Source organism: Pseudanabaena sp. lw0831 (genome assembly GCF_016584665.1).
GTDB lineage: Bacteria > Cyanobacteriota > Cyanobacteriia > Pseudanabaenales > Pseudanabaenaceae > Pseudanabaena.
Window position 1 is genome coordinate 1 of record NZ_BBJB01000063.1, and the last position, 49,107, is coordinate 49,107.

Annotated in this window: 52 protein-coding genes and 1 pseudogene; 39 read left to right on the top strand and 14 right to left on the bottom strand. The window is 41.5% G+C overall.

Features of this window, described 5'->3' with window-relative positions; all coding sequences use genetic code 11:
• Positions 1-26: 26 nt before the first annotated feature.
• On the bottom strand, positions 27-1,952 hold the full coding sequence (speA, locus tag APA_RS12370) for a biosynthetic arginine decarboxylase (protein WP_201322577.1): 1,926 nt from the start codon (positions 1,950-1,952) through the stop codon (positions 27-29).
• 494 nt (positions 1,953-2,446) lie between these two features.
• Here speA and APA_RS12375 point away from each other — a divergent pair, with 494 nt between their 5' ends.
• The gene (locus tag APA_RS12375) at positions 2,447-3,010 is read left to right on the top strand and encodes a Uma2 family endonuclease (RefSeq protein WP_201322578.1); all 564 of its coding nucleotides are present in this window, start codon (positions 2,447-2,449) and stop codon (positions 3,008-3,010) included.
• A gap of 18 nt (positions 3,011-3,028) precedes the next feature.
• Here APA_RS12375 and APA_RS12380 read toward each other — a convergent pair whose 3' ends face one another.
• Positions 3,029-3,592 carry a Uma2 family endonuclease gene (locus APA_RS12380; protein WP_201322579.1) on the bottom strand — a complete coding sequence of 188 codons (564 nt, stop codon included), beginning with the start codon at positions 3,590-3,592 and terminating at the stop codon, positions 3,029-3,031.
• A gap of 77 nt (positions 3,593-3,669) precedes the next feature.
• On the opposite strand from APA_RS12380, the gene APA_RS12385 reads away from it, so the two are divergent.
• On the top strand, positions 3,670-5,175 hold the full coding sequence (locus APA_RS12385; protein WP_201322580.1) for an AAA family ATPase: 1,506 nt from the start codon (positions 3,670-3,672) through the stop codon (positions 5,173-5,175).
• 96 nt (positions 5,176-5,271) lie between these two features.
• Here APA_RS12385 and APA_RS12390 read toward each other — a convergent pair whose 3' ends face one another.
• From APA_RS12390 to APA_RS12425, 8 genes are all read right to left on the bottom strand, one after another.
• A complete protein-coding gene (locus tag APA_RS12390) occupies positions 5,272-5,766 on the bottom strand; it encodes a hypothetical protein (protein WP_201322581.1) in 495 nt (164 codons plus the stop codon).
• 130 nt (positions 5,767-5,896) lie between these two features.
• The gene (locus APA_RS12395; RefSeq protein WP_201322582.1) at positions 5,897-6,373 is read right to left on the bottom strand and encodes a hypothetical protein; all 477 of its coding nucleotides are present in this window, start codon (positions 6,371-6,373) and stop codon (positions 5,897-5,899) included.
• Between the two features lie 577 nt (positions 6,374-6,950).
• Positions 6,951-9,275, bottom strand: coding sequence for an NACHT domain-containing NTPase (locus APA_RS12400; RefSeq protein WP_201322583.1), 2,325 nt, complete (start codon positions 9,273-9,275; stop codon positions 6,951-6,953).
• Positions 9,276-9,819: 544 nt separating this feature from the next.
• Positions 9,820-9,999, bottom strand: coding sequence for a hypothetical protein (locus APA_RS12405; RefSeq protein ID WP_201322584.1), 180 nt, complete (start codon positions 9,997-9,999; stop codon positions 9,820-9,822).
• A gap of 135 nt (positions 10,000-10,134) precedes the next feature.
• Entirely contained in the window at positions 10,135-11,172 is a 1,038-nt protein-coding gene (locus APA_RS12410; RefSeq protein WP_201322585.1) for a hemerythrin domain-containing protein, read from the bottom strand.
• A gap of 434 nt (positions 11,173-11,606) precedes the next feature.
• Positions 11,607-12,119 carry a hypothetical protein gene (locus APA_RS12415; protein ID WP_201322586.1) on the bottom strand — a complete coding sequence of 171 codons (513 nt, stop codon included), beginning with the start codon at positions 12,117-12,119 and terminating at the stop codon, positions 11,607-11,609.
• Positions 12,120-12,283: 164 nt separating this feature from the next.
• The gene (locus APA_RS12420) at positions 12,284-12,529 is read right to left on the bottom strand and encodes a GlsB/YeaQ/YmgE family stress response membrane protein (protein WP_201322587.1); all 246 of its coding nucleotides are present in this window, start codon (positions 12,527-12,529) and stop codon (positions 12,284-12,286) included.
• Positions 12,530-12,718: 189 nt separating this feature from the next.
• Positions 12,719-13,177, bottom strand: a complete 459-nt coding sequence (locus APA_RS12425; protein WP_201322588.1) for a YtxH domain-containing protein — start codon at positions 13,175-13,177, stop codon at positions 12,719-12,721.
• A 736-nt stretch (positions 13,178-13,913) separates the two neighbouring features.
• On the opposite strand from APA_RS12425, the gene APA_RS12430 reads away from it, so the two are divergent.
• From APA_RS12430 to APA_RS12545, 25 genes and pseudogenes are all read left to right on the top strand, one after another.
• Complete coding sequence (locus APA_RS12430; protein WP_201322589.1) at positions 13,914-14,501, top strand: general stress protein; 588 nt, start codon at positions 13,914-13,916, stop codon at positions 14,499-14,501.
• Between the two features lie 186 nt (positions 14,502-14,687).
• Positions 14,688-15,140, top strand: coding sequence for a BON domain-containing protein (locus APA_RS12435; RefSeq protein ID WP_201322590.1), 453 nt, complete (start codon positions 14,688-14,690; stop codon positions 15,138-15,140).
• A gap of 423 nt (positions 15,141-15,563) precedes the next feature.
• Positions 15,564-16,046, top strand: a complete 483-nt coding sequence (locus tag APA_RS12440; RefSeq protein WP_201322591.1) for a hypothetical protein — start codon at positions 15,564-15,566, stop codon at positions 16,044-16,046.
• 114 nt (positions 16,047-16,160) lie between these two features.
• Entirely contained in the window at positions 16,161-16,646 is a 486-nt protein-coding gene (locus APA_RS12445; protein ID WP_201322592.1) for a DUF1269 domain-containing protein, read from the top strand.
• 79 nt (positions 16,647-16,725) lie between these two features.
• Positions 16,726-17,190 carry a hypothetical protein gene (locus APA_RS12450; RefSeq protein WP_201322593.1) on the top strand — a complete coding sequence of 155 codons (465 nt, stop codon included), beginning with the start codon at positions 16,726-16,728 and terminating at the stop codon, positions 17,188-17,190.
• A gap of 242 nt (positions 17,191-17,432) precedes the next feature.
• Positions 17,433-17,624, top strand: a complete 192-nt coding sequence (locus APA_RS12455) for a hypothetical protein (protein WP_201322594.1) — start codon at positions 17,433-17,435, stop codon at positions 17,622-17,624.
• Between the two features lie 32 nt (positions 17,625-17,656).
• Positions 17,657-19,063, top strand: a complete 1,407-nt coding sequence (locus APA_RS12460) for a PRC-barrel domain-containing protein (protein WP_201322595.1) — start codon at positions 17,657-17,659, stop codon at positions 19,061-19,063.
• A 512-nt stretch (positions 19,064-19,575) separates the two neighbouring features.
• Positions 19,576-21,297, top strand: a complete 1,722-nt coding sequence (locus APA_RS12465; protein ID WP_201322596.1) for an HAD-IIB family hydrolase — start codon at positions 19,576-19,578, stop codon at positions 21,295-21,297.
• Between the two features lie 211 nt (positions 21,298-21,508).
• A complete protein-coding gene (locus APA_RS12470) occupies positions 21,509-22,246 on the top strand; it encodes a hypothetical protein (RefSeq protein WP_201322597.1) in 738 nt (245 codons plus the stop codon).
• A gap of 195 nt (positions 22,247-22,441) precedes the next feature.
• Positions 22,442-22,648, top strand: a complete 207-nt coding sequence (locus APA_RS12475) for a chlorophyll a/b-binding protein (protein WP_374101358.1) — start codon at positions 22,442-22,444, stop codon at positions 22,646-22,648.
• Positions 22,649-22,762: 114 nt separating this feature from the next.
• A complete protein-coding gene (locus APA_RS12480) occupies positions 22,763-24,277 on the top strand; it encodes an FAD-dependent oxidoreductase (RefSeq protein ID WP_201322598.1) in 1,515 nt (504 codons plus the stop codon).
• Positions 24,278-24,371: 94 nt separating this feature from the next.
• Positions 24,372-24,572: a rubredoxin gene (rd, locus tag APA_RS12485; RefSeq protein ID WP_201322599.1), complete on the top strand. Its 201-nt coding sequence runs from the start codon at positions 24,372-24,374 to the stop codon at positions 24,570-24,572.
• Between the two features lie 100 nt (positions 24,573-24,672).
• Positions 24,673-25,209, top strand: coding sequence for a Dps family protein (locus APA_RS12490; RefSeq protein ID WP_201322600.1), 537 nt, complete (start codon positions 24,673-24,675; stop codon positions 25,207-25,209).
• 80 nt (positions 25,210-25,289) lie between these two features.
• Positions 25,290-25,961: a glutathione S-transferase gene (locus APA_RS12495; protein ID WP_201322601.1), complete on the top strand. Its 672-nt coding sequence runs from the start codon at positions 25,290-25,292 to the stop codon at positions 25,959-25,961.
• A 16-nt stretch (positions 25,962-25,977) separates the two neighbouring features.
• Positions 25,978-26,139, top strand: a pseudogene (locus APA_RS25790) (DUF899 family protein); the annotation flags it as partial.
• Between the two features lie 87 nt (positions 26,140-26,226).
• The gene (locus APA_RS25795; protein WP_374101359.1) at positions 26,227-26,574 is read left to right on the top strand and encodes a GFA family protein; all 348 of its coding nucleotides are present in this window, start codon (positions 26,227-26,229) and stop codon (positions 26,572-26,574) included.
• Between the two features lie 39 nt (positions 26,575-26,613).
• Positions 26,614-27,117, top strand: a complete 504-nt coding sequence (locus APA_RS12505) for a DUF1579 family protein (RefSeq protein ID WP_201322603.1) — start codon at positions 26,614-26,616, stop codon at positions 27,115-27,117.
• Between the two features lie 72 nt (positions 27,118-27,189).
• A complete protein-coding gene (locus APA_RS12510) occupies positions 27,190-27,759 on the top strand; it encodes a dihydrofolate reductase family protein (protein WP_201322604.1) in 570 nt (189 codons plus the stop codon).
• An 82-nt stretch (positions 27,760-27,841) separates the two neighbouring features.
• On the top strand, positions 27,842-28,645 hold the full coding sequence (locus APA_RS12515; RefSeq protein ID WP_201322605.1) for a nuclear transport factor 2 family protein: 804 nt from the start codon (positions 27,842-27,844) through the stop codon (positions 28,643-28,645).
• 99 nt (positions 28,646-28,744) lie between these two features.
• A complete protein-coding gene (locus APA_RS12520; protein WP_201322606.1) occupies positions 28,745-29,014 on the top strand; it encodes a DUF6335 family protein in 270 nt (89 codons plus the stop codon).
• 70 nt (positions 29,015-29,084) lie between these two features.
• A complete protein-coding gene (locus APA_RS12525; RefSeq protein WP_236579557.1) occupies positions 29,085-29,615 on the top strand; it encodes a DUF1772 domain-containing protein in 531 nt (176 codons plus the stop codon).
• 75 nt (positions 29,616-29,690) lie between these two features.
• On the top strand, positions 29,691-30,806 hold the full coding sequence (locus APA_RS12530) for a nitroreductase (RefSeq protein WP_201322607.1): 1,116 nt from the start codon (positions 29,691-29,693) through the stop codon (positions 30,804-30,806).
• Positions 30,807-30,863: 57 nt separating this feature from the next.
• Positions 30,864-32,093 (top strand): serine hydrolase domain-containing protein, encoded by a 1,230-nt coding sequence (locus APA_RS12535; protein WP_236579559.1) that lies wholly within the window; start codon positions 30,864-30,866, stop codon positions 32,091-32,093.
• Between the two features lie 79 nt (positions 32,094-32,172).
• Positions 32,173-32,769, top strand: a complete 597-nt coding sequence (locus tag APA_RS12540; protein WP_201322608.1) for a DUF998 domain-containing protein — start codon at positions 32,173-32,175, stop codon at positions 32,767-32,769.
• A gap of 10 nt (positions 32,770-32,779) precedes the next feature.
• Entirely contained in the window at positions 32,780-33,358 is a 579-nt protein-coding gene (locus APA_RS12545; RefSeq protein ID WP_201322609.1) for an NAD(P)H-dependent oxidoreductase, read from the top strand.
• Between the two features lie 40 nt (positions 33,359-33,398).
• Here the strand turns inward: APA_RS12545 and APA_RS12550 are convergent, their stop codons facing one another.
• From APA_RS12550 to APA_RS12560, 3 genes are read right to left on the bottom strand one after another with little or no spacing between them, the layout of a single operon-like run.
• Positions 33,399-34,088 (bottom strand): ABC transporter ATP-binding protein, encoded by a 690-nt coding sequence (locus APA_RS12550; RefSeq protein ID WP_305076304.1) that lies wholly within the window; start codon positions 34,086-34,088, stop codon positions 33,399-33,401.
• A gap of 21 nt (positions 34,089-34,109) precedes the next feature.
• Positions 34,110-35,402 carry an ABC transporter permease gene (locus APA_RS12555; protein ID WP_201322610.1) on the bottom strand — a complete coding sequence of 431 codons (1,293 nt, stop codon included), beginning with the start codon at positions 35,400-35,402 and terminating at the stop codon, positions 34,110-34,112.
• A 14-nt stretch (positions 35,403-35,416) separates the two neighbouring features.
• A complete protein-coding gene (locus APA_RS12560; RefSeq protein ID WP_201322611.1) occupies positions 35,417-36,772 on the bottom strand; it encodes an efflux RND transporter periplasmic adaptor subunit in 1,356 nt (451 codons plus the stop codon).
• 293 nt (positions 36,773-37,065) lie between these two features.
• Between APA_RS12560 and APA_RS12565 the strand changes: the two genes are divergently transcribed.
• The 8 genes from APA_RS12565 to APA_RS12600 all read left to right on the top strand — a co-directional run bounded on the left by APA_RS12565 (position 37,066) and on the right by APA_RS12600 (position 45,977).
• Entirely contained in the window at positions 37,066-38,403 is a 1,338-nt protein-coding gene (locus APA_RS12565) for an alpha/beta fold hydrolase (RefSeq protein ID WP_236579560.1), read from the top strand.
• A gap of 70 nt (positions 38,404-38,473) precedes the next feature.
• Entirely contained in the window at positions 38,474-39,160 is a 687-nt protein-coding gene (locus APA_RS12570; RefSeq protein ID WP_201322612.1) for a hypothetical protein, read from the top strand.
• A 169-nt stretch (positions 39,161-39,329) separates the two neighbouring features.
• Entirely contained in the window at positions 39,330-40,178 is an 849-nt protein-coding gene (locus APA_RS12575; RefSeq protein WP_201322613.1) for a DUF6544 family protein, read from the top strand.
• 98 nt (positions 40,179-40,276) lie between these two features.
• Positions 40,277-40,855, top strand: coding sequence for an NAD(P)H-dependent oxidoreductase (locus APA_RS12580; protein ID WP_201322614.1), 579 nt, complete (start codon positions 40,277-40,279; stop codon positions 40,853-40,855).
• Between the two features lie 2 nt (positions 40,856-40,857).
• Positions 40,858-41,511: a DUF6064 family protein gene (locus APA_RS12585; RefSeq protein WP_201322615.1), complete on the top strand. Its 654-nt coding sequence runs from the start codon at positions 40,858-40,860 to the stop codon at positions 41,509-41,511.
• A gap of 64 nt (positions 41,512-41,575) precedes the next feature.
• Positions 41,576-42,397 (top strand): CPBP family intramembrane glutamic endopeptidase, encoded by an 822-nt coding sequence (locus APA_RS12590; protein ID WP_201322616.1) that lies wholly within the window; start codon positions 41,576-41,578, stop codon positions 42,395-42,397.
• 58 nt (positions 42,398-42,455) lie between these two features.
• Positions 42,456-45,122, top strand: coding sequence for a magnesium-translocating P-type ATPase (gene mgtA / locus APA_RS12595; protein ID WP_201322617.1), 2,667 nt, complete (start codon positions 42,456-42,458; stop codon positions 45,120-45,122).
• Positions 45,123-45,167: 45 nt separating this feature from the next.
• Positions 45,168-45,977 carry a CPBP family intramembrane glutamic endopeptidase gene (locus tag APA_RS12600; RefSeq protein WP_201322618.1) on the top strand — a complete coding sequence of 270 codons (810 nt, stop codon included), beginning with the start codon at positions 45,168-45,170 and terminating at the stop codon, positions 45,975-45,977.
• 136 nt (positions 45,978-46,113) lie between these two features.
• Here the strand turns inward: APA_RS12600 and APA_RS12605 are convergent, their stop codons facing one another.
• Positions 46,114-46,272 (bottom strand): hypothetical protein, encoded by a 159-nt coding sequence (locus APA_RS12605; protein ID WP_201322619.1) that lies wholly within the window; start codon positions 46,270-46,272, stop codon positions 46,114-46,116.
• Positions 46,273-46,301: 29 nt separating this feature from the next.
• Between APA_RS12605 and APA_RS12610 the strand changes: the two genes are divergently transcribed.
• The 4 genes from APA_RS12610 to APA_RS12625 form a co-directional block, all read left to right on the top strand.
• The gene (locus tag APA_RS12610; RefSeq protein ID WP_201322620.1) at positions 46,302-47,747 is read left to right on the top strand and encodes a DUF4365 domain-containing protein; all 1,446 of its coding nucleotides are present in this window, start codon (positions 46,302-46,304) and stop codon (positions 47,745-47,747) included.
• A gap of 6 nt (positions 47,748-47,753) precedes the next feature.
• Complete coding sequence (locus tag APA_RS12615) at positions 47,754-48,353, top strand: hypothetical protein (RefSeq protein WP_201322621.1); 600 nt, start codon at positions 47,754-47,756, stop codon at positions 48,351-48,353.
• Between the two features lie 159 nt (positions 48,354-48,512).
• Positions 48,513-48,725 carry a transferase hexapeptide repeat containing protein gene (locus APA_RS12620; RefSeq protein WP_201320611.1) on the top strand — a complete coding sequence of 71 codons (213 nt, stop codon included), beginning with the start codon at positions 48,513-48,515 and terminating at the stop codon, positions 48,723-48,725.
• A 2-nt stretch (positions 48,726-48,727) separates the two neighbouring features.
• The coding region (locus APA_RS12625; RefSeq protein WP_201322622.1) for a type II toxin-antitoxin system VapC family toxin at positions 48,728-49,107 on the top strand (380 nt) is incomplete at its 3' end.

Here is a 49,107-nt window from a genome sequence, read left to right on the forward strand (position 1 = left end):
CCCGCCACAACGGTTTTGGGTTTTGATTAGCTTAAATAGGTGTAACCATTTAAGCAATGCTCGTATTTTTGCAAAAACAACCTTGCTTCATCAAGAGTAATTTGCTTCTCTTGAAGAGCGCGTTCTGTCTCTTGACGAATATTTTCCAACATCGCATCGCGATTGTACTGCACATATTCTAGAACCTCGGTCATAGAGTCACCCTTGATTACATGCTCAACCTTATAACCGTCAGAAGTTGCATGAATATGGACTGCATCAGTGTCGCCAAACAAATTATGCAAATCGCCAAGAATTTCTTGATAGGCTCCACCGAGAAACAAAGCCAGAAAATAAGGCTCTTCCGAAATGAAAGGATGTAGCTCTAGAGTGGACTTAACATCGCGCAAATCGATGAAACGATCGATTTTGCCATCACTGTCACAGGTGAGATCGGCGATCGTGCCGCGACAGTTCGGTTCTTCATTCAGTCGATGGATTGGCATAATGGGGAACAGTTGATCGATCGCCCAACTATCGGGAGCAGACTGAAATACTGAGAAATTGCAATAGTAAGTCAGCGCCATCGCCTTCTCTAGATCTTCAAGATCATCGGGAACATAGTTCAGTTTGCGAGTTACCTTGAGAATGCGATCGCAACATTCCCAAAACAGTCGCTCAACTCTGGCGCGTTGTCTGAGCGTGAGATAGCCAAAGGTAAATAGACTGATCGCCTCTTGATTAAACTGGACAGCATCATGATAAATCTCTTGATAGTTATTCTCATTGATGTTTTCTAGTGTCTCGAAGAGATTGCGGATAATTAAATGTTCATCTTCTTTTAGTGGCTCAATTGCTTGATTAGGAATTCCGCTAATCCCAACCACATCAAAAACTAAAACTGACTGATGCGAAGCGATCGCCCGACCACTCTCGCTAGTGAGCGTCGGCACAGGCACACCTTTCTCTCCACAAGCATCTTTAATCGCCGCGACAATATCGTAAGCATAGTTCTGCATACTATAGTTTTTGGACGCATAGAAATTAGTTTTGGAACCATCATAGTCAACTCCCAAACCACCACCAACATCGAGATGTCCCATCGGTGCACCCAGAGCCGAAAGCTGCACATAAATCTGTCCCGCCTCCTTTAGAGCATCTTTGATGGTGCTGATGTTGCTAATTTGAGAGCCGATATGGAAGTGCAACAACTTGAGCGAATCCAGCATACTTGCAGCTTCCAATTGCTCTACAGCTTCCAAAATTTCCCACATGCTCAAACCAAACTTAGCGCGATCGCCTGTCGAATCCTCCCAATGTCCCAACCCTTTGGCACTCAGTTTCGCTCTTACGCCAACCACAGGCGCAATTCCCAGCTTAGTTGCAGCGCGGATGATCATTTCTACTTCTTCCAGTTGCTCGATCACAATGATCGTATTTTGTCCCAACTTTCGTGCTAGTAAAGCCGTCTCAATATATTCGGCATCTTTGTAACCATTGCAGATTAGTAAAGAACCTGGGGTGCGTAAAGTGGCAAGAGCAATCAATAGTTCAGGCTTAGAACCTGCTTCTAGACCAAACTGAAACGGTTTACCATATTTTGCAATTTCTTCAACCAATTGACGCTGCTGATTGACTTTGACAGGGAAAACGCCACGATAAACGCCATTGTAGTTATAGCGGGCGATCGCCTTGGCAAATGTAGAGTTAATGCGCTCAATGCGATCGGCTAAGATATCCGAAAATCTCACTAATATCGGCAGACGCAACCCTCTCTGCTTCAGATCGTTAACCAAATCAAAGAGGTCAATGCAACCACCGCGATCGCCCTTGGGGGAGACGGTCACATTACCCGCCTCGTTAATACTGAAATAAGGTTCCCCCCAGCCATTAATGCGATAAAGCGCTTCACTATCTTGAATAGTCCACTTTTTCGTATCTGCAACAACAGGTAATTGAATCTCTTGCAACATTGTTAATAAACCCTATACACCTTAGATCTACATGCTGGAATAGGCTACGCTTTGCGCTGACCGTATCAACTTTAGCACTATCAACGACAGTATCCTAGATGAATTGTGCCAAGAGCTAGCAATTCTCATTGTGAAACCGATTTTGGTGTTTCCAGCGCCTACGGCGCTGGAAACACCAAAATCGGTTTTTTGAAAGCAAGCCATAGGAGTGCTTTCAAAAAACCGATTTTTATAATGAGAATTGCTGGTGTCAAGAGCTAGCAATAAGCAGAGATAAAGAAGTTAGCTGGTCAACGATTTGTCCAGAAACATTGTGTTTTGATTGTTTATCTTGAGCGTTACAGCGCTTAGCGCTCAAACCCGAACCAAGAAATTTTTGAAAGTGTTGCTTTGCAACACTTTCAAAAATTTCTTGTGGTTCGTTTGATCGGAAATTGCTGTAAAATCTAGGATAATATATCTTCAATCTCTGCGGAAAGTAAGGATGGAATTAAATGACTACCACCAGTACCAGACCCATCACCTTTGAGCAATATCTGATTTATGATGACAGCACAGAAAGGCGTTTTGAATTTGATCATGGAAAATTGGTAGAAATGCCTCCAGCAACTAGACTTCATAACCTTGTGATGATGTTTTTGGCTTTCTGCTTGCAAACAGAAATTAAAAACTCCCATTATCCATATTGCGTTTCTGTCAATAGTACAAAAATATTTAATGGTTACAGAACTCGTCGTCCAGACATTTTGGTAATGACGATCGCCCAGTCGCAGAGTTTGGGAAATCAGCCAGATATCCTATATGAACCTTGTTTGCTTGTGGTTGAAGTTGTTAGTCCCACCTGCCGTTCTGTTGATACCATCGAAAAGCGTGATGAATATGCAAAATTCGGCATTCCTGAATATTGGATCGTTGATTTTACATTGAGTGTTTTCTCAGTTTTAGCTTTGGATCATGGAGTTTATGTCGAAAGAATTTATAAACAAGACGAACCAATTGTCTCTAATCTATTTCCTGAGATTTTCTTGACTATGAATCAGGTGATACAGAGCATTTAAACCCGAATCGAAAAATAGCTACATTTCTAACCAACTAAACAATTCACCAACTGTAAGCTGTAATCCTTCTGCAAAAGCTGGCATAGGCAAAAGGTCACTTTTATCTTCAAATATAGCTAATGTGCGATCGCTGAAATACACAAATACAATCTCTTCATTGGGGTCGATTAACCAGCCCATCTGTGAGCCATGATTGAGGCAATGGATAATATTGCGAATAACTTTAGTTTGGCTTTGGTCAGGAGAGAGGATTTCAATTGTCCAGTCTGGAGCGATCTCAAAAAGATTCGATACTTTGCGATCTAGATCGCGAGGAATATGCTCCCAAATAAATACTGAGATGTCAGGTATAATTGACCTACCACCAAAGGTACAACGCAATTCTGAGTAAGCACGAGCAATGCGTTGAGTCTTGAGTGCGAGGTTAATACTAGAACCAAGATCGAGTTGCAAACTACTGTGTTTTCCTTGGGGCATTGGCTTCTGGATGATGTCACCATCAATAAATTCACTAGCGGGCTTAGTTTCAGGAATTTGAAGAAACTCAGTAAGGGTCAAAGGTTTAGTGAGAGTTTGAACCATTGCTGTTGCCATTGTTGCTATAGTTTGCTTTAGATTATAGGCTATAGACATTCTAGCGTTTTATGGCTTGCCGATCGATGAATTTTGAAGCTGACTTAAATCTCACACTCCGCGCTCGCTATCCTTTGATTTACATACCTTCAGCAGAAGAAGAACGAGTCGAAGCCGTAATTGCCAATGTGGCAAAATCCCTAGGACGCAGCATATTTGTATGGGATTTTGTCGATGGTTATCAATCCAATCCCACAGATGCAGGGATGGGTAAGCGTAATCCTTTGCAGGCTCTAGAATTTGTCGATAAAATTCCCAAAGGTGCGGTGTTTGTATTGCGAGATTTCGATCGCTTTCTTGACGACGTTGCGATCGCACGTAAGCTGAAAAATCTTGCCCGTAGGCTCAAAAGCGAAGCCCAAAATATCATTGTGATTGCCTCACAGATTAATATTCCTGATAGCCTCAGTGAATTTTTCTCGATTTTAGAATTCCCCCTTCCCAATCCTAATGAATTAAGAACTGAAATCGATCAAATTGCTTGTTCTGTTAGTTATGCCAATCCGACTTGCGATATTCAACTTGACAAACAAGCGATCGACGATTTGGTTCGCGCTGGACAAGGCTTATCGCTTGAGAAAATGCGGCGCGTATTAGCAAAGGCGATCGCAGAAAATGGCAGATTACGTCCTGAAGATGTGGAACTAATTCTTGAAGAAAAGCGCCAAAGTATTCGCCAAACTCAGATTTTAGAATTCTATCCATCGACGACAGAAATTAGTGATATTGGCGGTTTAGATAATCTCAAAGAATGGCTCTTGCGACGGGGTAGTGCCTTTAGCGATCGCGCCCGTAAGTATGGACTGCCACATCCACGCGGTTTACTTCTCGCAGGAATCCAAGGCACTGGCAAATCCCTCACAGCTAAAGCAATTTCTCACCATTGGCATTTGCCACTATTGCGCCTTGATGTTGGTCGTCTCTTCGCAGGCTTAGTCGGTGAGAGCGAATCCCGCACCCGTCAAATGATTCAGCTTGCTGAAGCTCTTTCTCCCTGTGTATTGTGGATTGATGAAATCGACAAGGCTTTTGCGGGAACTGATGGACGTGGTGATTCGGGAACGACTAATCGCGTATTCGGTACATTTCTCACATGGATGGCAGAAAAGACTTCACCTGTATTCGTGGTAGCGACTGCGAATAATATTCGCACCTTGCCGCCCGAACTATTGCGAAAGGGTAGATTTGATGAGGTGTTTTTTGTGGGCTTACCCAATCAAGAAGAGCGATCGCAGATTTTCTCGGTGCATGTAAGCAAGTACCGCCCTCACAATACTCGCGCCTACGATATCGATCGCCTCGCCTACGAAACGCCAGATTTTTCTGGTGCGGAAATCGAGCAGGGTATTATTGAAGCAATGCATATTGGCTTCAGTCAAAATCGCGACTTTACCACCGATGATATCCTCGAAGCTGCTAGCCAAATCGTGCCACTGGCTCAAACTGCTCAACAGGAAATTCAAGTTTTACAAGAATGGGCTGCTTCAGGTAAAGCAAGGCTTGCATCAAGACAGAATGTGTTCAACAAGTAAAAACTAAGCTCCTGTAGCAAAGGGTTTGTAGGGGCTTCGCCCCCGTGCCATCCCCAGACCTCAGCTATCGCAGGAATTCTATCTGCGTAAGGTGAGTTAATAAACGGAGATAACTCTATGTCCAATGTTTTCGAGAAGATATTGAGCCTGACTAGCGGAATGATCGGTAACAATTGCTGCTACTAAAAACTTGCCATTTTTGACTGCATCTTCAAATTGCGCAGCGGCAAACATATCCAGTCCTAATCCTGCTAACACATCTAGTAAACCGCTATCGGCAGCAATATATTCCCAGTTTATTGAATTTTCGTGTTCTTGATAATTCTTAGCAATGACGACAATCTGAGAGGAGCGCAAGCCTTGCCGTTGCAGTTCCGATATGGCTTTTCTAGCTTCTAGCCTAGAAGAAAAAATATCTACTACAGTAAATATTTTTTTTGATTGAGATGAGGTATTGCCATTTTCTGCATACATCTCTGACGCGATCGCACTTGTGTCTAAACATCTTGCACTAGTTTCTGCGTGGACAGCCTCCATTCCCAAATTACTAGCATGATCGGAATCAATAGTTTTGTACTGAGTTCGCATCATCGTCAATTCTCTCCCTAAATATCTAGAATTGAAATATAGAAATCTTAATTCATTAGGACTTACGCATTAACCACAATTCGCAGGGGCAATTCATAAATTGCCCCCGCGAATTATGGTTAATGCACCGCCTTTACTGCATGGTATGTCCAGCTTCTTCTAGGACATGCTGTACTTGACTAGCTTCGCGATCGTTGCCAATCTCGATCACCAAGAACTTGCCATTGTCAACGCCTTCTACGAATTTGGAAATCGACTGCTTGCTAATTCCTAATTTGGTTAAAACCGCAGTCAATCCACCTTCCTTAGTAATGGTTTTCCAATTGATTGAGCTTTTAGGGTCTTGATAGCTTTTAGCCACGATCGACATATTCGTAACTCGCAGCCCTTTTTGCTCCATTGTCAACACAGCGCTTTTAGCTTCTTCTTCAGAATCAAAGATGTCAACCACAGTGACCCTATTGATTAATTCAGATAGAGATCTGCCATCTTCTTCATACATTTCTGGCTCGATCGCATAGTTATTCAGTAAACCTTCAGTATCGACTGTTTGACCATGGGACTCATTAATTTCGTCAGGTCTAGTTTTTTGCTCAGTTGATATAGTCATGGTATTTTCTCCTAAAGGTTGCTATAAACTACTTTGTCAAAGCAATGATTGACTTGATGTTTGAGATCAAGAAATTGAATGACTTCATTGCAAAACTTATGAGACTTTCGCAAAATGTATTTCATCGTAGGGGCAATTCATGAATTGCCCCTACGATGAAATGCGTTTTGCAAGAAATTATTGCGTAAGTCCTAACTTATAAAAGTGATTAACTGGTGTTACGTGGAAGTTTCTACAGCCCTCACCCCTAGCCCCTCTCCCGCAGGCTACCGTGTACACACAAGTCTAACCGTCTACGTTTCGATTTATCTAAGCCCCCTAAATCCCCCAATTCTGGGGGACTTTGAAAGAATTTTATTTTCTTGTTCCCCCAGAATTGGGGGCTAGGGGGCGATTAATTGTTGACATGACTGGGTTTTATGACTTGTGTGTACACGGTAGCTCCCGCAGGAGAGGGGAATAAGAAAAAATATTGGTTTTGCTCCCCTTCTCCTGCGAGAGAAGGGGTTGGGGGATGAGGGTTCCACGTAACATCAGTGATGAAGAAAGATATACTCTGTGGGTACATCTTTCTTCATTACGTCCATTCTCGGATTTCTAGTTCTTTTTGTGGCAACAATAAACTTGCTTCTATTTCTTTACGAATACTTGTTGTGACTTCGCAATTACTATTGAGGCAATCGAGCAGCAACTGATTAGCATCGTAATAGCTTTGTAATACTAGCTTCTGATTAGAATCAAAGTTCCATTGATTACTAATGTCGCGATGGGTCGCGATCGATGATTGAAGCTGTTTTACCCAAGTTGCATAGTTGTTTTTGCACCATTTCTCAAAGCTGTTTTTACTGTGATCGTTATTGGGTAATTTATCGATAAGTTGTTGCAGCGATTTATGAAATCCTAAATCTACCACCATCCCTAAAATATTGCTCAGGGCATCGCTACAGGAATGTATACTGGCAAAGTCTTTGCTCTTATTTAACGCGCATTCTTGTAATAAGTCATCTAACGCCGCATCTAATAATGCACCTTTATCTAAGGTACAGGCTAGAGCGAAATCAGGCACAAGATGCGGTGTACGGGATAAAGCCAAATAAAAGGCGCGTTCTGTAGCAGGTTTAGATTCAGGTGGATTGCTTTCTGCTTTATTGTTTGCCCAAGTCAAAAACTCTTGCAGATAAGGATCTTCAGAGACAATGGCATCAATTCCTAGCTTCATTAACTCCACTAATCCGTCGGCACTGCGGAGCATACTTGCGGTCAGCAAAAAGATTTCTCGCCAATAGGGATCGGTCATATGGGTTACAAGTCCCTGCAAAGAGTCTCCTAATGATTGGAGATTATGACTAGCGACGATCTTTCGCGCCGTGAAATACTCTTGTAACGCCAAATAGGAGAAAGAGAAGATACCGCGTGCCCGTTCGGCTAGAAGCCCATGTTGAGACTCGATCGCCCTAAGTATTGCCGCACTTGCCTGTTGAATCTCTTCAGGGTCGTTACTTGCGTCAGGGAGATTTTGCATATAGTCACTGATATGTTGCTCAATCACGCCTTCTTCAAAAAAGTACTGACCTTTCTCGAAGGTTGCCGAGGCAATCTGACTCAATAGCTTTAGCTTCTGCGGCAGCAAAAAACCTTGATATATTTGATCCCGTTCAATGCCTCTTGCTTCATCCCATTTTCCTAATAGCAGATCCATGCCTTGCTTATAAAATTCCGATTGCTTCAGGGGAAATTTATCTTGACGTTGGAATATGGAACAGGCTAAATGTAAAAATAGCGGCGTGGTAATCAGTCGTCGGAATCGCCAATTTTCTGGTAATTCCAAATTTTCCATAAACTCTGATGCACTCGTCAGCCCTTTTGATTCATTCGTTCTGCTAAATTCGATAAACCATTTCTGGGCAAAGGCAGCTATTTGGGTTTCGGTAAAGGGAGCAATCTCTACATCAGTGAATCCATTGATTGATAGCCTCTGAGCCGCCGTGCGACATGCCACAACAAACTGATTTCGATGAAATTTGTCGCAAAATCGACGAATTTCATTTAAAACAATATGTTCATCTTCATGGCAGACTTCATCTATACCATCAATTAGGAGCAAAACTCGACCACTATGCAGGAGCTTCTTAATGATCGCTGGTTGGGAAATGTCTGAGGTGAGAAACTCTTGATGGATATATTCTAATAAATCTGCTTGATGGCTATCTCGACAGCTTTCGGCAAAGTCTCTTAACACTATAAAGATAGGGACTTTGTCTGAACTAAACCGATCGCGGTTACATTGCACTGCTAAATGTTTGAGAAATGTAGACTTGCCAGCTCCAGGTCCACCTAAGACTCGCAGTTTACTAAATTTTTCTACTGCTTGCATACCAGAAATTTGGCTTTCTGTGATTTTACCTAATCCGAAGCGATCGATATCTTCGGGCTTGAGGCTTTTAATTTCAGAGACTTCTAACCATTGCTGACTGGAGATTTGCTCTAAAATATTCAGGTCAATATAGATATGATCGATGGAAACAGGACGATTAATATCTAATAGTTGCAGGATGCCGCATTGATGGTCTATCTTTTCCATTCGTTGCGATCGCACTATTTGCACTAAAGCATCTATTCCTAGTGTTGCTATATCATCACTAGTCTCATCGCTGTCAGTGAGATGGTTGTAGTCTAATGGAGGATTGAGAGCAATATCTCGCCAATCCAAATCTAGTCTTGTACAAAGCTCAAAAAAAGTATAACGTTCAATTGCTTGTCCCGCAAAAAAACGCCAAATTGGTTGTCTTGTTTTAATTCCTACTTCGTTAGCTAGATACTCCTGTGTCCATCCTTTAGAGATAAATTGCTGTTTAGCTTTTTTGGCTCCAGATGGCGACGTTTGCAGTGATCGCTTAGCCATAGGTCGATAAGCTCCAACACTTTTTAATGCTTACGTTCTACAAATTGCAATCAAAAAAACATATATACGATTGAGATGTATACATATAATTTAATCACATTCAAACAATACGTCTACAAAACACGAATTGGTATTTAGTTAACTATCTATTCATGTTTTGCATAGGTAGAAGCGATTTGCAAATTACACTTGTAATTGTTTGACCGTAAACATTTTCAATAAAAAGCGATCGTCAGTCCCCCCTTTTTTTTAGGACTTAAATCTTAAATAAATATAAACAGCATAGCGATCGCGCCCTTCTTAGCTCGCTTTAAAGAGATATTAGTGTTTTTTTTCTGCGATCTTTGGGCTTTTGAGGGCTTAGAACCCATTTAAGAATTGTAGTTTTTGCCCCCTAGCCCCCCAATTCTGGGGGGAACCATATTTAAGTCTCCCAGAATTGGGGGATTTAAGGGGGCTAGACACCTAGAACTTTAAACGAGATTTTAGGTGTTACGTAATCCTTAAATGGGTTCTTAAAAAGAATGTTCATAGCATAGCTATGCTATGTAAGTCCTATAGAATTTACGTGGCGAGTATGAACACTGTTAACACATACACTTGTACAAGATGTTGATGCTGCTAATCCCAAAAAAGCATCCCAACGGACGCGATCGCTGAAATCTCCAACATCAATAACTTGTCGCTCTGTAGAAGTTTCCCAAGGTCGTTCAGAATTAATCATGATCTTCGCTCCTGTAATATAGCAATCCTAAATAAATCGTGAGAAGTAAAAGTCCATAACAAGGGGCTTAAGCCCCTTGTCTTTCTCACATCTCATTTAGGATCGCTATATGGTTTGATGCAAGAACTAGAAAATCTAGTGAGAAGCAGAAACGAGTCGATGATCTTGAATCTTGCTCTTGGCAGTCTTAAAATCAGTCGCCAGTTGCTTCTGTTGTTCGTCGCCAAAACTACCGTTAATGCGGGGGAACATTTCATCCTCTTCTTCTTTGATATGAGCATTGACATCCGATGCCAAAAGATCTACCGCAGCTTTAAAAGCCACCGTATCTTCGCAGTTCATGGCTTTGATCTGTTCAAGCTTTTGCTTCATTTCTGCTTGTTCGTCATACAGATGCTGAATGTCGTTGTAGTAAGGACGCACAACTGGATAGATAACTTCCTCCTCGGCGGAAGAGTGAGCGCTCAAGTCTTGGTAGACCTGCCCAAAATACTCCTCTAGCTTTTGAGGATCGTCAGTGGCTTTAATCTGAGAAAGCAGAGCAAAGACCTTAGTATGATCGAGTCGAATCAAATCACAAATAGCGATCTCATGATCGCTGCCATTGATGAGACTGCCTGTAAGACCACTTAGCGCGGCGATGGTGTCTTGCACCCTTGACCACAGTCCACTGTCAGAAGGCTTACCCGTTAGCTCCATCGTACTCAGAGATTCCATGATTCCTTTGAGTTGCTCCTCATGTCCACGATTTTCAAAGTTAACCGCATTGAGGGGAGCGATCGCTACAGCAATGTCTGCACCAACTACTTGACCAGCCTTATGAACTAGAACTCCTGCCATCGCTTGAGTGTGTTTGAGGAGTTCATGCTTTGACACTTTATCAAACAAAGTGAGATCTGAATTTTCCATCATTCTCTCGACTTCTTCAATCTCTCTCTGGACACTAGGTTTAGCTTCAGCTTTAATTCCATACTGAACGATCACAGTATCGATGATACCCAAGTTTTTCTGGTCGTCTCTGAGAAATCCTTCTAAACGATTAGTGATTTCGCGATCGGGACAGGCGGCGATTAAGCTCTTTTCATTTGCAATCAGCAAGTTTTGAGTAGCTTTCATATCTGCCAATTTGACTGCGATGGCAGTACGTTTGGTATCTTCGAGTGTTACTGACATTTAGATTGCTCCTTTGTGTAGTTAAAAGATTCTTACTTCTCTTTTATAAAATCATGGCATCGGAATGTCTAACTACTTGAGTGACTTGATTAACTTGCACCATTACGAAACAAAGTGTAATAGAACTTTCGTTCTATTACACTTTGTTTCTAGTAACTCATGTTACATAGAATCTGAGAAAGAGGGCTTGGATACCAAGCCCCTACCTCTAACACTGTTGGGGCTTGGTCTCCAAGCCCTCTGCCAAGATGATATTGAAACATTAGGATTATCTGTGTTCTACATAACATCAGTTAGTAATGAAAATTCATGAATTGCCACTATTACAGCGCAAAGCGCTGTAAGTACATCAGCATAGTTAAAAAAATAAAAAAGAGCCTGTGCTGCCCGATACATCGGGCAGCACAGGCTCTTAGGTCTAAATGCATCGTGATTTAGCGACGAATTGCGGTAGCAGCGCGATCCCATGCATCTTTTACTGCATGTTTAGCTTGTTCCCAAGGTAAATTTCCAGTCTGATTTGTTTGATAATCGCGCTGCAAATCTGTTTCAACTTCGCTGTAAGTCCGACCACTATGACCATAGCGATCGTAGCCTTCATAGCCAGTGCGGTAGGCTGGTTGATAATCTTCGTAGGTTCTATCTGAATCTGCATAGGAGCTAGAAGTATAAGTCTCCTGCCAATTGGTTTCTTCAAAAGTTGGATTAACTTGTTCGGCAACATCCTTACCAGCCAAACCACCAACTACTGAGCCGATGACAGCACCAACTACAGCACCAACTGGTCCACCAACTGCGCCACCGATGACTGTGGCTACAGTACCAGCACCTGCGGCTCCCACACCTGTTCCGAGGGGATGCGCTCCTACTTCTCCAGAAAGTGGATCGAGATTCGCATCGCCTTGGTCAGTGGAATTGACATCTCTGTTTACAGTTCTATTAGTCATTTTTACTTGTCCTATAAATAATTTGTTTGCAAGTTGTCCAAAATCTTGAAATTGGAAGCCTTTCTGTAATTCTTACAACGCTTTGCACTGAATCCAGAACCAATATTTTTGTTAAAAGTACTGCTTTGCAGTACTTTTAACAAAAATATTGCTGTAAATAGCTTCTAAGCAGATCTAACTAGGCGAATCCCATATAGTAAAACCACCGCACCAATGGTTGCCACGATCAAGCTGCCAAGCAAGCCACCGCCTGTAGAGACACCAAATGTATTAAATAGGAAGCCGCCCAACAATGCGCCGATAATCCCGACAATAATATCGCCGACTACACCAAAGCCACCACCTCGAACTATTTGACCAGCTAAAGCTCCAGCCACTAGCCCGATCAAAATAAACCAAATAAATTCCATGAGATTCTCTCCGTTTATCTATTTCAAGTATTTGTGAATGAGAGGATAGGCGGCGAAGATCTTCACCTATCCTTAGTTACCGAATTTCTACCAATTCACAAAAGTGTCGTTACACTTTTGTGAATTAAAAACCAAACCCAGTAAGGGTTTTAAAAGAACAAAATGGCGTAGCCATTTTGTTCTTTTGTGTTACTGACCTAAGAAGTTTTTGACAGAGTCAATTGCTTCTTCAACCTTGTTTCCAGCTTTATCAGATAGGTCTTTGGTATTTGCCTTAACTTCATTAGCGCGATCGCCTGCCATTGCCTTGGTTCTCTCAACACCATCACCAACTTTGTTCTTGGCATCTTTAGCCATATCCTTAGCTTTGCCCATATTTTCCTTGGTGCCTTCTTTCACGTTTTTGGCTAAGTCCTTAGCGCGATTTCCAGCTTCTTTCGCAAAGTCCTTAGAAGTATCGGCAATCGTCGGATTACCAATGCTCGCCAAGGGAGATGCGATCGCCCCAGAACTAAAGAATGTCACTTGCAACATCAATACTAGCGCGAACCCAAAAGCGAAAAGGAGTCCTTTCTTGACACCATTTAGTACGGCAGTAACTGGATTATTAAAGTTACTAGCGTTGCCACTGTCTAAAATATTAGTCATTTGTTTCACCTGTAAGTTTTGTCTGTAACTCGGTAGTCAATTCCTAAGCTAACAGGCATTTGTTTGATCTCATGCTTGAAGAGTGTATAAGTTGCATGATTTGTACTAAAACAAAATAAATCTTTACGATGCAAATATCTAATTTTTTTTAAGCTTAGCAAAAACAAAAAAAGCATCTCATCCTTAATGATTATAGGCAATTCATCAATTGCCTATAATCATTTAATTGTTTCACCATAATTTAGACCTATATCAAAAACTATTGCCATCTATATATTGAACAGTATAGGTTTTAGGGTTTTATATTTAATCTAGCTTACTTACCTAGTATAGAAAAACTCTCTTAGCTAATGATTTGAAATTACTACATGGATCAAAAGGAACAGAACTGTATTAGTTGTAACAATTTAAGTACTAATAAACCATCTTATACAATTTGTTCATTTTTTAATGTCTGATTATACATGATTTATGACATGCAGGTGTGAGACTAGATTCACATAGGTAAATTACTAATATTAACTCTATCTATTAATAGATTTGATGTTACTAGGAAGTCTTAATTGTTTGTGGAATGCGTTTAGTGCAACGTAACGCATCAACTATACCTCAATGATGGGTTGCGCTATCGCTAACCCATCCTACATTTAATTCCAACAACTTACATAACTTTAGTAAAGCCTATGTTTTCTTAAGTAAAACTAAGCCACTAATTGATTTAACGGAGTAGAAAATTATGATCGGACAATACAAGCGCGCTACGGGTACATTTTCTAATCATCAAAAAGCTGAATCGGCTCTTGGTGAATTGAGAGACAGTGGATTTAATATGGATCAAATTTCGATCATTGGGAATAATGTCGATCGCAATTCTGATATTACTGCTGAGAAGCAAGTCCAGCATCTCAACGATCTTGACAACAAAGTGGGTGAAGGTGCTGCAACAGGTGCTGCATCAGGTGTTGCCGTTGGAGGATTAACGGGGCTACTAGTTGGGCTAGGACTTGTAGCTATTCCTGGAGTTGGGCCAGTGATGTTGGCTGGCGCTGTGGCTACGACTCTGGCTACTGCGCTAACGGGTGGTGCGATCGGCGCAGCCGCAGGTGGACTCATCGGCGGATTGGTTGGCTTAGGCATTCCTAAAGACCGTGCCAAGATATATAGCGATCGCGTAGATCAAGGAGATTGCTTGGTGATGGTTGATGGTTCGGAGCAAGAGATTCATCAAGCCGAAGCAATTTTGCAACGTCACGGTATCCATGAATGGGGTATTTATGATTCTGCTGATGTTTCTAGTAGAACAGGTGCAGTCTCTTTGAGATAGATGAATTCAGTAAGGGCAATTCATGAATTGCCCTTACTGAATTCATAAATTTTTATCAAAGATAAGTAGCTAAGCCTAAGCAACCCTTAAACGGAGAAGCCTGTGCCGCCCGCTGCGCGGGCGTTACAGGCTCTGACTTTAGATTTTTATTATGATTAAGTACTAATAAATTGAGGAATTTCTTCCATGAATACAAAAATTGCTTCTTTACTACTAACTAATTTTCTCTTAGTTACAGTAGTAGCTTGCTCTGATGCACGAACTACCTCTGAAGCTCCTGCTCCTAGTAGCACTATCAGCCCTACTGCCGCACCACAAAACACTCAAGCAGCTATGAGTGATGCTCAAAGTGAAACTCGCAAAAAACAATTGGATGCTGATATTCGCGCTCGCGAACAACGCAATGATGCAATGGGTGACACGACCAAACGACCAGATAGCGATCTTGCTAGCGAAGTTCGGAGTAAGCTAGAGGCAAATATCCCTAAAGGTAATTTGACTGTAGAGTCTAAGGATGCAAATGTTGTCGTATCAGGAACCGTTCCTTCACTAAATGACCTTGATAAAGTCAAAAGTTTGGCAATGGAGATCAAGGGAGTTAAGACTGTCACGATTAAGGCTGTGGTTGCATCTAAGTAATTCACCTTACGCAGAAGTTTCTAAGCCCCTCACCCCTAGCCACTCTCCCAAGGCAAGCTAACGTTACATACAAGTCTCAAAACCCCCTTTAATTCCCCCTTGCAAAGGGGGAAAACTAGAAATTTAGTTCCCTCCCCTTTGCAAGGGGAGGGCTAGGGAGGGGTAATTAATGAGATTTGAAAATTTCTTTAGTTGCGAGTACACGGCAGATCCCAAGGAGAGAGGGGAGCAAGAAAACTTGAATAAATTGCTGTTGCTCCCCTTCTCCCGCTCTGAGAGAAGAGGATGAAGGCAAATCTTCGCTAATCTGCTATTACATTTTATTTCAGAATCAATCAACTCATTCAACAAATCAAACATCGGTTTGCAATAGTGTTTGCAGGAACCAAGTTCCAATTATCAATTAAATCATGAGGAAATTCTATGAAAATTGTACAATTTTTAAAGCGCTTTGTGGTCATGGTCGTTGTCTGTGGATTAATCGCATTTGCTAGTGTCAATCCTGCGATCGCAGCTCAAAATGCTCCAGATCAAATCACTGACAATCTGACTATGCCTAACATCCAGAAGAAAGCTGAAGATGCGGTAAAGGGTAGTACATACGATACTAATCCAGAATACACGTCTGACGATTCATCGAATCAAGGTTTAAATGAAATTCAAGGAACCTCTGATTTTGACAAAATGAAGCGAAGCTCAAATGAAGATACCCCACCTGTAGTGAAGCAAGCAGAAAAGGCTTTTAACAAAGCTGGAAACAACATTAACTCTGCAAAAGACAGCACCTTAGATAAGGCTGGTGATGCAGCGAGCTATATCAAAGACAAGACAGGAGACGCTCTCAAATCATTGACTGGGAAAGCTTCTGACACTGCTAAAGCGATCAAAAACAAAGTTAAATCCTAATCTTGTTTAGGGTTTAAGTATCAAATACCTGCGTTAGAGATAGGGGCAATTCATGATTTGCCCCTATCTCTAAAACGCTGTAGATAGAAGAAAAATCATAGTCTGGAGAAATATATGAGTAGTCTAATTGCTGTTGGATTTAAAGATGAGTTCACGGCTGACGAGGTTATACTAGAACTACGAAAGCTGCAAAAAGAGCATCTGATTGATTTAGAAGATGCAGCGATCGTGATCAGAAATAAAGATGGAAAAGTAAAGATTAAACAGACTCAAGAACTAACTGCTGCGGGAGCATTAAGTGGAGGATTTTGGGGACTGCTATTTGGCTTCATCTTTTTTAATCCTCTCTTGGGTTGGGCTGTAGGTGCGATCGCAGGTGGGATTTCTGGTGCATTGACAGACATTGGGATTGATGACAACTTTATCCGAGAAGTAGGCAGTACTATTGAGCCTAGTACTTCAGCAATTTTTGTGTTAGTCAGGAGAGCTACTCCTGACAAAGTACTGGAAGATCTCAGCAGATTTGAAGGCAAAGTTCTGAGGACTTCTCTATCAAATGAAGATGAGGCAAAGCTAAAAGCCGTTCTCACAAAATCATAACTCCTAGAATGGTCGGCGTAAAGCGCCGACCGTATACAGCCTAATACTATTTAGAATTTAAATAATTCAAGAAGGTTATATGTTTCTAAAATCATTTGAACTAAAGCTCTTAGTTGTTTTTGGATTGCTTCTAAGTTTATCTTTTGTATCCTCCGCTCAAGCAGACGAATGTTATCCTCTTAATGTAATCGGAGACACTGGCACGACTGTAAAAAAAACTGTTTCTCCTTTTAGCACATTGGTAACCAGTAATAATTGGAATACAGATTTCTCTGTACCTAGCGATCGCTCTTTTAATAGTTATGAGGCAACTATTGTTCCTGAAAACAATGCTAACTATGATGTAGAGCTAAGCTTAAAGTATCGCGATCGCAGTTCTAGTCGGGCTTATAAAAAAGATAATGTAGCAGTTAAGGTTGGTCAACCGCTAAGACTAATGGGTGTACCACAATCGTCTAGCAATCCTTTTCAAGTCAATGTATTTGTGGGTGGACTCAATGCGATCGGCAATACCTACAGTGTTTCCGTTGAAGGATGTATTTAAGACTGCGATCAGACGCAAACCCGTAGAGTTGCGCCCCTTCGGGGCGCAACTCTACGGGTTTGCGTAATTTATTTTGTGAAAGTACTTACAAGCATAGATGGAAGTAGATTTTGTAACACTTTATTGCATAGTAAATCAATTCAATCAATTCAATCAAGAAACCAAACATTCTTCAGCAATAGTATATAAACAGAGAAATTTTAAATTTTTCTGTTTGTATACTATTACTTAAGAGAGAATATATGCCTAGACTTGTAGGAAAGAAAAACAACTCTGCTTTATATACTGGTTTAGCAATGCTTATTGCTGCTGCTGGAGTTGTAGCATTAGAATACTTTGGAGTAATTGATTTCGCTCCTAATTTTGGGAAAGATGCTGAAGTAAAGAGTGATTCTACTAACCAACCCATAAAGACCTCTAGACCGATTAATTAAGGTTGACTTTCATCAAGTTTTAGGAGAATGAAATGCGCAATGGTAAAGGAATGATTGGCAAACCTATAGTCGCCTATGACTCTGGGGAAGAATTTAAGACAATTGTGGACTTGGTTTTTGATCAAGAGAGTAATCAATTATTAGGGTTTCTTGTTGATGAGAGTGGTTGGTTTAGTGATGCGTTGGTATTACCTTTAACTAATGTTCAGGCGATCGGAGCTGATGCTGTAATTGTTGCATCCAGAGATGCGATAGATTCTGCCAGTGAATTCCCGCAGATTCAAAACATTTTAGAAAGAGATAATACCTTGAAAGGCACGAGAATCATGACTCTTGATGGGCGTGATTTGGGGACAATGGTTGACCTTTACTTTGACGATACTAGTGGAGCGATCGAAGGATATGAAGTGTCTGGTGGCATCTTCGCTGATGCCTACTCTGGACGCTCCTTTGTTCCTGCTCCTGACACCCTCAAGATTGGCGAAGATATAGCCTTTGTGCCTTCTGAAACTGCTGACTTGATGCAAGAGCAAGTAGGCGGAATTAGAGGCGCTATGCAAACTGCAAGCGGAAAAGTGCAGGAAATGGCGCAACTTACAGGAGAAAAGGCTCAAGAAGCTGTTCAATTTACAGGAGAGAAGTTTCAAGAAGCGACGACATTTGCAGGTACTAGCTTTACTAATGCTGTTGTTGATCCTGAAGAACAAGAAATTTTTGTATTAGGAAAAGTTGCTCAAAAAACTGTAGAAACTACTGATGGCATAACTTTAATTCATGAAGGACAGATTGTGACTTCATCACATATCTTGGCTGCTCGGAACCTTAATATGACCAACGATCTCTATCATTCAGCAGGAGGAAATGCCACTGCTAAGTTAGGAGAAAAACTGACTGGTGTAGTGACAGGTATGAGCGCAAATATTGGTCTTGAGCAGGCGCAGGGTCGGCGTGTAAACAAGATGATTTTCACAACTGAAGGCTCGGTTGTTGCTGTAGAAGGTCAAATTGTAACTCCGAGAGTAATTGAAAGAGCCAAGACTCATCATCAAGAACAAGCGCTATTAGAGGCAGTTGGGTTAACCACTGGTGATGCTTTGCGAGTTACAGGATCTAATGTTGGACAACAGGTTAAGGACGGAGCTAAGGGATTATGGGAGCAGGTGAAAGAAACTGCCAGCAATCTCCAAGATCATGGTACTCAAGCATATGAGGATAAAAGAATTAAAGGTGCTTTGGGTCGTCCTGTAACTCGTGTGATTCTCGATCGCAATGATGAGGTGATTCTCAATGTTGGGGAATTAATTACACATCAAGCGATCGCCATTTCTCGTGATGCTGATGTCTTAGAAGTTCTATTGGACTCAGTTTATACTCAGACACCAAAGCTTTCTCTAGATGAATTACGCGCTCCTGAATCTGGTAAAGCAGCTTTAAATTAAATTAATTACCTTAGAAACCATTTAAGAATTACTTTCTGTGCTCAAAAGCCCTAAGAGATCCCCCTCAATCCCCCTTAAAAAGGGGGAAGAATTTAAATTCTCCCCCCTTTTTAAGGGGGGCTGGGGGGATCTAGACAATTCTTAAATGAGTTCTTACATCGAGCGAAAATCTGCCCTCATCCCCCAACCCTTTCTCCCGCAAGAGAAGGGGAAGAAACCCCAATCATTTTCTTATTCCCCTCTCCTGCGGGCTACGGTGTACACACAAGTCATAAACCTAGCTAAGTCAACAATTAATCGCCCCCTAGCCCCCAATTCTGGGGGAACAAGAAAAGAACTGTCTTTCAAAGTCCCCCAGAATTGGGGGATTTAGGGGGCTTAGATAAATCGAAACGAAGACAAATTGACTTGTGTGTGCACGGTAGCTCCTGCGGGAGAGGAGCTAAGGGTAAGGGATCTGTAACCTTACAACCTTGAGTAATTTATTTTGTACAAGTACTTATTTAAAACTTATGCACTATTTAATATTAGCTACAGATTACGATGGAACCTTAGCGAAGGATGGAAAAGTATCAGAGACAACGCTAGATGCACTCAAGCGATTACAAAAGGCTGGACGGAAGCTGATTTTAGTTACAGGAAGACAGTTAGAAGATATTTGGAAGATATTCCCCGAAGTCGATTTATTTGATTGTGTCGTAGCTGAAAATGGAGCCGTAATCTACTTCCCTGCAACTCGCGAAGAGTTATTGCTAGGTAGTTTACCTCCTGAAAAATTTGTGCAGGCTTTGCGATCGCGTAATATCAATCCCCTATCCATCGGCAAAGTAATCGTGGCAACATGGGAACCCAACGAAAACGAAGTACTGACTACAATTAGAGAACTGGGACTAGATCTGCAAGTAATCTTTAACAAAGGTGCAGTGATGGTTTTGCCAGCTGGAGTCAACAAAGCTTCGGGTTTAAGTGAAGCATTAAGCAAAATGGAATTGTCTGTCCGTAATACAGTAGCGGTTGGAGATGCTGAGAACGATCTTGCCTTCCTGAAATTATGTGAGTTTTCTGTAGCCGTATCTAATGCCTTACCATCAGTAAAGAGCGAAGTGGATTGGGTGACTCAATCAAGTCGAGGCGATGGTGTAGTTGAATTAATCGAGAGGTTATTAACTTTAGATCTGACTGAAGATCTCCGAGAATCCTCAATTTTGCCAGATCGTCATCGCATCATATTAGGTAAACTTGATGGCGATCGCGATGTCTATATTCAGCCACTTAATCGCAATATTTTGTTAGCGGGTATCTCTGGCGGCGGCAAATCAACTTTAGCGACTGGATTGATCGAGAGATTTATCGATAAAGGCTATCAGGTTTGCATTATCGATCCTGAAGGTGACTATCAAAAATTTGAACAGACAGTCGTATTAGGAAACGCTCAGCAGATTCCTAGTTCAGCAGAAGTTTTGACAGCATTGAGTAAGCCAGAACAGAACCTAATCGTTAATTTAATGGGAGTAAAAATCGACGATCGCCCTTTATTTTTAGCACAACTACTACCTTCACTATTAGAAATGCGGGTGCGGACAGGTAGACCCCATTGGATCGTTATTGATGAAGTACATCATATGTTCCCAACCTCTTGGGACGCAGCAGTAACTTTGCCACAATCTGTTAATGGTATTTTGATGGTTACAGTTCATCCCGAACATGTAGCAACTTCGGCATTATCCCTAATTGATACGCTGATTGCCGTAAAGTCACCAATGCAAACATTTACCAATTTTTGTAATGCCATAGGACATCAGCTACCGAACGCTCAGCTACCTTCAGAACTTGCATCAGGATCGGGAGTAGCTTGGCTTCTCAACACCGAAGAGCAGCCATTTAAATTTGAAGTAATTCTACCCTTGCAAGAACGTCAACGGCATATGCGAACCTATGCTGAAGGTAATTTGGGCAGCGATCGCTGTTTCTTTTTTAGAGGTGAAAATAACCAGCTAAATCTCAAAGCCCAGAATCTCAATATGTTTATCCAATTAGCGGCTGGAGTTGACGATCGCACTTGGTTACATCATCTACATTTGCATGATTACTCAAATTGGCTCCAAAATTCAATTAAAGACGAATCCTTAGCAAAAGAAGTCAGTGAGATTGAAACAACTACAGATCTTTCACCTGCGGATAGTCGAGATCGGATTAAATCTGCGATCGAGAACCGATATACCTTACCCGCTTAAACCCAAACCCGTAAAGTTGCGCCCCTGCGGGGCGCAACTTTACGGGTTTGGGTAATTTAGTTTGCCCAAGTACTTATTTAGGCGATCCCCAGTCCCAATCCTTAAGCTGCTATTAAACTTTATCTGTAATCAATCAACTCATTCACGATATCAAACATGGGTATGTCAAGTTAGAGATTAGAGAATTCAATGATTTGCAAAGAAAAAATCTATGAAATTTAATCTTTTCGCTGGTATCGCTCTATTAATGATTGGTAATTCTGTTACTGGAGTAGAGGCGCAAACAACCAATTCATCAAATTCATCTCCATGTGGATGGGTCTGTTTGAGTACACTCAATAAGAAAGAAATTCCTAAATCTATATCACCCTCAACAAGTTTAAAGACTGCTGAAAGTACCATTCAATTACCAGAAGGGAAAGTTTCAACAGTAGCAGAACTGACAACTGTACCTCAACGCAATTTAGGCATTCTTAAGAGATCTGACAACTTCATTTCTCAAATCACCCCTCCGACTGATAGTAATGGCAACCGCATATTTAGGTCTACTCGTTCAGGTCCCAGCTATTTAGGGGGTGGCGCAAACTTCGGATTAACTGGTGGAAGTGATTTAGGCGGTACAAGCTTTGCACTTATTAGCAAACTTGGATTGACTGAAGTTATATCAGTGCGTCCAACTGTTCTAATACTGAGAGACTTTGCTACCATTCTACTTCCTGTAACTTATGATTTTGCACCTCAACAGCCTTTTGGAGATTTTCAGTTCTCTCCCTATCTAGGTGGTGGAGTTGCAATTAATACTGGTTCTAACAGTAGTGTAGGTTTATTAATTACGGGAGGTATTGACATTCCTCTATCATCCACATTCACAATTAATGTGGCAGCAAATCTAGCCTTTTTGCGTACAACTGATTTGGGTATTTTGGTTGGTATTGGCTATAACTTTTGAACTTTGCAAGTACAGTCCTATTGTCTACGACAAAATGAGAATATGCTCACTTGCAAGTTGCTACGATTAACATTTGAGAGGTATTCATACAGAGTATACGTTGTTGGCTATTCTGCAACATGATTTCCACCATAAGGATGTCATTCTATGTGAAGTTGTGAGACTAAACAGATTTTAATTTTTGGAGAAACTACTATGCAAACTAACACGCCACAATCTGAAGCCGCCGAAGTAATGATGCGTAATGCTTGGATTTCAGGATTTACCCCTCAAGCAGAACTTTGGAACGGTCGTCTTGCTATGATCGGCTTCATATCTGCGATCGCCATTGAATTGTTTACCCATCAAGGTGTTCTGCACTTTTGGGGTGTGCTGTCATCAGGCGTAACTCCAGTTTCATAGACTGGTTTCATCGTAAAAAGGAATCATAGAAATGAGGGGGATCTCCCTCTCAAAATCTGGAAGATATTCTATGAGATTTACATAATATTTTTACTTGATTTTTTTTAACTCGACATGACAAATCTATCTGGAAAACATGCCTCCTTTTGGATTGATTCTACCCCTACAACCACTTATCCCTCCCTTGAGGATCGGGTCACAGTGGATGTGGCAATTATTGGCGGCGGTATTGTCGGACTGACCGCAGCGACATTGCTAAAGCGCGCTGGAAAAACCGTCGCGGTGATTGAGTCTAGACTAGTTGCCGCAGGTGTGAGTGGTCATACAACTGCTAAAGTTACAGCATTACACCAATTGATTTATGCTGATTTAATTAAGCAAATCGGAGAACAAAAAGCAAAACTTTATGCAGAATCAAATCTAGCTGGAGTTGAGCAAGTTGCCACATTTGTCGCTGAAGAGCAGATTGATTGTGACTTTAGCCGTCAAAGCTCTTACACTTTTGCTGAGCCAGATAGTGAGCTAGAACAAGTTAAAGATGAAGTGGAAGCCGCTCTTAAACTTGGACTTCCCGCGACCTTTGTTACAGAAACTTCACTGCCATTTGCGATCGCGGGAGCAATCAAGCTTGATAACCAAGCTCAGTTTCATGTTCGCAAATATTTGCTACATCTTGCTAAAAATATTACTGGCGATGGCAGCTATTTATTTGAGAACACCAGAGTTCAGAAAGTTGATGAAGGTGATTCCTGTTACGTTGTTACTGATTTGGGTGTAATTACGGCTCATGATGTAATTGTCGCAACAAATCTACCGATTCTCAACCAAGGACTTTTCTTCGCCAAAACCTATCCCGAACGCTCCTACATCGTGGGCGCAAAAATCGATCCCTCGAACGCTCCCGTAGGAATGTATATCGGCAGTGGCGAATCTTCTCATTCGATTCGTACTACTCCCTATGAGGATGGACTACTCCTATTAGTTGGCGGTGAAGGTCATAAAGTTGGCACAGTTACTAATACTGAAGAGTGTTATCAAAAACTAGAATCTTATGCTCGCGATCGCTTCAACATTGAATCGTTTGCGTATCGATGGTCAAACCAAGATATGGTGTCGTTCGACAAGTTACCCTATATCGGTAATTTAACTCCATTCAATAAACACATTTATGTTGCCACAGGATTTAGTCTCTGGGGAATGTCAAAGGGAACCATGTCTGGCATGATCCTGACTGACTTGATTCTCGGAAAAGATAATCCCTATACAGAGTTGTATGATTCACTGCGTGCGACTCCATTTGTAACAGCGGAATCGGTCAAACAAGAAGCTGATGTGGTAACTCGTTGGATCGGCGATCGCTTTAAAGGTTTATTATCTTCTTCCTTTAGCGAGGTTGCTACAGGCGAAGGCAAACTACTGACCATTGATAATGAGAAGGTCGCTGCTTACCGCGATGAGCAGGGAACTGTCCACGCTGTTTCAGCGACATGCACTCACCTCGCTTGTATCGTCAGTTGGAACAGCGCGGAAAAAAGTTGGGATTGTGCTTGCCACGGTGCAAGATATAGCTGCGACGGCAAAGTAATTCAGGGACCTGCTGTCAAGGACTTGGAGCAAGTCGTTAGCTAAATTCACCTTGGTGGTGAGCATAATGAGCGGCGCATTGCGCTGCTCATTATCCGCTTCTAAAAGCATTTTTATATTTAGGAACTTGGAGTCAAAAATGCAAAAGTATATCTGTAAAACCTGTGGATATGTCTACGATCCCGCAGTCGGCGATCCAGACTCAGGTATTGAACCTGGCACTCCATTTGGCGCTTTGCCCGATGATTGGGTTTGTCCCAAATGTGGAACCCCAAAGTCTGACTTTGAGCCAGAAGATGCAGCAGCAACAGATGTTCCATTAATGGAACCAGTCGTCTAGTTCTTATTAGGCTAGCTTTAACAAGGAGCTTAAGCCTCTTGTTAAAGCTAGTAAGACTTCCAAAATGAATGCTATTACTATAATTCAAGGAGATTTACTCATGCAGACAATCAATATTGGACTAACCGATACCCAACGCCAAGGTGTGATCGATCTTCTCAACAACGACCTTGCCGACAGCTATTTGCTGCTAGTCAAAACCAAAAAATACCATTGGGATGTAGTTGGTCCTCAATTCATGACCTTGCACAAACTATGGCAAGCGCATTATGAAGCTCTCACGATTAATGTCGATGCGATCGCCGAACGGATTAGAACCCTCGGTGGATATCCTGTAGGAACCATGGAAGGGTTTCTCAAAATCTGTTCTCTCAAAGAACATGCTGGCAAAATCCCGACAGCAACGGGTATGGTATCGCAACTGCTAGAAGATCATGAACAGGTTGTGCGGAACTTGCGTGAACATATTGAGAAATGTAGCGACAAGTTCAAAGATGATGGAACCGCCGACTTTCTCACTGGTTTGATGGAGCAGCATGAACAAATCTCATGGATGCTACGCTCTTTTGTTGAAGGTGAAGCCCTAGAATCCAATGGTGCAAAGCCAGAGGCTAATAAAAAGATGGTAGGAGTTTAAGAAACTACAATATTGACAAAGAAGGGGTAATTCATGAATTACCCCTTCTTTGTCAATGAATATACTAGGAGGGTAATTCGATGATAACAGTTCACCACTTAAACAACTCTCGCTCTCAACGTGTGCTTTGGCTGCTAGAAGAACTTGGACTCTCATACGAAATCAAGTGCTACGAACGTGACCCAAAAACTATGTTGGCTCCCACATCTCTACGTGAGGTACATCCACTCGGTAAATCACCTGTCATTACCGATGGGGAACTGACTCTTGCCGAATCTGGAGCCATTATCGAGTATCTAGTCAATCGCTACGGCAACGGAAGATTGGTTCCTGCTCCAGACACGCCAGAACATCTGCGTTACACCTACTGGCTGCATTATGCAGAAGGTTCTGCTATGCCACCACTATTACTGAAGCTTATCTTCGATCAAATTGAAAAGAATCCAATGCCCTTTTTTGTGCGCCCGATCGCTCGGTCAATCACAAATCGCGTCAAAAGTTCGTTTATTGAACCTCAGATTGCACGTCACCTAGATTATATGGAGGCGGAGATTGGAAAAAGCACATGGTTTGCTGGCAATGAATTTACCGCAGCCGATATCCAAATCAGTTTCCCACTGGAGGCATCGGTAGCACGAGCTGGACTGAACGCAAGTCGTCCAAAACTTATGGCATTCTTGAATCGCATTCATAGCCGTCCTGCTTACCAGCAAGCACTAAAGCGTGGTGGTACATACGATCTTTTGAGTTGAAGTTTGGGATATTCTCATGCTCAATGTGTTCCGACGCGATGGCGAAGTAATCTATCACTTTTGGGGTTCAGAACTACTCTATATGCCCCCAGAATCTGGACAGGAATATCGCCATAACGATTCCCTCGACTCGTTCTGGAATATGCTCGATCTCACTCCCGAAGGACGAGGAGATTTTCATACTCAGTTGAGTTATACACGATCCGCAAAAATTAGCTTAGCAATGCCTCGGAAACAAGCGTTTTTCAATTTAAGGAGAAAGCACATGAAATATAAAGGAAGTTGTCATTGTGGCAAGGTTGCCTTTGAAGTCGAAGGTGAAGTCACCGAAGCAATGTCTTGCAACTGCTCAATCTGCTCACGCAAAGGGTCGCTTCTCTGGTTCGTTCCACGGGACAAGCTGCGTTTACTCACTCCAGAGCAGGATGCAAGCACGTATCTATTCAACAAGCACGTTATCAAGCATCGCTTCTGTTCAAACTGCGGCATCCATCCCTATGGAGAAGGCAGCGATCCAATCGGCAATGCAATGGCTGCGGTCAATATCCGATGCCTTGAAGACTTCGATCTGTCGTCCGTTCCCGTAAAACAGTTCGATGGACGCTCTGCTTGAATCAAATGCCGTAATCAAAAAATCAAAAGGAGATATAAAATGCCACAAAAAACAATCGAAACTAAAAACCAGTCTCCAGAGATGTCCTTACCCAGTGTCGAACACAAGCAATTGGGCGTATGGGTCGGCAAATGGAATACTGAAGGACAGTCTTATGCAGAAGGAAATTCTAAGGAAAGCTTGAAAGTCTCATCCGTCAAAATGACATCATTGGAGACCTTCGAGTTGCTTTTGGACGGTTTTTTTCTGGTTCACCGCTGGGATGGGCATGTCGGTGATGCAGAGTTTAAGGGTATGGAAGTCATTGGCTATGATGCTTCGAGTCAGACATACTGCTCGCGCTTTTTCGATAATTCAGGCAATTCGCCGACTTATCAAGTGTCTGTCCGTGACAATGTTTGGACGTATATTGGAGAATTACAACGCGCCACATTTGAATTTAGCGATGACGGTAATACGATGACGACCCATTGGGATTGGAAAAAATCCGATGAGGAGAATTGTTTGCCCTTGTGTGATTTGAAGGTGACTAAGGTCAAGTAGGAATATGGGTCACTCGCTTCTCGATCGCACCACGCATAGTTAAAACGTTCACTTAAACCTAGAGGAATTCAAATGAGAAAATTAAAATTGCAAATGAACATAACCGTTGACAGTTTTGTGGCAAGACCAAACGGTGAATTGGACTGGATGAAGTTGGAAGATTGGGACGATGAGGTGAATAACTGCGTAAACGAATTAATTGATTCATCTGACATTATCTTAATGGGCAGAAAAATGACCGATGAGTTCGCCAACTACTGGACAAAAGCAGTGGAAAATCCTGAAAGCCCTGAATATGAGTTCGCAAAAAAAATGCTTGATACCCCGAAAGTTGTTTTTACAAAAACACTCAATGAATCTCCTTGGGCAAACACGATGCTGGCAAAAGGCGATCTTGTAGAAGAAGTGAATCGCCTCAAAAATCAGACAGGTAAAGACATTCTCGTCTATGGCGGCGCGGACTTTGTGTCGTCTTTGATTAAGGAAAATCTGATTGATGAATACAATTTTTTCATCATCCCGACGGCAATCGGTCGTGGAATGACGTTATTCGGCAAATTGGAAGATAAAACTTTAAGTTTGAGACTAAACCGTTCGCAATCCTACAACTGCGGGATTGTGGTCAATACATATCTGAGATAGCTGATAGACAGGAGTATCGCTTAACAGATGCAGCGATCTCAATACGTTTAGTTAAAACATCAAATCAAATATAGGAGCAATTATGACAACTGAAAATGGCAGAGCAAATGATCAAATAAGCATCTCTGATCTTGCTCGTAGGTGCTTTTCTGCTTACGAATTAAAAGATCGACAAATGATTGAGGATCTGCTGAGTGATGACTTCACTTTCACAAGTCCGCTTGACGATCGCATCGATCGTCAAGCGTATTTCAAGAGATGTTGGCCGAACAGTGAGATCATTCGTACTTTTCAAATCGAGAAGCTTTTTGAAAGCGGCGACGAAGCCTTTGTTCGTTATGAATGTGAAACTAAAGCAGGTAAAAAGTTTCGGAATACAGAGTGGTTTCGATTTGAGGGAGACAAGCTTAAGGAAGTTCAAGTCTACTTTGGAGAAGAAACTCAAAGTGCAAACCAAGAAGAGACGGGTGAAACTGTAATCAGTGCGATAATCAATGAGCGCGTTCAAGCAGTGCGAGATAAGAATGTTAACGCGCTTTTATCCAACCACGCGCCGAATATTTTGTCGTTCGATGTCATAAATCCACTGCACCGTATAGGAGTGGATATGATTAGAGAACGAGTTGAAAGGTGGCTCTCTTCATTCCAAAGCTCGATCGGCTATGAAGTTCGAGACTTGAGCATCAAGTCGAGCGATGAGTTGGCTTTCTGTCATTACCTTTATCGTGTAAGCGGAACATTAATAGAGGGAGGAAATGTTGAAATGTGGGTACGGGCAACTATTTGCTTTGAGAAGATTGATGACAAGTGGACGATTATTCATGAGCATCAATCAGTACCTTTCGACCCAGAGACAGGCAAAGCCTCGCTTAATCTTAAACCGTAGCACCTCGTGAACCCCGAATAAAATGCAGAGTAGCAGCGATCGCTTAACAGATGTAGCGATCGCAAATAAATAAATTCTTAAATTTACTAGAGAAAATATATGACAAACCCACAACCAAATTCGCTAACAGGTGCAGATTCAGCCGACGACGCTGAGAATGATGCATATCGAGCAGAAGTGAATGGTGATGAAGCCGTTGGCGGTAGCACCGCAGTTCCCAGCCAAAATGACACGGAAGAATTAGCGGAAGCGGTGGGGATTGTGGTAAATGATAATACTCCCATTGACACCGAAGAAATGCTCCTAAAGCGCGATCGCAATCGCTGGGAATTAGATTCTGCATCGGCTGGACGCAACAACCCCGATTGAATCTCGGCATCTATAAACTTGCTTCGCGAACGATCGCTGTCTCAAATAATTTTATATCAGACAAAACAAAATGATATTCATCCGAGTTTGGCGATTCATTACGCTGATGCTGGCTGCGTTTAGTCTAAGTTTGTCGATGACACATTTACTAGAGTTACCGCAAAGAATGCAGTTTGACCAGCAACTTTGGGTGAGAGTGACAGTGATTGAGAATATTTATAAGTTGTTTGGTACAGTCGGTGCAGTCTTTGAAATGGCTGCTATTTTGACCGCAATTATTCTCGTATTTCTAATTCGCAAACATGGTTCAACATTCTACTGGACATTTGGCGGAGCAATGCTCTTAGCGATCGCGTTTGTAAGTTGGATTATATTTATCGCGCCAATGAATGCTGAATTTGCTAAATGGTTAACTTTTCCCATTCCATCAAACTGGATGCAGTATCGCGATCGATGGGAATATGCCCACGCAGCTAATGCCTTAATCAAAATTATGGGACTAAGTTTTCTTGTAATTTCTGTACTTGTAAAAACAACAGAAGAGAGAGATTTAATGAGAAACACATTACTTGATCGAGCTGTTTTGCGATCGCAAAGGTAAGGTTGTTCTAGCACAGATACCGAATTTGCCTTCGCGATCGCTTGGATTGTATTTAGTTAACTAGATCTGAACCTTATGAATAGAACGAAATTTATTGGTATTGCTGGCGGCTCAATCATTGCAACTTTAGTTACAAGTTATTTATTAAGCGATAGAAGTAATCTTTTAAGGAAGGATTTGAAATTGATAAACTCTAACAATGCAACTTTCAAACCAGATGAAAACGAGATTCTACATCTCGCATCCCTCGCACCCAGTGGTCACAACACTCAGCCTTGGTTTGTCCAATACCTCGAACCCTATAACTGGATTATCGGTAACGATAAAAGTAAGTGGCTACCAGCCGTTGACCCAACTCAGCGGGAAACGATTTTATCAATTGGAGCGTTCATTCAAAATCTGGAATATGCAGCTAGCTCTATGGGCTATATCTGCCACTGGACTTTACTTGCCAAAACCAATCAGGATGAACAGGTAGTCAAAGTTAAATTAAATAAAATTGAATCGAAAAATCCATTTGATATCTCTAAAATCAAAGATCGCCGCACTGTGCGTTCCAATTTCTTAAATGATGAGCTAAAAACAGAAGATCTCCAATATCTTACTAATTCAGAACCAGAATTTATTCACTATCTACCTACTATTAGCAAAGAAGGTCAATTTATCAACGAACAAACCATGGTCGCTAATCGCCTACAAACTTATCGAGACCCAGCACAGCAGGAACTCGCGGACTGGATCAGGTTTTCCACTAAGGATGCTGATAAGTATCGCGACGGGCTGACAACGGCAAGCATGGAAATTGAAGGGTTCTCTGGTTGGGTAGTGCGGAACTTTTATGACAAAGAAAATGTGATGAAAAAGGATTTTCGAGAAGTGGGGCTTAACAAAGTTAAACAGCAAGTATCGGAGTCAGCAGGTTGGATTCTCATCACTAGCAGAGATAATTCAGTAGCGACATTGCTAGAAACTGGTCGCAGAATGCAACGGCTTTTTCTTAAAGTGCGAGAAAAGAACATTGCCATTCATCCAATGACTCAGATTTTGGAGGAGCCAGCAACGAATGAAATGCTCAATAAATCAATCGGAATCGGCGAAAATATTCAGTTTATTTTGCGGGCCGGTTATTTGAAAAATTATCCACCGTCGGTTTCATTAAGACGACCTGTTGAGTGGTTTCTGAGGAGCTAAAACAAATCTACTAACGTTTTGGGGAATGAGAAAGTTTTTGAAAAGAAAGGAGTTGAAATGAAAACACTAACAAGAAACAATAACGATGCGATGTCAGCCGAATCTTCGGTCGAAATTCACGGAATTGTGAAGGAAGGTTTTGAAGCGGTGCGCGAGGCGTTCGCCGAGAATTTCTCCAAGCGGCGCGAGGTGGGCGCGGCTTGCTGCGTGTATCACAAAGGCGAAAAAGTGGTCGATTTGTGGGGCGGCGTGCGAAACGTGGCGACAGGCGAGCTTTGGGGAAAAGACACGATGGCTCTAGTTTATTCGACGACCAAAGGTTTGTCGGCGATGACTCTAGCGATCGCCCATTCGCGGGGCTGGCTCGATTATGACGCGCTGGTATCTAGATACTGGGCGGAGTTTGCCCAAAACGGAAAGGAAAAAATTACCGTCCGACAACTTCTGGCGCACCAAGCAGGACTGTTCGCTTTCGACGAGCCAGTTGATAAAAACATAGTCGCCGATCTTGACCGTTTGGCGGAAGTTATGGCGCGTCAGAAACCTGAGTGGGAGCCGGGAACGCGGCAGGCTTATCACGCCATTACGCTCGGCTTTTACGAAAGCGAGTTGCTCCGACGCATTGATCCGGAGCATCGCAGTCTTGGACAGTTTTTTCACGACGAAATAGCCACACCTTTGGGGCTGGATTTTTACATCAATCTACCAGAAGCAATCCCCGATTCGAGACTCGCGCCGCTCATTAACCCCTCGCCTTCCGAAATGCTGTTCGGATTCCCGCTAAGGATGACGCTCGCAGTTTGGAATCATCGATCGCCTTTGTATCGGGCGTTGATGGTCAATCCGGGTTCGGCTCTGCCGCACGACGAGCAGCGCATCTACACCCGCAATCTCGAAGTGCCATCGGGCAGTGGTGTTGGGACGGCGCGAGCGATCGCGCAAGCCTACAGCGTTTTCGCCACTGGAGGAAAGGAACTGGGGCTGCGCGAGGAAACTTTGCAGGAGTTGACCGCATCGGCAATTCCCGCCGCACAAGGTTTTTACGATGAATGTATGAAGGGCGAAGTAGAGTTTTCGCTAGGCTTTATGAAAAGCTGCCCGAATTGGTCGTTCGGAAATCTTGGTTCATTTGGCTCGCCAGGCGCGGGCGGTTCACTCGGCTTTGCCGACCCGCAAGCGCAAATCGGCTATGGATATATCCCCAACCGAATAGGCACAACAATGACGGGCGACCCGCGAGATGTAGCGATTAGAAAAGCTTTGTATTCGGCAACGCCGATTATCTAAAAAATTATCCCGAACTTGTTTAATTAGGACGACCTGTGGACTGGTTTATAAGGAAATAAATTAAGTGAACTAACCTATTATGAATAAATTAAGACTTTCTGGTTTATTATTCTTTCTTGCTGGTTCATTTGCCTTAATGGGCATTATCACTGCTGAAGTATTTTATCCATCTGGATACACAACTTTTAGCAACGAAATAAGCGATCTTGGTGCAACAAAACCACCCAACAGCTTAATCTATCAACCATCCGCTAGCATTTTTAATATCACCATGCTGTTATCTGGCTTATTGGCTTTGATGGCAACATTTTATCAGCATAGATATTTCAAAAAAATACTTTTCACTATTCCACTTAGTCTATTTGGGTTAGGTCTAGTGGGTATTGGCTTCTTTTCTGGTGATAAAGTCCCGTATCACGGAATATTCTCTTTGCTCACTTTCATATCAGGTGGGGTATCAGCGATTATGTCTTTTAAAATTGTTTCTGCACCATTTAAGTTTATCGGAATTTTCTTTGGAGCTATATCATTAATGACATGGTGTGCTGTTGTGGTTGCCCCTAATATTATTGTTCCATTTATCGGTCTGGGTGGAACAGAAAGATGGCTTGTTTATCCTATTGTGCTATGGATAACTGGCTTGGGCGGTTATTTTATGAATAAAACAATAATTTAAAGATAAAACAATGAAAAAAATACTCATTATCAACGGACATCCCGACAAGGAAAGTTTCTGTTTTGCCCTCGCAGAAGGCTACAAAAAAGGCGCTGATTCATCTGGAGCAGATTGTAAATTGGTGCATCTAATTGATTTAGATTTCAATCCCATTTTGACTTTTGGATACAGAGAAATAAGCGAGTTAGAACCCGATCTAGTAAAAATGCAACAAGAAATCTTAGCAGCAGGCCATTTGGTTTTGGTTTATCCGAATTGGTGGGCAACTTTTCCTGCGCTTTTAAAAGGATTTATTGATAGAGTTTTTGTACCTGGCTTTGCCTTCAAATACCGTAAAAATTCTCCATTTTGGGACAAGTTATTGGCAGGAAAAACTGCAAGGATGATTGTCACAATGGACACCCCAAAATGGTATTACTTCTTGATGAATAAAAATGCTGGACACAATGCAATGAGAATTGGCGTATTAGAATTCTGCGGTATAAAACCCGTAAAAATCATCTCATTTGCTCCTGTAAAATCATCTGATGGAGTGAAAAGAAGAAAATGGTTGGCTGAAGTTGAAGAACTAGGAAAAGAGCAGAAATAAGATAGAAGATGAATATTTTAAATCAAAAAGTACGATCGCATTACTTCCCAATTTTCGCTGTTTCCACGATCGCACCATCTTGCATATTAATGATCCGCTTGGTCTGTGCTGCCACTCCCGCATCATGGGTAACGATCGCAATTGTCGTACCATTTTGATTTAATTCGGTTAACAGAGCCATAATCTCATGGGAAGTTTTGGAGTCCAAAGCTCCCGTGGGTTCATCTGCCAATACTAAAGCAGGATGATTTACCAATGCACGGGCGATCGCCACACGTTGTTGTTGTCCTCCCGAAAGTTGACTAGGGCGATTATTTAGGCGATCGCCTAATCCCATTTTCTCTAAAGCTTCCGTTGCCGATTCTATTCGTTCTGTTCTCGATACATCAGCATAAATCATTGGCAACATTACATTTTCTAGGGCAGTCAACCTTGGTAGGAGATTGAATTGTTGAAACACGAAGCCAATGTACTGATTGCGAATATCGGCAAGCTCATCATCATCTAGGGTGGTCAGGTCTCGCCCGTCTAGAATGTACGATCCGCTACTGGGACGATCTAAGCAGCCAATGATATTCATCAGGGTTGATTTTCCTGAACCTGAAGCACCCATAATGGCAACATATTCGCCATTTTTCACTGAAAAATTAATTCCCTTAAGCACTGGTACATCTAGTTCTCCCAAGTGAAAGGTCTTGGTAAGGCTTTCGATCTCGATCATAGTTGCCATAGTGATTTACTCCCATCGTAATTACTCATTGTGAAGGGCGGCGATCGGGTCTAATTTCGCTGCATTCCTTGCAGGGATTCCACCTGCCAAAACACCAACGATTAATGAGAGGGTGAACCCTGTCCCAATTGACCACAACGGTACAATAAACGGAAAGTTGAATATGGTTGCTGCTCCAAGTGCTAATCCCACGCCAAACCCTACGCCAATTACGCCGCCGATAGTGGAGATGAGGATTGATTCGGTTAAAAACTGCCTCAAAATATCTCTGCCAGTTGCGCCTACAGCTTTACGAATCCCGATTTCTCGCGTTCGTTCCATCACCGAAACCAGCATGATATTGGCAATGCCAATGCCTCCCACTACCAGAGAAATACCTGCGATCGCTCCCACCATCAAAGTCAAATAACCCATCACACTGGTGAAGGTGCTAATAATATCCACCAGATTTGTAATTACAAAATCATCAAGAGTAGGCGGACGAATGCGATGTCGCAGCCGTAAAATATTTGTCACCTGAAATTGAGCAGAGTTGAGTTGATCGGGATCGCTCGCTTCTACCCAAAATCCATTGATTGCCACACCCGTTAAGGCATTGTTTCCAACAATTTGGGCAGACATATTGGTCAAAGGAATATAAATCACATCATCCATGCTTTGCCCACCCATCGTTCCCTTCGATTCGGCTACTCCGACTACGGTGTAACGCTTGCCGCTAATCCGTAAATCTGCGCCAATTACCTTTTCACCCGATTTAAATAATTTCTCTCTCACTGTGGAACCCAGAAACGCCACTGGTTTAGCGGCATCCAAATCTGACTGATTAAAATAGAGTCCTTCTTGGACTTGAATGTTTCTGATCGCTGGAAGATTCAAATCTGCTCCGACTAGGATGGTAGAGATATTGGTATTGCCGCGCACCACCTGAATGGAGCCACGCTGTAAGTATGCCGTAACCAATTTAGCGGCTGGGACTTGCTTGGCGATCGCTTTAGCGTCTTCCCATGTGAGCGTACTAGCCGAACCATCACCTTGGCTAATACCACCTGTTCTAGCCGCTCCTGCTTGGACTAGCATTACGTTGGTTCCGAGTTCCTGAATTGTGAGTTCAGTTTGCTTCTGTACCCCTTGTCCGATGGAAGTAATGGCAATCACCGAGGCAATGCCAATAATCACGCCCAACATGGTTAACCCAGTCCGCAGTTTGTTACCCCACAAGGTTTCGACGGACATGATCAGAATTTGACTGAAAGAGACTTTATGCTTGCGAAGCGATCGCTTGGATGATTGAGATTTTGATTGAGATTTTTGCATAGAGAGAAGCCTCCTTAACCGCCATTAGGGGTCGAAACCTTTCGAGTTCCTGGTGGAAAGCTGAGTAAAACCCGTTCGGTTCCAGTTAAACCAGATTTCACTTCGGTTTTATCATTCACCGTTGTCCCGACTGTAATTGGCACGAAAGCTGAACCACCTTTATCATTAGCGACAAACACTCCCTGAGCGCCATTCTGCTCGACGATCGCTCCAGTAGGAACCACCAGCACATTCGTCAACTCTCCAGCTTTAAACTGCACGTTTACATTCATTCCCGATCGCAATAAACCTTCAGGATCGGGAACCGATGTTTTTACTTGAAAACTGGTCACATTCTGAGTCACATCGGACTGAGTAGCGATTTGGGTTACTTTCCCAATAAAGGTTTTATCAGAATAGGCATCTACTTGAATTGTCGCCTCTAAGTCCAGACGGATTTGGGAAATATTTGCTTCAGCGACCTGAGCCACAATCTCGTTTGTAGATGCAAGTGACAAAATAGAAGATGAAGTTGCAGAAGTAACGGCGCTACCTGAAGTTGTGGGCGTAACAAAAGCTCCTGGGTCAGCAAATTTACGCCCAATCGTGCCATTAAAAGGCGCTCTTAGCACCATGTCATCAATGTTTGCCTGAATAACTCCCAACGCTCCTTGTGCCGCCATTACTTGAGCGCGGGCTTCATTGATGTCTTCCTGTTGCGCTCCTGCTTGTGAAAGATCGAGCGCTTCGAGATCTTGTTTGACCTGTGCTTGGGCGCGATCGCGAGTTGTTAGCGCCGTATCGTAAGCCTGTTTAGAAATAGCTCCTTCCCGATTCAACGACTGATTGCGCTGTAGATCGTTTTCAGCTAAGCGCAGGGCAAATTCAGAATCCTCTAATTTGGCGTTCGCCTGAGCAGTGGCTTGTTGACGATTGCCACCAATTACTTTTTGCAGATTTGCTTCCGCCGCCGCCAGATTCCCTTGCGCCTGAAGTAATTGTCCCTGAAGATTCGTATCATCCATATAAGCAAGGATCTGTCCTTCTTTGACAGCATCACCTTCTTTAACCAGTAATTGCTTCAAAATCCCTGATGTTTTTGGACTCACATTTACCGATTGCTGTGGTTGCACAGTTCCATTTGCCGAAACTAAAATTGTAAGGTTACTCCGCTCGACGGGCGCTGTTTGAATCTTATTCTTTGCTTGCTGTTGAGGCACTGTAACCACTTGGTTATAAACCAAATAGCTAATTCCCCCAATAGGAATCAATATGAGTAAGACAAGTAACCAATGATTCAGTTTTAGCTTGTGTAATTCCTGCGGTTTTGCTGGGAGTGCTACAGGGATTGTTGTAGGTGCGATCGCGGATAATACTTCTGTTTTTTGCATAGGGAATAGGTGTTGACCAGAATTTAGACGAATCTGAGGCAACATGAAAAATAGAATACTAAGGTGATGCATATGCAAACGTTTGAGTTCCCTTAGTTGTATAGGAATGTACTTAATCTTAATAATCAAAAGCAAAAAGTGAAGACTTTTCTAATCATCAATTACGTTTTATCTCCTATTCAATCAAATCACTCATTAGATCAAGCGATCTCTTGTTAGAGTCAAATGGATTCAATCGAGTATATTGACTCACCTCAAGTTAAAGAATCTGTAGGGCGAGTCAAGAAACGGTAGTGTTTGTCCAAATAGTGAGATTTATCATGGGTCAAATCCTGCATACTCCGATTCGCAAGCCCAATCGGTTATCCAAACTCCACATTGTGAAAGCGATCGCACTTATAGTGCTACGAATTCTAGTATTTATCCTGATCGCTTTAGCTATTATCCCAGTCGCATTATTGCCCGTTAGCACCACCGTTCCCGCATCGATTCTAATTCTGTTTGCAATGGCAGAAGTCGCCCTTTTGATAGCGGTGTTTCGACTTGGCTTTACCGTGCGCGTTGTTCTTGCCGAGCTTGCAGGGTTTGTGGCGATCGCCCTCCTCGCCATTTTCGCCTCACAAGTATTCGCATCTACACCGCCCATTGTCGATGCCAACGGCAAACCCATTTCCAACAGCATTGCGGTACTAGAAAAAGTGAAACTCGGCGGTTCCGAAGAATGGATCACGATTCGCGGCAAGGATTCGCGCAATCCAGTGTTGCTTTTTCTGGCGGGTGGTCCTGGTGGTAGCCAACTTGTCAGTGAGCGACGCGCACTGGCGGGATTGGAAGATCGCTTTGTTGTCGTCAACTGGGAGCAACCAGGGTCAGGCAAATCTTTCGATGCGGTAGACCGTTCCAAGTTGACACCCGATCGCTACATCACCGATGCCCACGAACTGGTCTTGAATCTGCGGCAACGCTTTGGCAAAGAAAAAGTTTATGTATTGGGTGAGTCGTGGGGTAGCGCCCTTGGCATCATGGTGGTGCAACGCTACCCAGAATTGTTTCATGCTTTTATTGGCACGGGGCAGATGGTGGCATTTCTTGAAAACGATCTGATTTGCTATGACTTTGCTCTGCGTTTGGCACAGGAACGCGGAGATACAAAGAAAGTAGAACAACTTAAGCAACAGGGTTCGCCGCCTTATTACGGCAACGATGTTGCAATGAAAAGCGCGACCTACCTCACGGAAACATTCAATTACATGAATGCGAATCCTGCGATCGCCAATGCAGGGTTCAACACGTTTCAAGACCTTGCAGGTTCCGAGTATGGATTGTACGACAAAGTAAATTTTGTCCGAGGAGTGCTGGACACTTTCGGAATTGTTTACCAGCAATTGTGGGGTGTGGACTTTCGCAAGCAGGCGAAGCGCCTTGAAGTGCCAGTCTATTTTCTGATTGGTCGCCACGATGTCAATGCACCGCCTAAGCTGACCGAGGAGTATTTTAATCTCCTCACTGCGCCCCATAAAGAATTGATTTGGTTTGAACATTCAGGTCACAGCCCCTGGATAAATGAGTCAGCCCAATTCATTGATGTGATGGTAAATCAGGTTCTGACGAATATTCCAGCCACGTCATGAGGTCTCGTGAAATCAATGCGGAAGCGATCGAACCGACAACTCTTAGGAGATTAAAAATGGAGATTAAAAAATGAACGCGACATCCAAAATACCCATAACTCGACAAACAGCGATCGCTTTGGGCTTTTGGTCGGCAATATTCGCAAGTGTATTTACGATTTTACTTGTCTTGATTGCCATTGGGACTTCTCTCATGTTCCCTATCAAAGCATGGAATGGAATACAAACTTATGCAGAGAATTTCAACTTTCTGGATATGACAAGCTTCATCCCTGCCTTCTTCCTCGCTCCGACTATGGTTATCTTGATAGCTTGTATCAACGCGATCGCACCTGCATCGAAGAAGATTTTTAGCCAAATCGGTTTAGCATTTGCGATTGTGTATGCTGCCATTATTCCGACCAATTACTATCTCCAGTTATTCGTGGTGCGCCTGAACCTGCAAAGCGGCACACTGGAGGGATTAAGCATCCTCGCTCAGCCCAACTTACATTCCATTTTTTTTGCACTAGAAACTCTTGGCTATGGGTTTCTAAGTTTGGCAACCATATTTATCAGTTTTGTTTTCACTAGCGGAAAGTTAGAGATTTGGATGCGATCGCTATTTATTGTCAGTGGCGCGGTGGGAATCTTTGGTGTGTTGGTTGCTCCATTTGACCAGCCATATCTTATATTTGCAGGACTGGGGTTATGGTCTCTCGCTTTCCCTATTTCAACAATTTTGCTTAGCATTTTCTTCCACAGATCCCTAAAATAAGGCATTTCAGATTGTATTTTATATCGTTCTCAATCAATTCAATCAACTTATTCATGAAGTCATGCGATCTCCTGTCACGGTCAAGAAGATTATCTATACAACTATTTTCGGGATCATTTCGATTATCACCATCTATCAAATTCTGAAGTAACCAATATAGGTAAGTATCATGTGGATTAAATCGATTGCAATTATTAGCGTTTTAATCATAGTTAGCTTTGGAATCGCTCTCACTTATGCTCGCGATCGCTGGCGGGTTGAAACTGACAAATTACGAGTCAAAATGATAAATGGACAGCAATCAATTCACCGTAAAACCTATGATCCAGAAGAGATTACAGGTTTACCAGAGCCTGTACAACGTTATTTTAAGACTGTTCTTCAGGATGGACAGGCAATCGTATCAAAAGTTGAACTCTCGCAGCAAGGATTTTTCAACATGAATGAAAAGCTGGATAAGTGGAACAAGTTTATCGCCACTCAATTAGTGGTCACTCACCGACTAGGTTTTGATTGGGATGCCCGTATCCAGATGGCTCTAAAGCTGGAGGGCTTTGTCCATGATACTTACTTGTTGAGAGTAGGCAACTTACACGCATCATTATTGGGGCTTTTTACCCTTGCAAATATGTACGATACACCCGAATTAAATCAAGGAGAATTATTGCGATTCTTTGCTGAGGCAGTTTGGTATCCTACTTCTCTATTACCCAGTCAGGGTGTAAGTTGGGAAGCAATTAATGATAATTCTGCTCTTGCCACTTTGACCGATGGAGAGACAACTGCTTCAGTCGTATTTCAGTTTAACCCTGAAGGCTTGATCTCTAGTCTGCGGGCTGAGAAACGTTATCGTGATAAGACGACCGCTATGCCTTGGAGTGGTCGATTTGGGGAATATTCACTTCAGAGCGGGATGCTTATTCCTTTGTATGGCGAAATTGGATGGGAACATCCAGAAGGGCTTCGACTCTATTTTAAGGGAAAAATCACCAAGATTAGCTATGAGTTTGCATTGTAAATTATATTTTGTGTTGTAATCAATCAAATCAAGCAGGAAATCAAGCGATCGCCTGTCATGGTTAGATTTTTGCAATAGCGTATAAACTGAGTGATTCCATGAAAAAAGTACTCATTATCAATGGACACCCAGACAAGGAAAGCTTCTGTTTTGCGATCGCAGAAAGTTATAAAAAAGGTGCTGATTTATCTGGAGCAGATTGCAAATTGGTGCATCTAATTGATTTGGATTTCAATCCCATTTTGACTTTTGGATATAGAAAAGTAAGCGAGTTAGAACCTGATTTGGTAAAAATACAACAAGATATCCTAGCAGCAGACCATTTAGTTTTGGTTTACCCGAATTGGTGGGCAACTTTTCCTGCACTTTTAAAAGGATTTGTCGATCGAGTTTTTGTGCCTAATTTTGCCTTCAAATACCGTGAGAATTCTCCATTTTGGGACAAATTATTGGTCGGGAAAACCGCAAGGATGATTGTCACAATGGATACGCCTAAATGGTATTACTTTTTGATGAATATAAATGCTGGACACAATGCAATGAGAATTGGCGTATTAGAATTTTGCGGTATAAAACCCGTAAAAATCACCTCATTCGCTCCTGTAAAATCATCCGATGATGTAAAAAGAAGAAAATGGTTTGCTGAAGTTGAAAAATTAGGGAAAGAGCAAAAATAAAAATGAAACCGCCATTTACGATTGAACAATTTTTAGCAGTTTTTAAAAACTATAATCAGCAAGTTTTTCCAATGCAGGTTGTGTTTTGTTTGATAAGTGTCTTTGCAATCTATTTGATAATAAAACCTAACTCAAAATCCAATAAAATCATCAGTATTATTCTTTCATTTTTATGGATATGGATGGGATTTGTCTACCACATTATTTTTTTCACTGCAATAAATAAGGCAGCTTATTTATTTGGGGCATTGTTCATTGTTCAAGGTGCTTTATTTTTGATTTTTGGCATTTTTCAAAACACACTATCATTTCGATACCATTTTGATAAATTTGGGATTACAGGAATGGGTTTGATTTTATTTGCACTGATTATTTATCCGATTTTAGGATATTTTTTCGGTCATATTTATCCTTCATCGCCCACCTTTGGTCTGCCTTGTCCGACAACTATTTTCACTTTTGGTATTTTGCTAATAAATGGTAAAAAATGTTCGCTCACAATTCTTGTCATTCCTTTTTTCTGGTCAGTTATTAGTTTTATGGCAGCCTTTCAATTCGGCATATTGGAAGATATGGGATTATTAGTGGCAAGTCTAATTACAACCTCCTTATTAATCTATAGAAATAATAGACTGCTAGTTGGAAAAGTAAATTAATTTTCAAAAATGGAACTTGACCTTTCATAAATAAAATCTAGAAAATCATGAGCATAATAAAAACATGAAACAGAAAAAGCGATCGCTAGAGCAAATTGGATTTTTTCTACTTTACACTTTCTCGATAACTTGGCTATCTTGGCTAGTTATAATCATTGGAAATACATATTTTAATGCTCTTTGGTATGGTGAGCCTTTATTTTGGATACCTTACTCGATCGGCAGTTGGGGAGCAGTCATTAGTTCCTACATTATTTATCGACAGTTCAAGGAAAATTTTAGAGAAGCATCTTTTAGGAAGTTTGTCTTTGGCAAAACAATTGATAAAAAAGTATGGCAGATATTTGGACTATTTACAATTTGGCGATTATTGATGATTTGGATTGCTTTTGGTATCAATAAACCTATCTCAATTCTCTCGATTATTATTAATTTACCACTCCTCATTCTTTTAGGTGGGCTAGAAGAATTAGGTTGGCGGGGAATTTTGCAGCCTCAATTAGAAAAAGCAATTAATTATTTACCCTCTATCTTGATGGTAGGAACTATATGGAGTCTATGGCATTTGCCGTTATGGTTTATCAAAGGCTCACCTCAAAGTTCATTCCCCTTTGGATTGTATTTATTCTCAGGAGTAGTTTTAACTTCCAGTTTTACAACCCTTTATAAATACACAAACAACTTATTCCTTTGTGTATTAAGTCATGCTTGGTTTAATGGATGTATTGGATTAGCTCTATATATTGGTAATAATGGAGCTTTGCAGCTAAATCTGGATTGGAAAGCAATTTTAGTTTTTTCAGTTGAGCTAATAGTATCAGTCATTTTAGGAATTGCCTATAGTCGCAAGAAATCCTCATATGTTAATCAACATTTTCAAAATTAATTAAAAAGATATCACTCATCCAAACATGTCGATTTATGACACTTAAAACGGAAAATTTATGAAAACATCCAATCATTCTAAAACAGAAAAGAATCATTCAGTTGATTCAGCCAAAGCGTTGATGAGTATTGCACAGAGCGACGTCAAAGAAGTTTTACATCTCTTCGATACTGAGTTGGATGGGCTGAGTGAGACTGAAGCAAAGCAGCGATTAGAGAAATATGGACTGAACGAGATCGATCGCGAAAAACCGATCGCATGGTATTTACAACTGTTGAAAACGGTGACTAATCCCCTCTCGCTTTTACTCATACTTCTAGCAGTGATTTCACTATTTACTGGAAGTGCGATCGCCGCGCTAATCATTTTTATCATGGTAATTTTTGGCGGGTTGTTGCGCTTTTCGCAGGAATTTAAATCAAATAAAGCTGCCGAAAAGTTACGCGAAATGGTCAGTGCAACGGCTACTGTTAACCGCAAGGATACTAATAAAGACGCAATATCAAAATCTGCATCTAAAGAAGAAAAGGGAATAACCGCAGGAATAGAAATTGCGGTAAAGTTACTAGTCCCTGGTGATATTGTTTTTCTGTCCGCAGGAGATATGATTCCTGCTGATGTCAGACTGATAGAGGCGAAAGATTTATTTCTCAGTCAGTCAACTCTCACAGGCGAGTCGCTACCTGCGGAGAAACATGTAGATCTTCCAGATGACAAAGAGAAAAATCCCCTAGAGTTAGTCAATCTCTGTTTTATGGGAACAACGGTAGTTAGTGGGTCTGGAACCGCCGTTGTTGCCGAAACTGGCAGTCGAACCTATCTTGCCTCATTAGCTAAAACCATCAGTGGACGCAAACCACGCACCAGTTTTGATAAAGGTGTGAATGGTGTGACCATGCTATTAATGCGCTTCATGTTGGTTATGGCTCCATTAGTGTTTGTGATTAATGGAATATTTAAAAAGAACTGGGTTGAGGCTTTTACCTTCGCTTTGTCGGTAGCGGTGGGACTAGCTCCAGAGATGTTGCCTGTGATTGTCACCGCAAATTTGGCGAAAGGGGCGATCGCGATGTCTGACAAAAAAGTAATTGTCAAAAACATTGATGCAATTCAAGACTTTGGATCGATGAATATCCTTTGTACTGACAAAACAGGAACCCTCACTCAAGATAAAATCGTCTTGCAGAGACACTTAGATCCCTACGGTCAAGAAAGTACCGATGTCTTAAAATATGCCTATCTCAATAGTTTTTATCAGACGGGTTTAAAAAATTTATTAGATATCGCGGTTCTCGATCACAATCAAGAACTTGAATCTTTAGAAATCGAGAAAAACTATCAGAAATTTGATGAAATTCCTTTTGACTTCCTGCGTCGTCGGATGTCTGTTGTAGTCGAGGAAAAGGGAAATCAGCACGTTCTGATTTGCAAAGGTGCAGTTGAGGAAATCCTCAAAGTTTGTACTCAACTCAAAGTCGATGACAAGGTTGTGCAAATGGATGAATCAGCCCATACTAAAGTTAGCAATTTGCAACATGCACTAAACGGTGATGGATTAAGGGTGATTGCGGTTGCCTACAAAGTAATGCCTCCAGAGCAATCGCATTATACGATCGCTGATGAGAGCAATCTAATTCTACTAGGCAATATCGCCTTTCTCGATCCGCCCAAAGATTCGGCTGCTGAAGCAATTAAAGCCTTAAAGCGCAATGGAGTTGATGTCAAAATTATCACTGGCGATAATGAAATCATCACTCGAAAAATATGTAAAGATGTGGGTTTACCTGTCCATCACATCTTGTTAGGAAGCGATGTTGAATCCTTATCAGATGATAAATTAGCCGAAGTTGCCGCAACTACGACTATTTTCGCAAAAGTCTCTCCAACCCAAAAAGCAAGAGTGATTCAAGTATTACGCAAGAAAGGCAATGTTGTCGGATATATGGGAGATGGCATTAATGATGCCGCCGCTTTGAGAGAAGCAGATGTGGGTATCTCCGTAGACACGGCGGTGGATATTGCCAAGGAGTCGGCTGATATCATTCTATTAGAAAAGAACTTATTGATTTTAGAGTCTGGAGTAACTGAAGGTCGCAGAACTTTTGCTAATATCATCAAATACATCAGGATGGGGACTAGTTCTAACTTTGGGAATATGTTTAGCGTCTTAGGTGCGAGTGCGCTATTGCCATTTTTGCCAATGCAACCAGTACAAATCCTGATCAATAATCTTCTCTACGATTTCTCTCAAACAGGTATTCCTTTTGACGATGTGGATCGAGAAGATCTAGCTAATCCACCAAAGTGGAAGATTGACAATATCCAGCGATTTATGATCTTCATTGGTCCCATTAGTTCCATCTTTGATTATGCAACCTATTCTCTAATGTGGTTTGTGTTTGGAGCAAATTCTATTGATAATCAAGCTTTGTTTCAAACAGGTTGGTTTGTGGAAAGCCTAATGACACAGACTCTAATTGTCCATGTAATCCGTACATCGAAGATTCCATTTTTTCAAAGTCGAGCAGCTTTCCCCATGTTAGCAATTACTGCCGCTGTAATGGGGATTGCCATATATTTACCATTTTCCCCGATCGCATCCAGTTTAGGATTCGTTCCCTTGCCAGCCGTTTATTTTGTCTGGTTAGCACTTATCCTCACTAGCTACTGCGTATTAACTCAGTTTGTAAAAACTTGGTTCATCAAAAAATATGGATATAACTAATAATGTTTTACATTTACAGCGCATTGCGCTGTAATGGATAAAAAAATGGATAACAGCAAATCAGAAAACCGCTCACCATTAAAATTCTTTCTACTTGTTTATGGACTGTCTATTCCGTTATGGATAATTGAAACAAGAATTGATATAAAAGGGCTACCGCTAGATATTCCTATAACAGACATATTAGCTGCATTTACACCATTGATTGCCGCTAATATTCTCGTTTACAAAGAAGAAGGAATTATTGGTACTAACAAACTGTTTAAAAGAATTTTAGATTTTTCAAGAATCACAAAAATGATATGGTACTTGCCGATCGCTTTGCTACCATTTTTAATATATTTGTTGATATACATAATAATCCACCTCATAGGATTGCCGCTTCCAATCGATTTTTCCATTCCTTTTCTTTCTATCCCTTTTCTTTTTTGTCTATTTTTCATCGGAGCCGTGGCGGAAGAAACTGGCTATATGGGTTATGCGATCGATCCTATGCAAGAACAGTTTGGCGCTTTATCCGCAAGTATCCTTATGGGCATACCTTGGGCAGTATGGCATTATCCATCAATAATTCAACAGGGACACAATTTTATTTGGATAGCTTGGGCAACTCTTGGTACTGTTGCCGTGAGAGTTCTAATTGTTTGGATTTACAACAACACAGGGGAAAGTTTATTTGCTTGCATCCTATTTCACACCTTGTTGAATGTCGGAAGACTTTTGTTCCCAAGGGATGGAATACATAATCCATTGGTTGATTATCCTGAAGTTCACTATTCAATAATGGCAATTGCTGCTTTTATTGTTGTCTTTCTATGGGGATCGAAGACATTAGCTCAATATAGATACACCTGATTTGGCATCAAGTTTCATGTTTTGTACCGCAATCAATCAATTCAATCAACTCATTCAGGAAGTCATGCGATCGCCTACTGCAAACCTTTAGAAAATATATTGTTGAAGCGATCGCCCCATAAATCACGACGCTTAACTATTTCTGAGAACCGACATTGATCGGCGTAAACTGTACCGAAGCCGTATATGCCCAATCCAGAAATGATATGATCTCAAGAAAAGGATTAAATACTGCGCTATCCAAACCAAAGCGATCGGCATCAGAAATTTGGGCGGAGTTTGATTCTATTCGCAATTCATTATTTCATTCACTTGTTTCTTAAAATGAACGACAACCGCAATCCATTGCCTAAAGCTGACAGTAATTCTCAATTACAAAGAAAGAGTATTATAAGCTTTCAAAAAATTTTACCAGTTAAGATGTTTGTCTTTCGAGATGAACGAGCAGATGATGCTGGAGTAGATGGTTCTCTAGAGATTCTGATCGACGGATGCTCCACTAACATGCGTGCTCAAGTTCAACTTAAAAGTAGTCATCATAAGAAGGCAAGATTAGATGGAATTGTTACTTCTCCATCAATTGACATAAGCAATTTCAACTATTTACTGAATGGGGTTCTTGGATTGTACGTTTTTTATGTTGAAGACGTAGATAAACTATTTTATGAATGGGCTACTGATGAAAATCGTCGCCTTAGTATGATTGATTCTGACTGGAGAAGTCAGGGGAAAATTTCTATTCCTCTCAAAGAGCTTAATGAAGCAGCGATTCAAGAAATATATGAGAGGATTAAGCGAGAAGCAGAGTTGCGTCGTGAAATGTTGGAAGCCTTAGCACATGCGCCCACAAATGATAATATATCGGTCTCTATCAACCCATCCACACTTGAAAGTGAAAATTCTGTTGAGATTGAAAAGATATTAAGTTCTGCTGGTATGACTTTAGTTGCATCAGGATATTCTAATTCTGTCCTTGAAAAGCTAAAACTAATAAGTCCGAAAGCTTCTGCTCATGCAAGATTTAAGCTGATAAGTGCCTATGCAAATTATTCTACTGGTAGATATCAACTTGCTTTAGGTTTGGTTGCCGATGCTATGATTACTAATACTAATAATAATAAGCTAAAAGAAGAAGATCAAAGACTTGCAGAAGGAATTCATTTAGCTTGCCAAAAAAATCTTGGCATAATCACAAACGATCAGTATTTTCAAGAGATTGAGGCTAAAGCTAAAGGCGATGAGATTCTACACATGGAGGTTGTACTACAGAGACTCACAAACAAAATTCGTTCTCAAATAGATCGCGATGAAGAAGCGTTACAAGAAATTCAAGAACTCAAAAGCAAAATTGTCTCTTCTGAGAAATCGTCAGATAATTCAAAACTCGGAGCAAGGGTTAAATATCTTGAAGTAATGGGATTTGATGCTGTACGAGAAATTTTCTCGGAAATATTGAAAGCTGGTGCAAGAAAGGAAAGTTCAGTCCCTATTTCATTAATTGATCAGATATCTGATTTGAAAACAGCTTTTAATCGATTTGAAGAATGGAATAAAGAGGCTGATGCTCTTATTCAAGATGCAATTAAAGTTAATCATCCTATTTTTGTGGCTGATGCGATTTCAACTAAAGCTTTTATAAGCCTTATGGAGCTTATTTCTAACATATCCTATGCAGAATTTGAAGAATTGTCTTTTGACCAGTCAATTATTAAAGATAGAGTGCTTCTAATTCTTGATTGGTGTAAAATGGCTCAAGAAATTTACAAATAAGCCAATATGCTTGAGGGAGAAGTTCGTATTCAATTGATAATGGCTCAGGCATTTGAGATTATGGGGCAGTTAGAGCCAGCGAAAAAACTGGCTCAAGGTGTTTTAGGAAAAGCTAAGTTACTCGGATACAGGCTCCATATAGAAACTGCTAATCAAGTTATCTCAGAAAAAACCTTGTTTTCTACGTGTATTCAAAGTGCTCGCATGGTGCTACTTCAGAAACAGTCTGATGAATATGATCCGTTAGATCTAGATACAGAGGAGGATATACAGGATTTTACAAATCATCTGATGGAAACATACAAAATTCCAGAGGAACGTAGAAAGTATGTAGTAATACAAGCACTTTGTACGAGAGATACTGCTAGAGAAAAATCTCAGTGGTGTAAATATCTAGAAATACAGCAAAATCGGACACATACTTTTTTGCCAGAAACCTATTATGCTGAAGATCCTGATAGGCGAGTTATTTGTTCAAAGTTCAATTATTGTGTTGATAACAAGTCACCAGATTGGATTGAGCCTATTAAAGAATTAAAGAAAATTCATTGCTCTAATTGCCTTGATAGAGAGACAGCATGTATATCTAGCTCTGTTGTTCAATAAGTGCGATCGCCGATCTTGTCTGCTGCATTAATGAAGTGCGACGCACCTTATTTTTGTTTATACCGATACTGACTTGAACAAAGATACAATTTTTTAGTTAGACTAGAGTAAGTTCTTCCTCTACTAAACTGAGTAATAACTTTCAATCTAGGAGCAGCCATGCTAGACACAGCAACATTTGAGCAACGCTTGATAAACCTTGAACAAGTAGTATTCGATCTTCAACATAAATTTGAAAGTAATCCTAACTCTGACAATTGGCTCGATAGTCTCGTAGGCTCAATCTCTGACGACTCAGCTTTTCTTGAATCTCTAGAATATGGACGTGCTTTTCGGCAGTCTGACAAACCTATTGATGACACTGACAAATAATCGTGAAATATTTGCTCGATACCGACCACATCAGTTTTCTTCAGCGCCGTTCCAGTTCAGAGTTTATTCGATTAACTTTGCGGATGTCACAACATTCGCTCTCTGACTTTGCTTTATCAGTTATTAGTTTTCATGAGCAAGTAATTGGCGCTCATAGCTTCATCAATCGCGCCCAAACAAATACAGATATGGCTCGTGGATATGCGCTGTTGTTAGAAACTCTCAACAGTTTTGCAAAGGCTCCAGTTCTACCATTTGATGCTAAGGCGATCGCCATATTTGATGAGATGCGAAATCAGAAAGTTCGTGTGTCTACAATGGACTTGCGAATTGCAGCGATCGCCATTTCTAACAACTTGGTATTACTTACCCGAAATACTGG

Bases quoted from the DNA above. Each gene is read 5' to 3' on its own strand.
- APA_RS12545 (WP_201322609.1), top strand. From the start codon at position 32,780: ATGAAAAAAATACTCATTATCAACGGACATCCCGACAAGGAAAGTTTC.
- APA_RS12535 (WP_236579559.1), top strand. From the start codon at position 30,864: ATGAAAACACTAACAAGAAACAATAACGATGCGATGTCAGCCGAATCT.
- APA_RS12390 (WP_201322581.1), bottom strand. From the start codon at position 5,766: ATGATGCGAACTCAGTACAAAACTATTGATTCCGATCATGCTAGTAAT.
- APA_RS12510 (WP_201322604.1), top strand. From the start codon at position 27,190: ATGAGAAAATTAAAATTGCAAATGAACATAACCGTTGACAGTTTTGTG.
- APA_RS12550 (WP_305076304.1), bottom strand. From the start codon at position 34,088: ATGGCAACTATGATCGAGATCGAAAGCCTTACCAAGACCTTTCACTTG.
- APA_RS12450 (WP_201322593.1), top strand. From the start codon at position 16,726: ATGTTTCTAAAATCATTTGAACTAAAGCTCTTAGTTGTTTTTGGATTG.
- APA_RS12580 (WP_201322614.1), top strand. From the start codon at position 40,277: ATGAAAAAAGTACTCATTATCAATGGACACCCAGACAAGGAAAGCTTC.
- APA_RS12615 (WP_201322621.1), top strand. From the start codon at position 47,754: ATGCTTGAGGGAGAAGTTCGTATTCAATTGATAATGGCTCAGGCATTT.
- APA_RS12445 (WP_201322592.1), top strand. From the start codon at position 16,161: ATGAGTAGTCTAATTGCTGTTGGATTTAAAGATGAGTTCACGGCTGAC.
- speA (WP_201322577.1), bottom strand. From the start codon at position 1,952: ATGTTGCAAGAGATTCAATTACCTGTTGTTGCAGATACGAAAAAGTGG.
- APA_RS12610 (WP_201322620.1), top strand. From the start codon at position 46,302: ATGAACGACAACCGCAATCCATTGCCTAAAGCTGACAGTAATTCTCAA.
- APA_RS12600 (WP_201322618.1), top strand. From the start codon at position 45,168: ATGGATAACAGCAAATCAGAAAACCGCTCACCATTAAAATTCTTTCTA.
- APA_RS12415 (WP_201322586.1), bottom strand. From the start codon at position 12,119: ATGACTAATAGAACTGTAAACAGAGATGTCAATTCCACTGACCAAGGC.
- APA_RS12540 (WP_201322608.1), top strand. From the start codon at position 32,173: ATGAATAAATTAAGACTTTCTGGTTTATTATTCTTTCTTGCTGGTTCA.
- mgtA (WP_201322617.1), top strand. From the start codon at position 42,456: ATGAAAACATCCAATCATTCTAAAACAGAAAAGAATCATTCAGTTGAT.
- APA_RS12455 (WP_201322594.1), top strand. From the start codon at position 17,433: ATGCCTAGACTTGTAGGAAAGAAAAACAACTCTGCTTTATATACTGGT.
- APA_RS12570 (WP_201322612.1), top strand. From the start codon at position 38,474: ATGAACGCGACATCCAAAATACCCATAACTCGACAAACAGCGATCGCT.
- APA_RS25795 (WP_374101359.1), top strand. From the start codon at position 26,227: ATGAAATATAAAGGAAGTTGTCATTGTGGCAAGGTTGCCTTTGAAGTC.
- APA_RS12555 (WP_201322610.1), bottom strand. From the start codon at position 35,402: ATGCAAAAATCTCAATCAAAATCTCAATCATCCAAGCGATCGCTTCGC.
- APA_RS12400 (WP_201322583.1), bottom strand. From the start codon at position 9,275: ATGGCTAAGCGATCACTGCAAACGTCGCCATCTGGAGCCAAAAAAGCT.
- APA_RS12430 (WP_201322589.1), top strand. From the start codon at position 13,914: ATGATCGGACAATACAAGCGCGCTACGGGTACATTTTCTAATCATCAA.
- APA_RS12380 (WP_201322579.1), bottom strand. From the start codon at position 3,592: ATGGTTCAAACTCTCACTAAACCTTTGACCCTTACTGAGTTTCTTCAA.
- APA_RS12435 (WP_201322590.1), top strand. From the start codon at position 14,688: ATGAATACAAAAATTGCTTCTTTACTACTAACTAATTTTCTCTTAGTT.
- APA_RS12530 (WP_201322607.1), top strand. From the start codon at position 29,691: ATGAATAGAACGAAATTTATTGGTATTGCTGGCGGCTCAATCATTGCA.
- APA_RS12410 (WP_201322585.1), bottom strand. From the start codon at position 11,172: ATGTCAGTAACACTCGAAGATACCAAACGTACTGCCATCGCAGTCAAA.
- APA_RS12460 (WP_201322595.1), top strand. From the start codon at position 17,657: ATGCGCAATGGTAAAGGAATGATTGGCAAACCTATAGTCGCCTATGAC.
- APA_RS12465 (WP_201322596.1), top strand. From the start codon at position 19,576: ATGCACTATTTAATATTAGCTACAGATTACGATGGAACCTTAGCGAAG.
- APA_RS12385 (WP_201322580.1), top strand. From the start codon at position 3,670: ATGAATTTTGAAGCTGACTTAAATCTCACACTCCGCGCTCGCTATCCT.
- APA_RS12525 (WP_236579557.1), top strand. From the start codon at position 29,085: ATGATATTCATCCGAGTTTGGCGATTCATTACGCTGATGCTGGCTGCG.
- APA_RS12375 (WP_201322578.1), top strand. From the start codon at position 2,447: ATGACTACCACCAGTACCAGACCCATCACCTTTGAGCAATATCTGATT.
- APA_RS12440 (WP_201322591.1), top strand. From the start codon at position 15,564: ATGAAAATTGTACAATTTTTAAAGCGCTTTGTGGTCATGGTCGTTGTC.
- APA_RS12585 (WP_201322615.1), top strand. From the start codon at position 40,858: ATGAAACCGCCATTTACGATTGAACAATTTTTAGCAGTTTTTAAAAAC.
- APA_RS12475 (WP_374101358.1), top strand. From the start codon at position 22,442: ATGCAAACTAACACGCCACAATCTGAAGCCGCCGAAGTAATGATGCGT.
- APA_RS12490 (WP_201322600.1), top strand. From the start codon at position 24,673: ATGCAGACAATCAATATTGGACTAACCGATACCCAACGCCAAGGTGTG.
- APA_RS12480 (WP_201322598.1), top strand. From the start codon at position 22,763: ATGACAAATCTATCTGGAAAACATGCCTCCTTTTGGATTGATTCTACC.
- APA_RS12495 (WP_201322601.1), top strand. From the start codon at position 25,290: ATGATAACAGTTCACCACTTAAACAACTCTCGCTCTCAACGTGTGCTT.
- APA_RS12575 (WP_201322613.1), top strand. From the start codon at position 39,330: ATGTGGATTAAATCGATTGCAATTATTAGCGTTTTAATCATAGTTAGC.
- APA_RS12405 (WP_201322584.1), bottom strand. From the start codon at position 9,999: ATGATTAATTCTGAACGACCTTGGGAAACTTCTACAGAGCGACAAGTT.
- APA_RS12590 (WP_201322616.1), top strand. From the start codon at position 41,576: ATGAAACAGAAAAAGCGATCGCTAGAGCAAATTGGATTTTTTCTACTT.
- APA_RS12425 (WP_201322588.1), bottom strand. From the start codon at position 13,177: ATGACTAATATTTTAGACAGTGGCAACGCTAGTAACTTTAATAATCCA.
- APA_RS12470 (WP_201322597.1), top strand. From the start codon at position 21,509: ATGAAATTTAATCTTTTCGCTGGTATCGCTCTATTAATGATTGGTAAT.
- APA_RS12515 (WP_201322605.1), top strand. From the start codon at position 27,842: ATGACAACTGAAAATGGCAGAGCAAATGATCAAATAAGCATCTCTGAT.
- APA_RS12420 (WP_201322587.1), bottom strand. From the start codon at position 12,529: ATGGAATTTATTTGGTTTATTTTGATCGGGCTAGTGGCTGGAGCTTTA.
- APA_RS12520 (WP_201322606.1), top strand. From the start codon at position 28,745: ATGACAAACCCACAACCAAATTCGCTAACAGGTGCAGATTCAGCCGAC.
- APA_RS12395 (WP_201322582.1), bottom strand. From the start codon at position 6,373: ATGACTATATCAACTGAGCAAAAAACTAGACCTGACGAAATTAATGAG.
- APA_RS12560 (WP_201322611.1), bottom strand. From the start codon at position 36,772: ATGCAAAAAACAGAAGTATTATCCGCGATCGCACCTACAACAATCCCT.
- rd (WP_201322599.1), top strand. From the start codon at position 24,372: ATGCAAAAGTATATCTGTAAAACCTGTGGATATGTCTACGATCCCGCA.
- APA_RS12620 (WP_201320611.1), top strand. From the start codon at position 48,513: ATGCTAGACACAGCAACATTTGAGCAACGCTTGATAAACCTTGAACAA.
- APA_RS12505 (WP_201322603.1), top strand. From the start codon at position 26,614: ATGCCACAAAAAACAATCGAAACTAAAAACCAGTCTCCAGAGATGTCC.